Here is a 57,671-nt window from a genome sequence, read left to right on the forward strand (position 1 = left end):
CTGAAGATTATTGAAGGTACGGTCGCGTCAGTTCCGCCGCAGGGCGGACGGAAACATCCGCATCAGGAACTGATCCAGATCGATACGACAAACATTCTCTTTATATGCGGCGGTGCGTTTGAAGGGATCGACAAGATCATAGAGACTCGTCTTGATCGAAAATCAATCGGATTTAACGCTGAGATCGCGGAAAAGCATGAATATGATATGGATGTGCTTTTGCAGGAAGTACTTCCGCAGGATCTTGTAAAATTCGGATTGATCCCTGAACTGATCGGAAGACTTCCGGTGACAGTGACGCTTGACCTGCTTGATAAAGAGGCGCTGATCCGTATCTTGACAGAGCCGAAGAGTGCGATTGTAAAGCAATATCAGAAGCTTTTAGAGCTGGACGGAGTGAAACTGGAGTTTGATCATGACGCGCTTGTTGCAGTGGCGGAGACAACGTTGAAAAGAAAGACAGGCGCTCGCGGACTTCGCGCTATTATGGAAAAAATCATGATGGATACGATGTATCAGGTTCCGTCGGATGAGACGATCAAAGAGTGCAGGATCACAAGAGATGCAGTCGAAGGAAAAGCAGAACCGATGTATTTTCGCGATGGAGAGGAAAGAAGATCTTTGCTGACATCGCAGAGCGCATAACAGCGAACAGATATACGGGTAACCATGTAAAACGGGTGTGATGGGGTTGTCATCACACCCTCTTTTTGTTACTATGTAGGTAAAATCTTAAAAAGAGAACCGTGCCGGAACAGACCGGCGTCAGATATACAGCAGGAGGTTAGGACATGGAAAATAAGATAAAAAGCCTGCCTATGGTAGCTTTGCGGGGAATGACGATCATGCCTGAGATGGTAGTTCATTTTGATGTGAGCCGAGAGCGTTCTGTAGCCGCAATACAAGAGGCAATGGCAGAAGAACAGAAGATATTTTTGACTGCTCAAAAATCAATCGATATAGAGAATCCGGGAATGGAAGATGTATATGAGATCGGTACGATAGGAACGATCAAACAGATTATAAAGCTTCCGAAACATATTGTGCGAGTACTCGTATCAGGGGAGGCAAGAGGTCGGTTAAAAGAGCTTGAATATGTAGATCCGTATCTGCGGGCAAGTGTAGAGATTCTCGACGATGCAGAACTTGCGATTCCTGAAGATGTGAATACAGAGGCGATGGAGCGGGGACTGAAAGACATGTTCGTCGATTATGCGGCGAAAAACGGGAAAATGTCAAAGGAAGCGGTCGCACAGCTTTTGGAGGTCAAAGGATTAAAAAAACTGGTGGATGAGATTGCGGCTAATATTCCGCTTTATTATACAGATCAGCAGGATATTTTAAGTGAGACGGATCTGTTAAAACGATATGAAAAGCTGGCGTTTAAACTCGTCAATGAAGTGCAGATACTTGATATTAAAGAAGAGATCCAAAGAAAAGTAAAAGAGCGGGTAGATAAACATCAAAGAGAATATATTCTCCGCGAACAGCTAAAACTAATCAGAGAAGAACTTGGGGAAGAGTCTACGGTATCTGATGCGGAAGAATTTGAGAAAGAACTGAAAAAGTTAAAAGCGCCGACAGAAGTGAAAGAGAAGTTGAAAAAGGAAATCAACAGGTTCAAAAGTTCCCTGAATTCTCCGGCAGAGAGCGGAGTGATCCGTACATATATAGAAACGATGCTTGAGATGCCATGGGATGAGTTGTCGCAAGATCATAATGATCTGGAATATGCCCGCAAAGTACTTGATGAAGATCATTATGGATTGGAACAGGTAAAAGAAAGAATCCTGGAGTTTTTGGCAGTGCGGGCGCTTACAAAGAAAGGGGAAAGTCCGATACTTTGTCTTGTGGGACCACCGGGAACAGGAAAGACATCAATCGCAAAATCTCTTGCAAGGTCATTGAAAAAGCGATATGTTCGTATTTCGCTTGGCGGAGTTCGGGATGAGGCGGAAATTCGCGGACACAGAAGAACTTATGTAGGAGCGATGCCGGGGCGGATCGCCAATGGTCTTCGGTCTGCCGGAGTGAAAAATCCGGTCATGCTTTTGGATGAGATTGATAAAGTAAGTACAGACTATAAAGGAGATACTTTTTCTGCTCTTTTGGAAGTTTTAGACAGTGAGCAGAACAAAAAGTTCAGAGACCACTACATTGAAGTTCCGCTTGATCTGTCTGAAGTTCTGTTTATTACGACAGCGAATACACTACAGACGATCCCGCGTCCTCTGCTCGATCGTATGGAAGTGATTGAGATCAGCAGTTATACAGAAAATGAAAAACTGCATATTGCAGAGGAGCATTTAATACCGAAACAGATCGAAAAGCATGGATTGACGCCGGAACAGATCACGTTCAGCAAGCGTTCCATCTGGAAGATGGCAAGAAATTATACGAAAGAAGCAGGTGTGCGCCAGCTTGAGAGGGAGATCGGCAATATATGCAGAAAAGCGGCAAAAGAAATCTTTACGACAGATCGTGAGAAAATTGCTGTCACAGACCGGAATATCCATCGTTTTCTCGGAAAAGAGAAATATACTTATCAGATGGCAAATTCCGCGCCGGAAGTGGGAATTGTTCGCGGACTTGCATGGACGAGCGTGGGAGGCGATACTCTTCAGATCGAAGTAAACGTTATGCCGGGCAAAGGAGAACTGATGCTCACCGGACAGCTTGGCGACGTCATGAAAGAATCTGCGCGTACCGGAATCAGCTATATCCGCTCTGTCAGCAAGAAATACGCCATTGCAGCTGACTTTTTTGAAAAGCATGATATTCATGTTCATATTCCCGAAGGGGCAGTTCCAAAAGACGGACCTTCCGCAGGAATCACCATGGCGGTTGCGATGCTTTCCGCTATTACAGAAAAGAAAGTCAGAGCAGATCTGGCTATGACAGGAGAGATTACACTGAGAGGGCGCGTACTTCCGATCGGCGGTTTGAAAGAGAAGCTTTTGGCGGCGAAAAGCGCCGGAATGAAGACTGTAATTGTTCCGAAGGCAAATCGGACAGATGTCGAAGAGCTTTCGGCGGAGATTACAAAAGGAATGGAAATTTTATTTGTAGAAAGTATGGATGAAGTTTTGAAAGCTGCCATGAGCAGAAAACGAAAATGAAAGGAAATCGTTATGGTAATCAAAAATATTAATCTTGAGACAGTGTGCGGGATCACGAGTACGCTGCCGGAAAATGAAAAGCCGGAAGTGGCTTTCGCAGGCAAATCAAACGTAGGAAAATCGTCGCTGATCAATGCGCTGATGAACAGAAAATCATACGCCCGCATTTCTGCGACTCCGGGAAAGACACAGACGATTAATTTCTATAATATCAATGACGAAATGTACCTTGTCGATCTGCCGGGATATGGGTATGCCCGGGTTTCGGAGAAGGAAAAAGAACAGTGGGGGCAGATGATCGAACGTTACCTGCATTGTTCGGAACAGTTGAAAGCGGTCTTTCTTTTGATAGATATCCGGCATGAGCCGTCGGCGAATGACCGGATGATGTATCAGTGGATTGTGGAGCAAGGATATCATCCGATCATTATTGCGACGAAACTCGATAAGATCAAGAGAAGCCAGGTGCAAAAGCATGTGAAAATGCTTAAACAAGGACTGGATCTCGTTCCGGGCACAAAAGTAATCCCGTTTTCTTCTGTGTCAAAACAGGGCAAAGAAGAGATTTGGGAACTGATCGAATCAGAATGTCTTTGTATGGAGGCGCAGGATGGAGAATAAACGCCCGTATTGGCAGGTTGGCATCCGGCTGCTTTTCAGTTTGGCGGCGACAGCCGCATTTGTGATCCTTGGAGTGAAGGCGCTTGGTTTCCTTATGCCGTTTGTGATTGGATGGATCATCTCGGCAATCGCGTCGCCTCTTGTAAACTGGCTGGAAAAACGTCTGCGGATCGTGAAAAAACTTGGATCCGCGTTGATCGTAATTTTAGTGCTTGCCGGAATTGTCGGCATTTTATATTTAGGGATCAGCCGTCTTATTACAGAGGCGGTCGGCTTGATCAGAGATTTCCCTTCGATATATGCGCAGTTGGAAAGCGGATTAAGGCAGATCGGAGCGATGCTGTCCGGGCTGTTTGAGCGACTTCCGGATGCGGTTCAAAATGGGTGGAACACGATGACTGCCAATCTTGATGAATATATGGGAAAAGTCGTATCAGGCATCAGCGAGCCAACGGTTTCTGCTGCGGGAAATATTGCCAAAAGAGTTCCGTATTATCTCGTATCGTTTATCGTGGCTGTCATGTCGGCATATTTTTTCATCGTACAGAGAGAAGAGGTGCTTGCGTGGCTGAAAAAGGTTGCTCCGGTATCTGTTCAAAAAAGGATGACTCTTGTATCAGATAATTTAAAATATGCGTTAGGCGGTTACTTTAAAGCGCAGTTTAAGATCATGGGAGTTGTATTTGTGATCTTGGCTGCCGGGCTTGGCTTTTTAGGAACCGGATATTTTATTCTTGTGGCATTTTTAATTTCGTTTCTTGATTTTCTTCCGTTTTTTGGAACAGGAACAGCCATGATCCCATGGGCCGTGTACCAGTTTTTTATGGGAGATTATAAGATGACGGTGTCTCTGATTGTACTTTATGTGATTACACAGGTTATAAGACAGCTTCTCCAGCCGAAAATGGTTGGGGACAGTGTCGGTCTGAACCCTCTTGTCACGCTGCTTCTTTTATATACAGGGTATAAGGCGGGAGGATTGATCTGGATGATTTTGGCAGTGCCTGTCGGAATGGTTTTGATCAATATGTGTCAGGCAGGAGCCTTTGATTATATATTTGACGATGTCAAGATCCTCGTGGAAGGGATTTTGGGATTGCAGGAAAGTGAGAATCAAATACAGGAAGAAAAGGGAGGAATTGATGACAGAAATATTCACAAATAAAAACTTAAGAAAAAGTATACAGGAAAAAGCAGGGCGGGAAAGCCGGAAGATAAAAGAGAGTTTTCAGAACTTTGATTTGGAGTTCCAGAAAGAATTGGACCTGCTTTTAGATGAGATCGAAAGAGCGTTTCCTGAAGAAGTGTATTCTTTGGAACTTCTTTTCGAGAAGTTTTCCGGTTTCCTGAAGTCTGATATGGGGGAAGCGCAGCGGCTTGACTCTCTCATTAAAGCAGCGGCAGAACTTACGAGTCAGGAAGCTCCCCGCTGGGAAATGATTGCGGGTTGGCTGCTTGATTTTCAGTTTTCAAGGAAACTGAAAGCGGAAGAGGCGGCGCTTGGAATTACAAATCTCTATGATAAGATCGTATATTTGACAGAGCAGGAACTTTATGGTGCGTATATACTGGAACATTATTCAAGGGAAGACATTGAAAAGGCAGAGACTTATCTTTGTGCCGAAAGAAACAGGCTGTTTAATTATTCGGGACTGGAGCTTCTGATCAAACGATATGTAATCTCCACACATCATCACGTTCCGCTGGAAGATCCGCAGGAAATGTTTTTGGGGATAGCTCTTCATCTTGCGATGCGTGAGAAAGAAGACGTCCGGCTTATGTGGGTGAGATCGTTTTATGAGATGCTTTCGAAGCTGGAAGTGACAATGGCGACCCCGACGCTGGCAAATGCAAGGAAACCCTTTCATCAGCTTAGTTCCTGCTTTATCGATACAGTGCCGGATAGTCTGAAAGGAATTTTCCGCTCCATTGATAACTTTGCGATGGTGAGCAAATACGGAGGCGGAATGGGGATGTATTTCGGAAAGGTCCGCGCATCGGGAAGTACGATCCGGGGATTTGAAGGGGCGGCAGGCGGAGTGATACGCTGGGTCCGCATTGTAAACGATACGGCGGTTGCGGTAGATCAGTTGGGAGTAAGAGCAGGAGCGGCAGCAGTCTATTTGGATGCATGGCACAGAGATCTGCCGGAATTTCTTCAGCTTCGGACAAACAACGGTGATGAGAGGATGAAGGCGCATGACGTATTTCCGGCTGTTTGTTATCCGGATCTGTTTTGGAAAATGGCGTCGGAAGATCTGAATCAGGAATGGTATCTGATGTGTCCGCATGAGATTATGACCGTGAAAGGATATTGTCTGGAAGACAGCTATGCAGAAGAATGGGAAGAACGCTATTGGGAATGTGTTCGAGATCAGAGGATCAGAAAAAGGACGGTTATTTTAAAAGATCTTGTCCGCCTGATTATTAAATCTGCCGCAGAGACGGGAACCCCATTTGCATTTAACAGAGACATTGTCAACCGTGCAAATCCAAATCCGCATAAAGGAATGATCTATTGTTCGAATCTATGTACCGAGATTGCACAGAATATGTCTCCGATCTCCACGATCGATACGAAGATTCAGACGGAAGACGGGGATACGGTAGTTGTCAATCGGATGAAGGCGGGAGAGTTTGTCGTATGTAATCTGGCGTCCCTGTCTCTTGGAAAACTTCCGGTTCATGATTCTGCGTATGTTCGAAATGTTGTCCGCACGGTTGTCAGAGCGCTCGATAATGTAATCGACTTGAATTTTTATCCGGTTCCTTATGCGAAGATTACAAATCACGCATACCGTTCCATCGGTCTTGGAGTGAGCGGATATCATCATATGCTGGCGAAAAATAAGATTAAATGGCAGTCGGAAGAGCATTTGGAGTTTGCAGATAAACTGTTTGAACAGATTAATTATGCTGCTATCGAAGCAAGCAGCGACTATGCGCAGGAAAAAGGTTCTTATCAGTATTTTGAAGGATCTGACTGGGAGAACGGAGCATATTTTGAAAAACGTGGATATTGTTCGGATGAATGGAATGCTCTGAGAGAAAAGGTACGCCGGCAGGGGATGAGAAACGCTTATCTTTTAGCGGTGGCGCCGACCAGTTCTACATCGATCATCGCCGGAACGACAGCCGGGATTGATCCGGTTATGAATAAATATTTTTTAGAGGAGAAAAAAGGCGCAATGTTTCCGCGGGTTGCTCCTGATCTGAGTTTAGAGACGTACTGGTATTACATAAACGCACATCATATTGATCAGAAATGGTCTGTGCGCGCGTGTGGAGTAAGACAGCGGCATATAGATCAGGCGCAGTCGATGAATTTTTATATAACAAATGACTATACGATGCGTCAGGTGCTTGATCTTTATTTGAAAGCATGGGAATGCGGCGTAAAGACTGTGTATTATGTCAGATCGAAATCTTTGGAAGTGGAGGAATGTGAGTCTTGTTCTTCGTAAAAATAAAAGAAGAAATGAAATCTGACCGGAAAATGAAAAAAGGAGAGAAACGATGCAGGAATTTGATATAAAAAAACCTCTTCCGCGTAAACCGCTTTTCAATCCGAAGGGAGATACGGATGTGCTTAAGCGCCGCATGATCGGCGGAAATACGACGAATTTGAACGATTATAATAACCTGAAGTATTCATGGGCGTCAGACTGGTATCGTCAGGCGATGAACAATTTCTGGATTCCAGAGGAGATCAATCTGTCGCAGGATATAAAGGATTATCCGAATCTTGCCCCGGCAGAGAGAAAAGCGTATGATAAGATTTTATCTTTTTTAGTTTTTCTTGATTCGATCCAGACGGCGAATCTGCCGTGTGTCGGGGAATACATTACGGCAAACGAGGTGAATCTGTGCCTTAATATCCAGACGTTTCAGGAATGCGTTCATTCACAGTCCTATTCTTATATGCTGGATACAATCTGTTCACCGGATGAAAGAATGGATATTTTATATCAGTGGAAAACGGATGAACGTCTGTTGAGAAGAAATACGTTTATCGGAGAATGCTATAATGAGTTTCAAGATAAAAAAGACGCCAGAACACTGCTGAGAGTTATGATGGCGAATTTCGTTTTGGAAGGGATTTATTTCTTTTCCGGGTTTATGTTTTTCTATAATCTGTCCCGTAATGGGAAGATGCCGGGTTCTGCTCAGGAGATCCGTTATATTAACCGGGATGAGAATACTCATTTATGGCTGTTTCGAAATATTATGATCGAACTTCGGAAGGAACAGCCGGAATTGTTTGATGACAAAATGGTATCTGAGCTCAAAGCGCTTCTTATGGAGGCGGTCAGTCAGGAAATCGAATGGGCAGGTTATGTGATCGGAGATGAAGTGGCAGGTCTGAATCAAAAAATGATAACAGATTACATTCATTATCTCGGCAATCTGAGATGGAAAAGTCTTGGATATGAGACGATTTATCCGGGGTGTGAAAGAGAACCCGAAACGATGAAATGGGTGTCTCAATATTCGAATGCAAATATGGTGAAAACCGATTTCTTTGAGGCACGCTCGACTGCTTATGCAAAATCAACAGCGCTGGTCGATGACCTCTAAGAGGGCGCAGACTTAGGCTTGAAAAAAGAAAGCTTCTATGCTATGATGAGAAAGAATTATCAATTAATGATAAAATAAGATGAAAATTTGCAGGAGGTATTATCATGAAAAAATATGTGTGTGACGTATGTGGATACATTTATGATGAAGAGATCGGAGATCCGGATAACGGAATCGAAGCAGGAACAAAATGGGAAGATGTTCCGGAAGATTTCCTCTGTCCGCTTTGTGGAGTAGGAAAAGACGAGTTTTCTGAAGTAGAGTAATCACAGGCGACAGAAACCGACAGGAAAGAAAGAGAAAGGCGGCTCTCGGGGAGAACAACGAAGAGCGGTCTTTCTTTTTGCGCCGTCATGTAAGCGGTGTGTACCTTTGGAAAAAATGTTTTGTCATATTTTTACCTCTGCATTTCATAAAGAAGCTGAAAAAGAGAAAAATAAAAAACAGAAACATAAAAACAGTGAGAGCAGAAACAGCATAGAAAGGAAAAAAGAAAATGAACAGATACGATGTGATTATAATCGGTGCAGGTCCGGGAGGAATTTTTGCGGCATATGAACTTGTGAAAAAGGCGCCGGAATTGAAAGTAGCTGTGTTTGAAGCAGGCAATCCTCTTGAGAAGAGAAAATGTCCGATTGATGGGAAGAAAATAAAAAGCTGCATCAACTGCAAGACATGTGCGATCATGAGCGGATTCGGAGGCGCAGGTGCATTTTCAGACGGGAAGTATAATATTACAAATGATTTTGGCGGTACTTTATATGAATATATCGGTAAAGATACTGCTATCGATCTTATGAAATATGTTGATGACATCAACCTTGCCTATGGCGGGGAAGGAACAAAGATGTATTCTACAGCAGGAACAGATATTAAGAAACTCTGTATTCAGAATGAACTGAAACTTCTGGATGCTTCTGTTCGCCATTTAGGAACGGATATTAATTATGTCGTGTTGGAAAATCTTTATAAAGAATTGAAAGAAAAGGTCGAATTCCGGTTTAATTATCGGGTGGATGAGCTGGAAATAGTAGAAGGAGGCTATCGCGTCATCAGCGGGGATAAGGCAGATGAATGTGAAAAATGCATTATTTCCGTAGGAAGAAGCGGAAGCAAGTGGATGGAGAAAGTGTGTGAAAGCCTCGATATAGAGACAAGTTCAAATCGTGTGGATCTTGGTGTGAGAGTGGAACTTCCGGCAGTGATTTTTTCTCATCTTACAGACGAGTTGTATGAAAGCAAGATCGTATATCGAACAGAAAAGTTTGAAGATAAAGTAAGAACTTTCTGTATGAACCCACATGGTATCGTTGTAAATGAAAATACAAATGGTATCGTTACGGTAAACGGACACAGTTATGAAGATCCGAAGAAGCAAACTGAAAACACAAACTTTGCACTTCTTGTAGCAAAACATTTTTCTGAGCCGTTTAAAGACAGTAACGGATATGGAGAGAGCATAGCGCGCCTGTCCAATATGCTCGGAGGCGGTGTGATTGTGCAGCGTTTTGGAGACTTGACACGCGGAAGAAGAAGTACGGCAAAACGAATCGAAGAAGGATTTGTGCGTCCGACGTTGTCGGCAGAACCGGGAGATTTAAGTCTTGTTCTTCCGAAACGTATTTTAGACGGAATTATTGAAATGATCTATGCTCTTGATAAGATCGCGCCGGGTACGGCGAATGATGACACACTTCTTTACGGTGTGGAAGTGAAGTTTTATAATATGGAAGTGAAACTGGACGAACATCTTGAAACGAATCATAAAGGATTATATGTGATCGGAGACGGAAGCGGCGTGACCCATTCTCTGTCGCACGCATCTGCCAGCGGAGTTTATGTTGCGCGCGGTATTGCAGAAAAATGATATAAATTTTTGACTCGGAAAAGAAATGAACAGGTGAAAAAATGATAAAATTACTTGCAGTGGATATGGACGGAACGTGTTTGGACGGAAGAAGCCGTATGACAGACAGAACATTGGAAACGCTGAGGAAGGCGGCAAAAGAAGGGATTACGGTTGTGCCGTGTACAGGCCGGAATTTAGGCTGTGTTCCCCACAGGCTGGCGGCCGGTGTTTTGCGGGAGAGCAAAACAGAAGATGACAAGAAGAACCAGGGATTGTTCCGCTACGCAATTACATCAAACGGTGCGATGGTAACAGATGTGAAGGAGAAAAAGACTTTGTTTCAGGCGCTGATCAAACAAGAAGACGCACTTTCGATTGTTTCTGCATGCAGTCAGGAAAAATTCGGGGTTGCAGCGCATGTAAAACATCGGTATTTTGCACAGGGAAAACTGTTTACTTCGGCGGGACGGATCGTTTATGGGAAAGATGCGGCTGCAGTCTGCTGTGTGAGAGATATGGAGGCAATTCTTGTCAGAAGCGGCTGTGATGTAGAAGAACTTCAATTTTATTTTCCTACGTCGAAAGGGAAAATGAAGCTAAAAGAGATTCTTTCTCGTTATCCGCAAGTGAAGGCTGCTTATACGGGAATATATGCAGAAGTATTTTCAGCAGAGGCATCCAAAGGAAACGGACTGAAAGCGCTTGCCTCTTACCTGGGAGTGGAGAAAGAGGAGATCGCGTGCATCGGAGACGGAGAGAACGATCAGTTTATGTTTGATGAGTCCGGTCTGAAGATCGCGATGGGAAACGCGGGGGAAACTCTGAAAATGCAGGCAGATTATGTAACCTTGTCAAACCGTCATGACGGCGCGGCAGAGGCGATTGAAAAATATATCCTCTCAATATAAAAGACCTACAGTCAGATCAGGGTGCAGACGGAATTTATTCTTCCGGATGCACTCTGATCTTTTTGTAAGTCCTTCTGTTGTAAGAAAAAGAAAATGGGATTATTTTGTGCTTAAAATTGATTTCACATGTTCGATTTCCTGAACAGATGCTTTTTCTGCAGGTACATAGTAGCTTTTTTCACGAGCTGCAGTGTACATTTTCTCCTGTGCCATTTCACATTGGTTGCGGATCTGTTTCAAGCATTGTTTTAATTCTTTGTTTTCTGTCTGCGGAATCATGTCTCCGAACATTTTCAGTTCTCCGTTGATCCCTACAAGGGCGTCTGACACCATTGTTTTTTCGTCCATTTTATTCACCTCGTTTTGGAATGATTTGTTTCATTGTTTTGTAAAAATGTGAGATTACAGGAATTTCATCAGTTCCTGTTTGTTTTTCATGGCGGAATCTGCCGCCTCTTGGAAAAGTTTTTTGATTTCAGGATCTTCTGCTTTTGAAGCGTAATCTGTCATCTTGCAGTGTGTGGTGGAATAACCTCCGATAAGATGACGAAGATTCTGAAGATCAAGGATCGATATTTCTGACATAGATACAACCTCCTTATAAATACGATTTCAGGAAGTAGTATGCCCGGTATTTTGGTTATTTATAAGTGAATGAGCAATAAATTCGTGAAAAAGAGAACGCATTTCCGGCGAGGTGCGGTACATGCATTCCGGGTGCCACTGCACACCGATCGTAAAAGGATGTCCTAAAAGTTCGATCGCTTCGATCACTCCATCGTGGGAACGGGCGCTTGCGCGGATATTTTTCCCTAACGTGTTGACAGCCTGATGGTGGAAGCTGTTGACATAAAGGCAGGAACCGATGAATTGTTTTAGCTTTGAACCCCGATCAATTTTGATCCGGTGGCTGACATCTCCTCTGGAAGAAGAATGCTGCATGTGATCGAGTACAGGCTGGGGAGCAAGGGAAAGATCCTGCCAGACTGTACCGCCGCATGCGACGTTTAAGATCTGCATTCCCCGGCAGACTGCAAGGACAGGCTTGTGGGACGCAAGGATGCGTTTCATGAACCGTATCTGGAAGAGGTCTACGGTGATGTCTGTCTTTCCGTTTCCTTTTTGCGGTTCTTCTCCGAACAGCAGCGGGGTGATATCTTCCCCGCCGCAAAAAAGGAAGCCGTCGCAGGAATGGACATATTCGTTGATGAGCCGGTCGCTGCGCACAAGGGGAATCAAAAAAGGAATTCCCTTTGAATAACGGATAGATTGAATATAAACATTAGGTACAAATTGCCGATCCTCATGGAATCCGCAGATAACAATGCCGATTTTTGGATACATGTCGTTTCCTTTCAAATTGATTTTTAAGGCAGATCAGCCAAAGACTGCCTTATTTGTGTTATAGTCAGAATATGTAAAAAAGAAGCTGCTTATACATGAGAAGAGGGAAATAAAAATAGGAAAAGAGGGAATGATATGAGATGGATTGATCTGCATTGCGATACGGTAAGTGAACTCTATAAGAACAGACAGGAAACTCTGATAAACAATTCGTTATGCGTAGATTTAAAACGGCTCGATAAAGCAGGTGCTTATGCACAGTTTTTTGCCTGTTTTGTAAACTTAAATGATTATGACCGAGATCGGATCGGAGTGGAAGACAGGGCGTACGCGGCTGTTCTTGATATGATCCGATATGCCGGAAATGAAAGAACGAGCTTCCGGCAGGAAAAGAGCGCATCAAATGTATCAGAGCCGGTCTGTCCGAAAATGCTTCTGACGGTGGAAGAAGGAGGCGTTTTGGGAAACCGTGAGGAACGGCTCAAGATATTATATGATGAAGGAGTCCGCCTTCTGACGCTGACATGGAATTATGAAAACTGTATCGGCAGTCCCAACAGTAAAGACAGGACGCAGATGGAAAAAGGACTGAAACCTTTTGGAATAGAGATTGTGGAACGGATGAATGAACTGGGAATGTTGATCGATGTATCCCATCTTTCGGACGGAGGTTTTTTTGATTGTATAAAATACAGTCGCGTTCCTGTTGTGGCGTCTCATTCAAACGCAAGATCGCTTTGCAAGCATCCGAGAAACCTGACAGATGAAATGCTTCATCTTCTCGGAGAAAACGGAGGCGTTGCGGGAGTGAATTTTTATTCTGCATTTTTAAAAGAAAGCGGACGGGCGGAAATCCCGGATCTTGCAAGGCATGTTTTATGGATGGTCGATAAAGCAGGTGAAGATGCGGTGGCTCTTGGTACAGATTTTGACGGATTTCCAAAAGAAGCCCTTCCGAAAGGAATCAGGGATGTGATGGATGTGGCAAAATTATGGGAAGAGTTAGAACGGACAGGTCTTACGGGTCGGCAGATTGAAAAGATAGCTTCTGGAAACGTTTTGCGGGTGATGAAAGAAGTGTTCCGGGAAGTGAAAAATTAAAGAAATTTTAGGATTTTGTTTAAAGAAAAGAAGGGCGTTTGGGGATATACTTTCTGCTGTAAAGAAAAAGAAGTTTATAAGAGGTCAATAAGATGCGGGAAAACAGCAGATATGAAAGAAACAACGTAAGAAGCAGAACGAACAGCAGTCTGAAACGGAAGCAACGGAAACGGAGGAAGAGGTTCAGAAGGCTGAAGAAACTTGTTACGGCGGTTGCTGCGGGAACGATTCTTCTGACTGCATTTTTGTGGGTGAGGGGTTTCCTTTCCGGTGGAATGTCCGGAACAGGCGGATCGCTCAGCGGATTTATAGAAGAAGGCGGCGAGATGCTGAAAGCGAAATCAGCATATCAATTTATTGATGAAGACGAAGAGAACGCGGATGTTTTAAAAGATCTTCTTGACAAAAACCCGGAGACAGCAGATTTTGTCAAAAATTATGCTCAAATGAAGGGGAATCCTCCGGCAGATACGATCGGTGACTGGGATGCAGGAGAGATCCCTTTGCTTTTGCAATGGGATGAACGATGGGGATACTGTACTTACGGTGATGGAATGATTGCGGTCAATGGATGTGGTCCGACCTGCGTATCTATGGTTCTTTGCGGGCTGCTTGGAGATCCTTCGATTACGCCGTATAAAGTGGCGGAGTTTGCACAACAGCAAGGGTATTATGCCGGGGATGCGGGAACAAGCTGGACGCTGATGTCGGAAGGAGTGCAGTCTTTCGGAGTATGGGGAGAAGAGATCGGATTAAGTAAAGAAGGAGTGTTTTCGGCGTTGGAAAGCGGAAATCCTGTTATTTGTAGTATGCGTCCCGGAGACTTTACGACAACAGGACATTTTATTGTATTGACGAAAGTTGAGGATGGAAAGCTCAAAGTGAATGATCCAAACAGCAGGATCAGAAGCGGGCAGCTTTGGGATTATGAGAGGTTAGAACCACAGATTCAGAATTTATGGGTATTTTCAAAAATATAAAAGAGCAGCAGCGCCTTGCTCTGAGAATGGAGCAGGGCGCTGCTATTTGGCAATGGCGACCGCTTTATTTTTCGAGTTCCTGCATCTTCATTGCACGGACTTTTAACGGAAGTCCAAACAGATTGATGAATCCTTCTGCATCGTGATGATCGTAAAGTTCGCCTGTTGTAAAGCTTGCGAGAGATTCGCTGTACAAAGAATAAGGAGATGTCTCGCCGGCTTTGATAATATTGCCTTTGTATAATTTGAATTTCACTTCGCCTGTTACATACTGCTGTGTAACGTCGATAAATGCCTGAATTGCTTCGCGAAGTGGGGTAAACCATTTTCCTTCATAAACGATCTGCGCAAATTTATTGCCAAGATCTTTCTTCACCTCATATGTAGCCCGATCAAGAACGAGTTCTTCAAGCTGTTCGTGAGCTGCCATAAGGATCGTTCCGCCCGGCGTCTCGTATACACCGCGGGATTTCATTCCTACGACACGGTTTTCGACGATATCAACAATGCCGATGCCATGTTTTCCGCCAAGAGCGTTCAGCTCTGTAATGATTTCGGAAACTTTCATTTCTTTTCCGTTCAGAGTTTTCGGAACTCCGGCTTCAAAAGTCATTGTTACATATTCTCCTTCATCAGGAGCTTTTTCCGGAGTTACACCGAGAACAAGCAGATCATCATAATTCGGCTCGTTTGCCGGATCTTCCAGCTCCAAACCTTCATGGCTGATGTGCCATAAGTTACGATCACGGCTGTAGCTGTGTTTTGCGTCAAACGGAAGATCGATTCCGTGCTCTTTACAGTATTCGATCTCCTCTTCACGAGACTGCATTGTCCAAACGTCAGTCATTCTCCATGGAGCGATGATCTTAAGATCCGGTGCAAGCGCTTTGATTCCAAGTTCGAAACGGATTTGGTCGTTTCCTTTTCCTGTTGCGCCGTGGCAGATGGCTGTTGCGCCTTCTTTACGTGCGATTTCAACAAGTCTTTTGGCGATGACCGGACGCGCCATTGACGTACCGAGCAGGTATTTATTCTCATATACAGCGCCGGCTTTAACACACGGCATTACATAATCGTCACAAAATTCATCAATAATATTTTCAATATACAATTTGGAAGCTCCTGAAAGTTTTGCTCTTTCTTCCAGTCCGTCCAGTTCTTCTCCCTGTCCGCAGTCGATGCAGCAGCAGACTACATCATAGTCGAAATTCTCTTTCAGCCATGGGATGATCGCTGTTGTGTCAAGACCTCCTGAATATGCAAGTACAACTTTTTCTTTACTCATTTTAATTGCCTCCTGAAATTTATTTTTCTTGTTAAAAATTCATTTTTTTGTTTGAACTATCCATACTATACACCTAATTTCATAAATATGCAATAGAAAAATGAAAAAATAAATAAAAATGCATAAAATGTAATTAAAATGCATAAAAATGCAAAAATGAAATGCGAATATGCAAAAGACAACCGGAAGTATCGCAAAATTGTAAAAATAAGGGGAAAATAAGACCGGAATTGTGTTTCTTCCATATTAAATATGAAAAAAATGTAAAACGAAAGGGATTGATTGTAACTTTTGTGATAAAAAAATAAAAAAAGCATAACTTTTTCATTAAAATTATCTAATCAAAAATGCAAATGGATAAATAAAAAGTGCAAACTAATCAGCTTGGAATTTGGTATAATAACCTTCGTAAGCAGATTTACTCTTTAGGTATTTTTATTTTCTTAAAGAGAGCTTGTTGAAACGGCATGAGGAAAGGGGCTTTGACCTGTCCGATGAATGCTAATCTTAATAAGGAAGGAGGACACAAAAATGCCAGATATTCGATTGACAAGAATTGACAATCGTCTGATTCATGGTCAGGTAGCAACACAGTGGTGCGGCGTTGTAGGCGCGAACCTGTTACTTGTTGCGAATGATGCGGTTGCCGCGGATGAATTCCGTCAAGGTTTGATGAACATGGCTGCTCCAGCTTATGCGCAGACACGTTTCTTCACAATCGAGAAGACAATCAATATCATCCACAAAGCTTCTGCAAATCAGCATATTGCAATTATCTGCGAATCACCGCAGGATGTGCTTAAGCTCGTAGAGGGCGGCGTACCGATCAAGAAATTAAACATCGGTAATATGCACATGGCTGAAGGTAAACGTCAGGTGGCAACTTCGGTTGCAGTTGATGACGATGATGTTGCAACTTTTAGAAAGTTGCAGGATCTCGGTGTGGAACTGGAAATTAAACGAGTTCCTGATACACCGGCAGAAAGTACAGAAAAATTATTCAAATGATAATTAAGTTTTATCGGTTAATTGGAAAGGAGTAAACATGGGAGATATTACAATCATCCAAGCTCTTCTGGTTTTCGTAGTAGCCTTTATCATGGGTATTGACCAGTTCAGCTTCTTAGAGTCCCTGTACCAGCCGATCGTTACTTGTCCGATTATCGGAGCAATCCTTGGTAACTTCGAGCTTGGTATCGTAGTAGGTGGTGCTTACCAGCTTATTCAGATCGGAAGTATGCCGATCGGTGGTGCACAGCCGCCAAACGCAATTCTTGGTGGTATTATGGCAACTATTTTCGCAGTTTCACTTGACATGGAAGCTACAGCAGACGGTGTAGGCGCAGCAATGGGTCTTGCAATTCCGTTCGCAGTATTCGGACAGTATGCAGTTACACTGACATTTACATTTATGTCCGGTATGATGGCTAAAGCTGACAAATACGCTGAGGAAGCAAATGTTAAAGGTATCCGCAACATCAACTTCCTTGAGATGGCAGTACTTGGATGTCTGTTCGGAGTTCTTGCAGTAGCAGGACTTTACGGTGGAACAGCTCTTGGTGAGACACTGAAAGACTTCTCTTACCAGTTCTCATGGGTAATGGCTGGTCTGGATGCAGCAGGCGGCGCTATGAAGTTCGTTGGATTTGCTATCCTGATGAAAGTTATGATGTCCGGAGAAATGTGGGGATTCCTTCTTGCAGGTTTCGCAATGGCACTTATCTGTGCTGCAAACGCAACAACAGCAGGAGCAACACTTCTCCTTTGTGCATTCGTAGGTGCAGCTATTGCAATCTATGACTTCACAACACAGACAAAGATCAAACAGAATGCCGGCGCAGGCGCAGGCTTTGTAGGAGGTGACCAGGATGGCATATAATATTCCAGAGAAATATCAGGACTTGACTCCGGCACCACAGCTGGATAAAAAAACTTTGAACAAAATGGTTTGGCTGTCCTGTTTCTTACAGGCATCCTTCAACTATGAAAGAATGCAGGCTTGTGGATGGCTTTGGGGCATTCTTCCGGGTCTTCAGAAAATACATACAAACAAAGAAGACCTTAAAGCTTCTATGGCACACAACCTTGACTTCTTGAACACTCACCCGTTCCTCGTAACATTTGTAATGGGTATTGTTCTTTCCCTTGAGCAGAACAAGGCTGATACAGCTACAATCCGTTCCGTACGTATTTCCGCAGCAGGACCGCTCGGTGGTATCGGTGACGCTCTTTTCTGGCTGACACTTGTTCCGATCACAGCAGGTTTGACAGCGAACATGGCGATGGAAGGACAGATTATCGGTGCGGTTCTCTTCCTTATCATCTTCAATGCTGTTCAGTTTGCAGTTCGTTTTGGACTTATGTACTGGTCTTACGGACTTGGTACAAAAGCAGTTACACTGTTGACATCAAGCGCAAAAGAGTTTACTCGTGCAGCAAGTATCCTTGGTATCTTCGTTGTAGGTGGACTTATTGCTAACTATGGTGGAACATCACTGCGTATCGTTGTTGGCGATCCGGCAATCAACATTCAGGGACTTCTTGACGGAGTACTTCCGAAACTGATCCCGTTGTTGATCACACTTGGAATTTACGTTCTGATCAAAAAAGGCTGGACACCGGTTAAATGTATCATCCTTATCCTCGTAGTAGGTATCGTAGGTTGTGCATTCGGTATCTGGGCAGGTGATTCCAAAGCTATGGATGCTGAAGGAAACACAATTCCGGGAGGATATACACCGCTTGTTGAGTGGTATCAGCTTCCGGAGGAGCCGGCTGAATAAGTCGATTCATTATGAAAATGCCGACATAAATCTATGTCGGGTATAAGTAAGGGGAGGGATTTTAATCCCCCCCCTTACATTATTTTACAGAGAAATTAGGTGGCTTTTTGAACACAATAACAATTTTTATTATATTGATTGCCGCTGTCGGATATCTTATCTTTCAGGGCATCAAAAATTTTCAACTGCATAATATGAATGTCGGGCTTAAAAATAAGGACTGTGTTCTTGTAGAGAGAACGGCAGATATGTGGATTACGAGAAAACTTCTTGGAGAGTATGTCTGTGACCTCTATAAATTAAGAGCGTTATATGTGGCGAAAGAAGAAGAAAAATTCGAGAAAATGCTCATACACATGTTGGATACGACATATCCGCGCCCTGATGATAAGCAAAGTTTTCTGGAAACATATTTCCATACGTTCCTGATCAAAGGAAACAGGAAGTATGCAGACTGGATCTTAAAAGAAATTAAGAAAACAGGGGACGAAGCATTTATTCATTATAATGAAAATGCATATGCTGTCATGCTTGACGGCAGAACAGATCTGATCGAAGAGATGGACGAGGATATTAATTCAAAGCGGTACTATGGATTTGCACTCGGAGTGATCTTGGTTATGATTTCAAAGCAATATACTGCTCTGGGGGATGACAAAAACGCGCTGATCTATATGCAGAGCGCAAAGGCTTGTTTACATCCCAAAGCTGTTTATATGCCCGTTGTCGATCGTTATCTTAGAGAGGCCGAGGCGCAGGAGCAAGATAGTTAAAGCAAAATGCTGCAGAAAATGCAGGCAGTAAATAGAACAGGAGATATATTATGGTAGGATTAATCGTTACAGGACATGCAAATTTTGGTTCAGGTATGACAAGCTCTGTGAATTTGATCGCAGGAGAGCAGGAAGCATACCGCTATGTAGATTTCCTTCCGACATACGGAACGGAAGAATTGACAACAGAGATTGCCAAAGCAATGGATGAGTTGAAAGATTGTGAAGGAATTATTATCTTTACAGACTTGATGGGCGGATCACCGTTTAACGTTGCAGCTTCACTCGGACATGGAAAAGAGAATGTACGTATTGTTGCGGGCACAAACCTGCCGATGCTCGTAGAGATCGTAATGTCGCGTAAATTCATGGACGATTTGGATGGACTTGTAGAGTCTGTACTTGAGACAGGAAAAGAGCAGGTAACAAAATATGAATTCAAGCAGGTAGTACAGGAAGAGTCTGAAGACGGAATTTAAAACGAGGCTTTTAACAAATATGGCTGATGTTCGTTTGAAAGAATACAGCCGTAAGTCTGAATATTAACTGCATACTATAAAACACGCTGCAAAAAGCAGCACGAAAGGAGATAAATTATGAGTACAATTTTTGGTATCACAGAAGACAAAATGAAGGAGACATCTTCAACATTTACATTGTCGGAAATCTATCAGCAGCCGGCGACATGGGAGAAGACATGCCGTCAGATCGAAGAGCACAAAGATGAACTTCAGAAATTTATCGATCAGGTAATCAAATGTGATGATTTCGATGTGATCCTTACAGGAGCAGGAACAAGTGAGTTCGTAGGAAACGCATTGTTTGCTCATCTTGCAGGACTGCTCGACCACAAAGCAAAATCTTACGGAACAACAGATATCGTTGCTACACCGGAGGCTTATCTGTCCCGTACGAAACCGACGCTTTTGATCAGCTTCGGACGTTCAGGAAACTCACCGGAGTCTGTTGGAGCAGTAGATGCGGCAGAGAGCGTGTGCGATAACGTTTATCATCTCTTTGTAACATGTAATAAAAACGGAGCTCTTTCCAAACGTGCAGCAGAGACACATAACTGCTATGCAATCAACCTGACAGATGAGACACATGACCAGAGTTTTGCAATGACATCAAGCTACTCTAATATGTATCTTGCAACATATCTTTGCTTCCACCTGAATGAGCTGGAAGAGACAGTTGAAAAAGTTCGCAAGATTGCAGCAGCAGGACAGAACTTCCTTGACAATAGCTATGGCGTTGCTCAGCAGATCGTTGACGAATATAATTTCGAGCGTATCGTATACCTTGGAAGCAACACATTAAAAGGAACATCTCAGGAATCTGCTCTTAAGATGCTTGAGCTGACAGCAGGCCGTGTTGTTACAATGTATGACACACCGATGGGATTCCGTCATGGCCCGAAATCAATCGTTGATGACACAACATTGACAGTTGTATATTTGAGTGATGAAGCTTATACAAGACAGTATGAAGTTGATCTTCTCAAGGAAATGAGCGGACAGAGAAAAGGAAACAAGATCGTAGTTGTTATGAGCAGCGCAGACGAGGCAGTTTCAGCGCTTGCAGATTACACAGTTGTATATGATATGAAAGAGGAGAATGAGAATATTCTTCTCGGACTTGACTATATCTTGTTTGCACAGACACTTGCAGTTCTTAAATCACTTTCACTTGACATTACACCGGATAATCCGTGTCCGACAGGTGAAGTAAACCGAGTTGTAAAAGGTGTTACACTTTATCCGTATACAAGAAAATAAGACCGGCTTGGAAGAGAAAGAACATGGTTTGCCGAAAGGCAGACCATGTTCCGATAAGGAGGATAAAATATAATTATGGCTATTAACAGTGAAGTTATTATTTGGACTTGTGTTACAGTTGCAGTGCTTGTCGGCGTCTGCGCAATCGTTCTGATCGCAATGTCTTCAAGAAACATGAAGAAAAACCGCGAAGCGATGCGCGATCTGCAAGGAGCAATCAAAGTCGGAGCGCGCATCATGTTCGCGGGCGGTATTTACGGAAAGATCGTTAAGATCAAAAATGATGTGATCGATGTGGAGATCAACAAAAGCACTGTGATCCAAATTTCCCGATACAGCATTCAGAACGTAATCACAGACTAAAGCATCATGCAGATATAATCAGAGTTTGTTTTGGCGGTTTTGGTTCTCGGCTGCTTTTCTGGCATAGTCGCTTGGCGTTGTGTTAAAATATTTTTTAAACAGCCTCGAAAAGTAGTGGATGGAGCTGAAACCGAGTCTGTATGCGATCTCGCTGATTGTGTACTGGTTCTCGCGGATCAGCTCTTTACTCTTTTGAAGCTTAATATTGAGCAGATAGTTTTTCGGCGAAGTATTTAGGTGTGTCTTGAACAATGCCTGCAGGGAAGATCGCGAGATAAAAAATTCATGACAGATATCTTCAATCGTGAGCGGCTCGGTTATACGTTTGTTCATGTAGGCTAAGATCTCGGAGAGAAGGTCATTTTGAGCCGACTTGCTGTCTGTCAAAAGCGTTTTATGGTTCATTGTCTCATAGAACTGCATGATCAACAGAAGGACTTCCTGAAGATAGCAGATCATTAAAGTGTGCGTATAGTAGGAATGTTCTTCACTTTCAATCAAAAGTTTCCAAAGGATCTGCTGCATCTCACTTGTACAGTGAAATGTATGATCCAGGACATGCAGAGAGCGTCTGTGATTTACCTCAAACACAACTGTGAGATAGGAACAGCCGTCCTGAACGGACATTTCGGCTTTGTCTGAACGGTATATGATCAGATCATGAGGCTGAAGCGTGTTCTTCCCGGAAGAAAGCGTGATATCCAGACTGCCTTCGTATACATAGATCAATTCGTATGATTTATGCGCAGGCTGTGCGATGTGACACGCTTTGGACTGCTTCGTAAACCAGCAGTCTACAATCCGTCTCAAATGGAACGGTACAGATACAGGCTGGTATGTATACGGCGTTGGCAGAGGTTTTGTAAAATCTGCAGGCTGCTGTTCTTTACAGCAGTTTTTCGCTATAAGAATGCGCCATGTAAGAGAAGAGGTCAACGGAATCAGGTTAAATGCAGTGTTCGGCGCAAGTTTTAAATTATGACGCAGCGGAACTGTTTTCAGATCCGTCATGTCAGGGGATGCGGCGATAAGAAGAAGCGCCAACCCGGCGGGACACTCTATATATATTTCGCATGGAAAAAGAAAGAGAGTATCTAATTTTTTTGAAGATGCAGAAAACTCCCATTGATTTAAATTATGTTTTTGAGTATCGAGCGGTTCATCATAAAATGATCCGAAAGGTTCAAATTTGTTTGTTGTATGTTGATTTGTCATGATGGTATACCTCGGTTGTAAAAAACGATTTGTACTTTTTAAATAATATAACATTTTTTAATGAAAATCAAGATGTGGGATTCGTATATCCTACGAAAGACAGGAGGAATTGTAATGATTATTCAAAGTAAAAAAGTTTGGTTTGCAGATCAGTTCGTAGAAGCACAGATTGAAGTGAAAGACGGAAAAATCGTTGACATCTATGAGTACGGAAAACATCCGGTAGACTGTGATTACGGTGATAACCGCATTTTACCGGGATTTATCGATGTACACTGCCATGGAGCGTATGGATTTGACACAAACGATGCGAAAGAAGACGGACTTCGTTACTGGGTTCGTAATATCGTAGATGAAGGCGTAACGGCTCTCCTTGCAACAACAATTACACAGAGCGAAGAAGTTTTGACGAACGCTTTGAAAAACGTGGCAAAAGTTGTTGAAGACGGATATGAAGGCGCAGAGATTCTGGGAGTTCATTTTGAAGGACCGTACCTTGATATGAAATACAAGGGAGCGCAGCCGGAACAGTATATTGTAAAACCGACGGTAGAGCAGTTTAAGAAATACCAGGAAGCAGCGAACGGATTGATCAAATATATTACAATGGCAACAGAGACAGATGATGATTTTGCATTGACACGCTACTGTGCAGATCACGGAGTCGTTGTAAGTATCGGACATTCCGCTGCAACAAGCAAAGAGGCAGTACAGGCATTTGCTCATGGTGCAAGATCAATGACACATGTATACAATGGAATGACACCGTTTAATCATCGTGCAAACGGACTTGTAGGCGCTGCTTACAGAATGAAGAGCATGTACGGAGAGATTATTTGTGACGGTAACCATTCAACACCGTTAGCGCTTCATCAGTTCTTTGAAGCAAAAGGACCTCATTACGGAATCATGGTAAGTGATGCACTTATGGCAAAAGGTTCACCGGCAGGATCGAAATTTATTTTCGGCGGAAACGAGATTGAGATTTACGAAGATGGAAGTGCGCATCTGACATCATCAAAAGGACTGGCTGGATCTACACTTCATATTAATGACGGTTTGCGTATTCTGATCGAAGAAGCGCTTGTTCCGGTAGATACAGCAATTAATTCTTGTACGAAGAACCCGGCTGCATGCTTAAAGATCGATGATCGCAAAGGTTCTATTAAAGTCGGATTGGATGCTGACCTTGTTGTTCTTGACCGTGATTATCAGGTACTTCAGACATACTGCATGGGAAAAGCAATGTTAGATAAAAACTAGAAAATGAAAGATTGTGGAATGATTAAAAATGGCTAAGAAAAAATCGAAACCGGTGGAGAAGATCCGCCTGTCAGGCAGAAATATTTATACAGATAAAAAGGGACGGGTTATTTTTTACGATATGATTACCAAAAAAGGGTATCTCGTAGATAAAAAGCATGAGAACTCGGCGCTGTTTTTTAAAAATCGTTTTGTTGTGCTTCTGTTTGCGGCAATTTTGTTCGGCGCAACGTTTTTGACATGGCTTCAGGCAGCGGTTGCCTGGGCAGTAATGATGGCGATTGCAGAATTTGCGTTCCGCCGCGGATTTTTGAAAAAAATGGAAGTGGTAAATGATGTAGATTTTGAACGCCGTGTTTCGGCGCTTCAGTACATCGTGGAAAATAAGGCGAAGGGAAAAGTGGTCGTTCTTATTATACTGTATCTTCTTCTTGCAGTGCTTGTCGTATTGAATGCATATGTAGAAAAGTATTCTGTCGGCTTATGTGTACTCAGTGGAGGAATTGCTCTTGTTGGTATATACTTTGCAATTCTGCATATAATTGCGCTGACAAAAATGAAATAAATGACAGGAAGATAAAAATAAAAAATACAGACCGAAGATCTGATAAATTCTCCGGTCTGTATTTTTTATATGTTTATGCGGGGAAAGCTTATAATTAAGCCTGTCCTTCAGATCCGCATACGCTGATTTTTTCTTTTACGAGAGCTGTAACGTTTTCCATACCTACAGTTCCGTATTTCTTCGGATCGAAACCGTCCGGATTCTCTGCAAGATATTTCTTCACGCCGTCGCTGTATGCGATACGAAGCTCTGTAGCAAAGTTTACTTTACAGATACCAAGTTTGATAGACTCGCGTACTGCGTCGTCCGGTACACCGGAAGCTCCGTGAAGTACAAGAGGAATAGAAACAACTTCGCGAATTGCAGCAAGACGTTCGAAGTCAAGCTTCGGCGTTCCCTGATACAGTCCGTGTGCTGTTCCGATTGCAACTGCAAGTGAAGTTACGTTTGTACGCTCTACAAATTCTTTTGCCTGCTGAGGATCTGTGTACGGAGAATCGTTCTCTGCTTCAAGATCATCCTCTTTACCGCCGACTTTACCAAGCTCAGCTTCTACGCTGATCTGAGAAGGAAGACATGCGTCTGCCACTCTGCGTGTTAAAGTGATGTTCTCCTCGAAAGAGCCGTGAGAACCATCGATCATGATAGAAGTATATCCTGTGCGGAGAGCCTGCATTGCAAGTTCAAAGCTGCTGCCGTGGTCAAGGTGGATCGCTACCGGAACGCTTGCACGTTCTGCGGCTGTTCTTACCATTGCAAGATAATAGTCAAGTCCTGCATATTTTACTGTGGATGGAGTTGTCTGCATGATGACCGGGGAGTTCATTTCCTCGGCTGCCTTGATAACCGCCATGACCATTTCCATATTTTCCACGTTGAATGCGCCTACTGCGTAATGTCCTGCCTGCGCTTTTTTCAGCATTTCATTTGTTGTAACTAATGGCATAATGTCAACCTCGATTCTTTAGAATTTAATGTAATTTCTTGTTATTACATTTTAATTAATTATTTTCGCTATAAGTATAGCACAGAACAGGTGATTTCGCATTTCCATTTTGCACTTTCTCAAAAAATGCAAACGATTGTTTAATTAATCCAAAGTAGGCGCAAATTGAAAGTGCTACGATAAATATAACAAAGTAAATCGAAAAGGAGAGTTTATCATGCGACAAAATCCATTGAAAAAAATTGTTGAATTGCAGAAACAGGGTAAAAATGTCGGAATTTATTCTGTGTGCAGCGCCAACGGCTATGTTATCGAGGCGGCGTTTAAGAGAGGCCTTTCAGACGGATCCTGCGTTTTGATCGAGAGTACGGCAAATCAGTGCGATCAGAACGGCGGATATACAGGTATGACACCTGCTGACTTTAAAAAATTTGTTCTTGAGATTGCGGATCGTAACGGATTTGACCGCAACAGAATCTTTCTTGGAGGAGATCATTTAGGACCGCTTACATTCGCATATAAAGATGAAGCAGAGGCGATGGCTGATTCAGAAGAATTGATCCGTCACTATGTAGCTGCAGGATTTACAAAGATCCATATTGATACAAGTATGAAGGTGAACAGCGATCCGGAAGATGTTCGTCTGTCAGATGAGATTATCGCAGGACGCGGCGCTCATCTTGCAAAAGTTGCAGAAGAGACATACAAGGAACTGCTGGCGCGTGATCCCGAAGCAATCCCGCCGGTATATGTAATCGGAAGTGAAGTGCCGATCCCGGGCGGAGCTGTCGGAGCAGAAGATAACGGAGTTCAGGTAACGAAAGTAGAAGATTTTAAGAATACAGTTGCAGCATTCGAGAAAGCTTTTGCAGAAGAAGGTCTTGATAAAGACGTATGGGAGCGTGTAATCGGAGTTGTTGTTCAGCCGGGCGTAGAAGAGAAAGACAGCGGATGTACAGAGTATGACCGCGAGAAAGCAAAAGATCTTATGGCTGCGATCAAAGATTTTCCGACACTTGTATTTGAAGGACATTCTACAGACTATCAGACAAAGATCAAATTGCGTGAGCTTGTAGAAGATGGCGTCGGCATTTTGAAAGTAGGTCCGGGACTTACATTTGCTATGCGTGAAGCGATGTTTGCTTTGGAAAATATCGAGAAAGAACTGATCTACGGAACAGATACAGAGCCGAGTAAGTTCGCAGAAGTTCTTGATGCTGAGATGCTTAAAAATGACAAAAACTGGAAGAAACATTATCAGGGAACAGAACTTGAGATTCGTCTGAAGAGAAAATATTCTTTCTCAGACCGCTGCAGATATTATATGCCGACACCGGCTGTAGAAGCTGCTGCAGACCGTTTGCTTACGAACCTTCGCACACTTGGAATTCCGCTGAATCTGCTCAGCCAGTTCATGCCGATCCAGTATACGAAAGTACGTGAAGGATATTTGAAGAACGATCCGGTAGAATTGATCGAGGATCGCATTATTAATACGATTGATGAATATCTGTACGGAACACATCAGAATGAACTTCTCTAAGAGGAAATTCATAAATTTCGGGTTATGCAGATCTGTGGTATAGCAGTATAGATACAGAATGCAGGCAGTTCAATAACTGTTTAAGCTGAATTAGGAAGCGTTCGCGGACAAGACTTGTAAAAAGTCATTGTTCACGGACGCTTTTTTGTTGGTGATAATATCACTGTCCAAAGCGTAAAAAATATGTTATAAGAAAAGAAAGCAAAAAGTAAGAAACACAGATAACAAAAAAACAAAAAAGAAAAAGAACGGAGAGTAGGATATGGGATTTTCGATTGAGACCGGAATTTCCGCAGTTACAGTTTTTGTACAAGGATTACTAAGCTTTTTTTCTCCTTGTGTATTGCCCCTTGTACCGCTTTATCTGGGGTACTTGTCAGGCGGTTTGAATACGGCGCTTGGAAGCGGGCAGGACAGCGGAATGAAGGGAAATAGGATTAAATTATTTTTAAGAGTACTTTTTTTCGTAGCAGGGATCGGAGGAGCATTTTTCATCCTCGGGTTGGGCGCATCGGCTGCCGGAAGTTTCTTCCATGAACAGAGAATGCTGTTTGCAAGGATCGGAGGAATATTAGTCGTTTTGTTCGGGTTATATCAGCTCGGAGTTTTTGGAAGCTCCAAAGTGCTCGGATCAGAACACAGGCTTCCGCTTCATCTTGATAAAATGACAATGTCGCCGATTACGGCTTTGATCATGGGATTCACATTTAGTTTTGCGTGGACGCCCTGTGTGGGTCCGGCGCTGACAAGCGTTCTTCTTATGGCAGGAAGTGCAGAGTCAGGTGCGAAAGGCTTTCTTTTGATCGGAGTTTATACACTTGGATTTGTCCTGCCGTTTCTTTTGGCAGGGATCTTTACCGCACAGCTTTTAAATTTCTTTAAAAAACATATGAAAGTTGTTCGTTATACGGTGAAGGTTGGAGGAGTGCTCATGGTGCTCATGGGACTGCTGATGTTTACCGGAAAAATGAATGATATTACCGGATACTTGTCTTCGATCGGACAGCAGACCGCGCAGGACAGTGAGAAGGAAGATTCATCTGTTGACAAAGATGGGGCAGGCAGTACAGCCGCTGGAGAAGAGTCGGCTGAATCTTCAGAAGAAGGGACAGAAGAACAGACAGAAGAACAGGATGGAGAAAAAGTCCGCGCATATATGACAGGATTGAAAGATCAGTATGGAAACACACATAATCTGGATGATTATAAAGGGAAAGTTGTCTTTTTGAATTTCTGGGCGACATGGTGTGGTCCATGTCGGAATGAGATGCCGGAAATCCAAAAACTTTATGAAGAATATGCACAGAAGGGCGAGGAAGCAGAAGTTGTGATCCTTGGAGTTGCAGGTCCGGGAGTCGGACAGGAGGGAACTGTTTCGGAGATTACGGACTTTATGAAGGAGAACGGATATACATATCCGGTGCTGATGGATGAAACAGGCGAAATGTTTGAGTGGTACGGTATTTCGGCTTTCCCGACAACATATATGATCGATCGTGACGGAAATCTTTATGGATATGTGACCGGACAGCTTACGGAAGATATTATGAGAAGTATCATTGATCAGACATTGGAAGGAAAAGTGCCGTAAAAAAGGAGAACTCAAAAAGATGATTACGATAGAAAAAGAAAATTTTTCCATTTCACAGATCTGCGCTTCAGGGCAATGTTTCAGGCTGGACCCGATAGAGGGAACGGAAAAATTCTATGAACTTACAGCAGGAGACCGGTATTTAAAAATTGAGGTTTTAGAAGATCCAAAAGAAGCAAAAGCGCCAGATGACGGAGAAAAAGCGGAAAACAGCGTTGGAAAGGTGAGGTTTTACTGCACGCAGGAAGAATTTGAACAAGTTTGGAAAGGATATTTTGATCTCGATACATGCTATAACGATTACCTGTCTCTTATAAAGGGGGATGAATATTTGAGAAAGGCTGCACAATTCGGGAGCGGCATTCGGATTCTGAGACAAGATTTGTGGGAAATGATCGTGACGTTTCTTTTGTCCCAGCAGAGTAATATCCCACGGATCAAAATGATGATACAGAACATCAGTCGGCAGTATGGGGACAGAAAAGAGACATATGACGGAAAAGAATACTATGCGTTTCCAAGAGCAGAACAACTGTCACAGGCGTCCGAAGAAGAACTTCGGGCGCTTAAGCTTGGTTACAGAAGTAAATACTTGTGCAAGACGGCAAGGATGGCGGCAGATGGCACAGTGAATCTTGAAAAAATAAAAGAGATGTCTTATGATGAAGCAAGGAAAGAATTGCTGCAGCTGTCAGGTGTCGGCGGTAAGGTTGCCGATTGTATCTGTCTGTTTGCGCTTCATAAGCTTGATGCTTTTCCGGTTGATACGCATATTCAAAAGGTGCTTGATACAGTATATGCGGGTAAATTTCCGTTTAAGAAATACAAGGGATGCGCAGGAGTAATGCAGCAGTATATTTTTTATTATGATTTGAAGGGAGATAAACAATAATGGAAAATTTTCAATATTATGCGCCGACAAAGGTCGTGTTTGGAAAAGAGACGGAAAATCAGATCGGACAGCTTGTCAAAGAACAAGATTGCAGGAAAGTGCTTGTTCATTACGGAAGCGGAAGTGTAAAAAGAAGCGGTCTCCTTGACCGGATCTTTGCATCACTTGATGAGGCAGGTATTTCCTATCTTTCTTTGGGAGGAGTTGTTCCGAATCCGAGATTGTCGCTTGTGTATGAAGGTATCGATCTGTGCCGAAAAGAGGGTGTGGATTTTATCCTTGCAGTCGGAGGCGGAAGTGTGATCGACTCTGCAAAAGCGATCGGATATGGTGTGAAGAATGAAGGGGACGTTTGGGATTTTTATGAGAAGAAACGTCAGGCATGCGGATGTCTTCCGATCGGAGTTGTGCTTACGATCGCGGCGGCAGGTTCGGAGATGAGTGATTCGTCTGTCATCACAAATGAGAACGGATGGCTGAAACGCGGATATAACAGCAGTTATTGCAGACCGAAATTTGCAGTTATGAATCCGGAACTGACAATGACGCTTCCGAAATATCAGACTGCGAGCGGATGCGTGGATATTATGATGCATACGATGGAAAGATATTTTAACCATTGCGACAATATGGAATTAACGGATGGACTTAGTGAACATCTTCTGCGTACGGTGATGAAAAATGCGAAGATTTTGATGGATGCTCCGGATTGTTATGAGGCAAGGGCAGAAGTGATGTGGGCGGGAAGCCTTTCTCATAACGGATTGATGGCATGTGGAAATGACGGCGGCGACTGGGCATGTCATCAGCTTGAACATGAACTGGGAGGAATGTTCGATGTGGCGCACGGCGCAGGCTTGGCCGCGGTATGGGGAAGCTGGGCTCGTTATGTATGGGATGCTCTTCCGAATCGGTTTGAACAGTTTGCGGTCAATGTTATGGGTGTGAAAAAAGACAGCGACAGAGATATGGTAATCCAAAAGGGAATCGAGGCGATGGAAACATTTTTCAGACAGATCGAAATGCCGACAGATCTTGGAGGACTTGAACTTGAAGTAAGTGAAGAGCAGATGCGGGAACTTGCATTAAAATGCAGTCATTTCGGAAAACGGACGATAGGATGTGTAAAGAAACTGGATCAGGAAGATATTTATCAGATCTATAAAAAGGCGGCGGCACGAGATTAAAGTCCTGCAAAAAGAGTGCTTCAAAAGCTGTTTGAAAACTGTTTTATAAAGAAAGAGTAGCACAAAAGTGCGATAGGTGATACAATAAGAAAAATTTATAACAGTTCAGCTATAATAATGCGTACTGCCTGACGTCGGGCGGGAAGAAAGGAGCATATAAATGGAATCATATATGGAAATGCTTGCAAATCATGCAAAAAATGCCGCCACGGCAGCGGCAAAACTCGGAACGGCGGAGAAAAATAAAGGACTTTGCGCGGTAGCAGATGAGTTGATCGCGCAGCGGGAGATAATCCTTACAGAAAACCAAAAAGATCTGAAGGCAGCAGAGGAAAAAGGAGTGAAACAGTCTCTGATCGACCGTTTGGCACTTTCTGAAAAAAGGATTGAAGATATGGCAGAAGGACTCCGGCAGATTGCCTCCCTTGATGATCCGGTTGGAGAAATCCTTTCGATGAAAATTCGTCCGAATGGTTTACGGATCGGTCAGAAGCGAGTTCCGCTTGGTGTTGTTGGAATCATTTATGAGTCAAGACCGAACGTGACTGCTGATGCTTTTGGTCTTTGCTTTAAGACCGGGAATGCGGTGATCTTGCGCGGAGGAAGCGATGCGATCTGTTCGAATCAGGCGATCGTCCGTGCAATCAAATCCGCGCTGCGCAAAGCGAAACTTTGTCAGGATCTTGTTCTTCTTGTCGAGGATACAAGTCGGGAAGTTGTGAATGAGATGATGAAGATGCACGGCTTGATCGATGTACTTATTCCAAGAGGCGGCGCAGGGTTGATCGCGAATGTCGTGGCGAACAGTACAGTGCCTGTTATTGAGACCGGAACGGGAAACTGTCATGTTTATGTAGATGAGACGGCGGATATCCGTATGGCAGTTGATATTATTGAAAACGCCAAGACGCAGAGAATGGGAGTCTGCAATGCATGTGAATCACTTGTGATCCATAGTAAAGTGTTGGAAAAGGCGCTTCCACCGATTGTTGAGAAATTAAAACAACATGAAATTGAAATACGCGGGGATGAAAGAGCCCGCGCGGTTTGTCCGGATATTAAAGAAGCTTCTGAAGAAGACTGGGGAATGGAATATCTTGACGCGATTATTTCAATTAAGACAGTGGATTCCATTGATGAGGCGGTCAGTCATATTAATAAATATAATACAGGACATTCCGAATCCATCATCACAAATGATTATAACAATGCCCTGAAATTCCAAGATGAGATCGATGCGGCGGCTGTATATGTAAATGCATCTACGCGTTTTACAGACGGCTTTGAGTTTGGTTTCGGAGCTGAAATCGGAATCAGTACCCAAAAGCTTCATGCAAGAGGACCTATGGGACTTGAAGCGCTGACTACGACAAAATATATTATATTCGGCAATGGACAGATCAGAAAATAATTGCAGATAGTGAGACAAAGAAAAGACAGAGTTATCTGTCTTTTTTTTGTCGTGTAGAAAATGCTGTTCTATACAATATAGACGTTCTTTGGGATGAGCAGCTCGTTGATTTGAAAAGGCCGATCTGCGAATCATCTGTACGACAGCGTAGTATTTGTACCGAGATTTTATGGCAAATCGAAGTGTGATTGATGATTGCTATTGAACAGGCGAGAGGTGAGAAAATTGGCATGTGTTAACTGCCATAAATGCATATCGACTTCATAAATGGATATTATTATAATCAATATAACAACAGTGAAGAGAAAGGGAAGGAGGAACAGGAGCTTGAAAATGCAGGAAAAATACAGACAGTTATTAGAGGCTCTGTTGGAATCCTCAAAAGAATTTTTGAATTCACAAGAACTTGGGGAGCTGGTTGGAATCAGTCAGCGGACAGTGATCCGGTATATGAAAGAATTAAAAGAACAGTCTTTAAAATATGGATTTTTGGTTCATACAGTAAAGGGAAGAGGATATCGGTTAGAGATTGTTGAAGAGGAAAAATTCAGGGATGTGCTGGCAGTTGAAGAAGATGCGGAAGTGACAAAGGTGCTTTATAAATTGTTTTTAGAGCCGACATGTAAGCTGGATGATCTTGCAGAGCTTTTGCACTATAGCAGATCAGGTATGTCTAAAATTATGGAAAGAGCAGAGAGGAAGCTGGAAAAAGAAGGTCTTAGGCTTTTAAATAAGCCATATGTCGGTTTTTTTGTAGGAGGCAGTGAGGTTTATATACGAAATTATTTATATAAATTGCTGCAGAAGCAGTCATTAGAAGAGACAGAGAAGATTTTTAGTGTTTCAAAAGAAATGTTGACGAAAGTGAGAAGTGAGATTGATGCGGAGCTTGCACAGAAATCAGTGTATAAAAGGAAAGAAAATGAACTATTCTTTTTGAAATATTTGTTGATACAAAGGCAGAGGATTGCGATAGGGAAAACGATTAAGACCGATTATTTCGCAAATATTAGTCAGACAGTTCATTTGAATCATGATATGGAAGTTGTCCGTGATATCCAAAACAGGCTTGGAACAGCAGCCTGTCCGAAATCTGATGCGGAAATAGAAAACATATATCTTGCCCTTGTTTACAGACAGGCTTTTTGGCAAAACGGGTATGTAGACAGTGTTAACGAAAAAAATCTTCAGTTTTATCAGGATCTGACAGAGAGAGCGTTTCAGAGAATTAAAAACGATTATAAAGTAGATTTGTTTCAGGATGATATTTTAGTAAACGGACTCGTGCTTCATTTGGCGTCTAATTTCAGCAGATATCTTTTGGGGATGGAGACAGAAAATCTGTTTTACAATGATGTTTTGGAAAGTTACCCTACGGCATATTACTATGCGATGGAAGTGGCGGAGGAGATTTCGGTATGGACAAAGCTTTCGTTAAGTAAATATGAGATCAGTTTTTTGGGAATGCATTTCGCATCCTATTTGGAGAGAAGCCTGAAATCTAAAAAATGGAAATGCGCGATTATCTGCGGAAGTGGAATCGGTTCGGCAAAATTGTTGGAAAGCAGACTGCACAATAAATATCCTCACCTCGAAGTGATAGGAATCTGTCTTTTAGAGGAGGCAGAAAAAGAAGCAGAAAATGTAGACTTTTTCATTACGACATTTCCGATAGAAGAGTCGGAAATTGCAGATAAACCGTGGGTGTGGCTGTCCCCTATGCTGGATATTAAAGAACAGATTGCATTGGAACAACTTGTCGGAAATTTGGCGCACCACCAAAAATGGAGGTATGAGAGCGTACCGAAAATGTATTTGTATATCGACCGATATATGGAAAAAATGGAGTTATTGAATTACTTATGTGATCTGTGCAGAGAAAAAAGGTTTATTACGGAACAGGAAGCAGAAGGGATCGTGGGGCGTGAAAATCTGGTATCGACAGAAATTGTGGAGGGAATCGCAATGCCTCACGGCTTGATCGAAGGCAACAGTTTTCTTGTATTTGCGTTATTGAAAGAACCGATTATTTGGGGAAGAACATCAGTGAAATTAGTTGTTATGGGGTGTTTCCAACGAGGGGATGACCGTATGAAAGAAGAATTAGAATATATATTCCATCTCTTTTTGAACCTGGAAGATAAGAACAGATTATTGTCCTGTAAATCGGCGGAAGAGGTAGAACGCTATATGGAGGTGTATTATGGGAAATAGACTGAAACGGATGCTGACAAAAGAAATGGTGCGGTTGGATCCGCCTCTTTTATCTACGCCGGAAGAGGTAATCGAATATTGTGGAAATATTCTTGTCGAAAGTAAAAAAGCAGAAGCAGGATATGTAAAAGAAATGATAGATTCCTATCAAAGGCTCGGACCGTACATGGTAATGGCTCCGGGGTTAGCATTGCCGCATGCAAGACCAGGTGGAAATGTAAAAGAACCATGCATTAGTTTTGTGAAACTAAAAGAACCGGTTTGTTTTCATCATCCTTGTAATGACCCTGTTTGGGTTGTGTTTGCACTGGGGGGAGTATCAGACGATGGGCACATTGAACTTTTGCAGGATTTGAGTTCTTTGCTGGCAGGCGATCAGATGATTGAAAAACTGGCAGCTTTGAATACATATGAGGAACTGGAAAAATTGATGGAAAAGGAGGCGAGAAGATGAAGGTTGTAACAGTGTGCGGAATGGGATTTGGGACAAGTCTTATGTTGTTAATGTCGGTGAAAGAAATTGGAAGAAAGCAAGGCATTACGGTAGAAGGCGAGGCGACAGATCTAGGTTCTTATAAAGGGAAAAGCTGTGACTTGATCGTGGCGTCATCAGAGATTGCAAAACAGATCGAGGCAGATGTTCCGGTATTGGCAATTACGAATCTCTTAGATAAAGCAGAAATCGAAGAAAAGATCAGACCATATTTGAATGAGTAAGGAGGCGGTATATTATGGTGAATTTTTTTGTGAAATTTTTAAGTGAGCCTACAGTTGTATTGGGATTGGTAGCTATGATCGGTCTTATTGCGATGAAAAACAGACCATCAACCGTGATTCAAGGAACAATGAAAACAATGCTGGGCTTTCTGATTTTGAGCGCAGGATCAAGTTTGATTGCATCTGCATTGACACCGTTTAGTACAATGTTTAACGCGGCATTTGGAATGTCGGGCGTTGTTCCCGAAGATAATGCGTTAGTAGCGGCTGTTCAGACAGTGCTTGGATTTGAAACGCCTATGATTATGCTTTTATCTTTTGTGATTAATATTATCTTGGCGAGAATTACTCCGTTTAAGTATATTTTCCTGACAGGACATATGATGTTTTCATTTGCAGGAACGATGGCGATCGTGTTGGATCAGATGGGGATCAACGGATGGACGGCGGTTGCAATCGGTTCTGTTGTTCAGGGAATTTGTATGGTTGCATTTCCGGCAATCGCTCAGCCTTATACAAGAAAAATTTTAAAAACAGATGAGGTTGCATTTGGATTTTGGGGAAGTTCTCTGATTGTTTTTAGTGGATTTGTTGGAAAGTTAGTCGGAAAGAAAAATCGTGATGAAGAAACGGATACATGGGAAAAGGTAAAAGTGTCGAACAAACTTGACTTTTTGAAAGATATGTCAATTCTTATGAGTATCGTTATGATCGTAGTTTATATCTTTACAGCTTTGATGGCTGGAACGGAAGTTGTTTCAGAATTAGCCGGTGGACAAAATGTGATCGTGTATGCAGTTATTCAGGCAATGACATTTGTAGCAGGAGTACTCGTACTGCTTCAAGGTGTCAGAATGTTTCTTGGTGAGATTATTCCGGCGTTTAAAGGAATCAGCGAGAAACTCATTCCGGGTGCAAGACCTGCGTTGGATGTTCCGATCTTTTATGCAAGTGGTCCGGTTGCTACAACAGTTGGTTTTCTCTGTGCAATGGTCGGCGGAATTCTTGCAACTTTGATTTCGACTCAGTTGGAAGTTGTTGTATTACCGGGAGTGATAGGCTTATTTTTCATGGGCGGAGCTGCCGGAGTGTTTGGCGATAAATTAGGTGGCAAAAGAGGATGCGTTGTCGCTTCATTTCTTTTAGGATTTTTATTTACGCTGATCGTGGCGCTGGCGTATCCGTTAATTGATGTGACAGGATATGGAGTGGAAGGTCTGTGGTTTGCATCGACAGACGCAATTCTTGTGGCTGTATTCATGCGCTTGATAGGAATGATTGCAGGAGTTTAAAAGGAAAGTGGAAAAAGGAAGGCGGTATGAGAATGAAATTTGCGAGAACAGTTTGCGGAGACATTAAGGCGGATGAAATGGGATTTACATACCCGCATGAACATTTGTATGCAGTTCCGCCAATATGTCAGAAAGACAGGGATTTGGAAGTCAGTGATTATGAAGGAAGCGTAGAGGAATTGAAGCTGTTTAAATCGGTAGGCGGACAGACATTGGTAGAGGCATCTACTTTAGATTATGGCCGTAATCTGCCTCTTTTGAAAAAAATGTCTGAAGAGACAGGCGTTCATGTTATTGCTACAACCGGATTTAACAAACATATTTACTATCCGCAGTGGGTAGAAGAAAAAAGCACAGAAGAGATTTCCAATATTCTTGCAGATGATATCCTAAAAGGAAGAGACGGGATCAGAGCAGGGTTCATAAAAATTGGTACATATTATAATATGATCCATCCGCTCGAAGAAAAAACGGCAGTTGCAGCGGCACAGGCACAGAAAAAGTGTGGAGCGCCAATTTGGGGGCATACCGAAGCCGGAACGATGGGAATGGAACTGTTAGACATTCTTGCCCGTGAAAAAGTAGATTTTTCTACCGTTGTTTTAGGACATTTAGATCGGAATCCGGATGAATATTACTTGCTGAAACTTGCAGATCGGGGAATTTATATTCAATTTGACGGACCGGGAAAGGTAAAATATTATCCGGACAGTGTTAGAATTGCATTAATTAAGTCATTGATATCCCACGGATATACCGATCAGCTTCTTATTTCGGGTGATATGGGAAGAGCATCTTATTTGGAAGGATATGGAGGCGGTCCGGGATTTCGATATATTAAAACAAAATTCATTCCAAGACTTCTCGATGAAGGAGTAAGTGAGGATGTCATTAATAAAATTTTTGTAGAAAATCCGAAACGATGGCTGGCAGTTTATTAGGGAGTGAAATGATGTTAGAAAATGCAAAACTTGTGTCGATCATTCGTGAGGTGGCAGAAAAAGAAATTATTCCTATTATGGAAGGACTTGTGGAAGAAGGGATCCGATGGTTTGAAATTTCTCTAAGTGACGGAGAAAACGGGATGCAATGCATTAGAACTAGCAGAAAGCATTTCAAAGGTCGAGATGTTTATATTGGCGCAGGGACAGTGACAAAAAAAGAAGAGATTGATGTCCTTTCAGATATGGGTGTGCCGTATATTTTGACTCCTGGATTTGATGAGCAGATTGTCCGGTATGCGTTGAAACGGAAGATAGAAGTTCTTCCCGGCGTGTTGACGCCCTCTGAAGTTCAGGCAGCGGCAAATTGTGGAATTCATCTTGTGAAATTATTTCCTGCGGATGCATTTTCCAATCATTATATTAAGTCATTAAAAGGTCCCTTCCCAAGGATGGACTATGTTGCAGTTGGCGGGGTAACGCCGGAAAACGCGACGACCTTTTATAGATTAGGATATAAAGGTGTGGCGGCTGGAAGCAATCTTGTCCCGAAACATGCGCAGAGTACCGATCTAAAAACAATTAGACAAACAGCGCGAAAGTATGTGGAGGCGGCAAAAATATGAGTAATCAGGTGAAAGATATGACATGGCAGGAAGTGCAGGAAAAGTTACATGCATTTCCGGTAGTAATCGTTCCTATTGGATCAACGGAACAGCATGGATATCATCTTCCCCTTGGAACCGATGTTTATTTGGCAGAAGCACTGGCTGAAAGGGCAGCAGAAAAAACAGGGGCTCTTGTGTATCCAAGTATTCATTTCGGGTATTCGTGGAGTTGGCGTGACAGGATCGGAACCGTGGCGGTCAGGCAGAATATTCTTCAGGAAACATTGAAGGATGTTGTTCGCTCTGTAGAAAGATATGGAGTAAAACTTCTCGTTTTTTTGAATGGACATGAGGCGAACGGGTCAACGATGAAATACGCGATACGGGAAATACAAGATGAAACAGATGTGAAAGTACTGGGGATGTTTTATCCGGGAATGAAAGAAATTTATAATGAATATATGGAGACTCCGACATGGGGAGGTATGTTTCATGCATGTGAATTTGAGACATCACTTATGCTGGCGGTAAAGCCGGAGATCGTTCATATGGAGCGGGCGGTGGAAGAATATCCCGCCAGACCGATTGTGTATGGGATGGATAACACCTCAATCGGGGATCTGAGTGTCTCGGGAACGTATGGAAATCCGATTCCTGCAACGGCAGAAAAAGGAGCGGCAATGCTGGAACAGTTTGCAGAAAATATATCGGCGATTATAGCGGAGTGTATGAAGGAGCTTGGTTGAAAAATACAAAAAGATCATAAAAAGAAATAAATAATAGAAAGAAGTGTAAAAAACATCGGAAACGGAACCGATCCTTAAAAGTTTACTTATGGGAGACGTTTTGATTTCCGGTGTTTTTTGTAAATGAATAGGAGTAAAATGTAGACGAATATGTGATATAATAGAAAAAAACTTGCATATTATGCAGAAACGATGTATTATTATGCAAAACGGTGCATATTCATACCATAATGCATGGAGAAACCGTGCGGACAGGATATGAACCTGAAAAACAAACAGCAGAGAGGATTGGATAGATTATGATAAAAGTTGGAATTATCGGCGCAACAGGATATGCGGGCGGTGAACTTGTAAGAATATTGACTGGGCATAAAGATGCAGAAATCAAATGGTATGGCTCAAGAAGCTACATAGATAAAAAATACGCGGACGTATATCAAAATATGTTTCAGATCGTAGATGCGGTCTGTATGGATGATAATATGGAAGAGCTGGCATCCCGGGTAGACGTTATTTTTACGGCTACTCCGCAGGGATTATGCGCGTCTCTTGTAAATGAAGATATTTTGTCAAAGACGAAGATTATAGATTTGAGCGCGGATTTCCGCTTGAAAGATGCAGAAGTTTATGAGGAGTGGTACAAGCTGGAACACAAATCGCCTCAGTTTATTGAGGAGGCGGTATACGGATTGTGTGAAGTTAATCGGGAAGACGTAAAGAATGCCCGCCTCGTGGCAAATCCGGGATGCTATACGACATGTTCTATATTGACGGCATATCCGCTGGCAAAAGAAGGACTGATCGATATGGACACTTTGATCATTGATGCGAAGTCAGGAACGTCAGGGGCAGGCAGAGGTGCAAAACTTCCGAATCTTTATTGCGAAGTAAACGAAAATATCAAAGCTTACGGAGTGGCGACACATAGACATACGCCGGAGATTGAAGAGCAGCTTGGATATGCATCAGGGAAAAAAGTAGTTCTTAATTTTACTCCTCATCTTGTTCCGATGAACAGAGGAATCTTGGCTACAGAGTATGCAAAACTTACGAAAGAAGTAAGCTATGAAGAAGTAAAGGCTGTGTATGATAAATATTACGGCAGTGAAAAGTTTGTGCGTGTACTTGAAAAAGAGGTGTGTCCGGAGACAAAATGGGTAGAAGGAAGCAACTATGTCGATATCGGATTTAAGATCGATCCGCGGACAAATCGAATTATTATGATGGGAGCAATCGACAATCTTGTCAAAGGAGCGGCAGGGCAGGCAGTGCAAAATATGAACTTGATGTTCGGACTTCCGGAAAGTGAAGGCTTGGAACTTGTGCCGATGTTCCCGTAATGTGTTTTGGAACGGTATGTTTACGGTATGCAAAAAAGCGATCAGAAGAAAATCAAACAGAAAAAAGGGAGATCATTATGATACGAGTCATGACGATAGAAGATTATGACGGAGTGTATGCTCTGTGGAAAAAAATAAAAGGGTTCGGCATTCGCAGCATCGATGATTCAAGGGAAGGGGTAGATCGTTTCTTGAAACGAAATCCAACAACAAGCGTTGTGGCTGAAAAGGACGGACGTATTGTCGGAAGTATTCTATGCGGGCATGATGGAAGAAGAGGATGCCTGTACCATGTGTGTGTGGATGAGCAATACAGGCGTCATGGAATAGGAAAAGAAATGGTTGTCTTTGCCATGAAAGCGCTGAAAGAAGAACAGATTAATAAAGTATCTTTGATTGCATTTACAGAAAATGATATAGGAAATGCTTTTTGGAATACGATTGGCTGGACAGAACGTTTGGATCTGAATTACTATGATTTTACGTTAAATGAGGAAAATATAACAGCGTTCAACGAACAATAAGAGAAGAATGCAATCCGATATATGAGCAGAACTGTAACAGGGTACAGTTCTGCTTTTAATATAGAGAGAAGAAGTGATAAAAAATGTTTTGAAAAATTTATTTTTGGATATCGATTCCCTCAAAAAACATTTCGTAAGGAATATCGTATATCATTTTTAGGCAAACAAGATCGGTTGTTCGAAGGTTACGCTTTCCCCGTTCAATATTTGCGTATGCGGTTCGATGGATAAACGCTCCCATCGTGCTCATTGTATCAGTTAGTTGCTGCTGTGTATAGCCATGAGATGTTCTTAACAGAGCAAGATTATTGGTAAATACAGGATGTCTAAGCAGCATAGTTATCGAAGTTCTTGGGAGTGAAATGGGCGTTAGATCAACAAAGAAATCAGAATAAGGAATATTGTAGATGTTTTTTAAGACGACCAAGTCAAAAACTTTGATATTGCCGGAGGAGGATTCGATAAATTTGTAACCTTCTCGTGAGATAGTACTTCCTCGGATTTGCATTTGTGCGACCAGTTTTTCTTGCGAAAAATGATGTTTGTGCCGTAAATCTTTCAGTGTGGAAGCAAAAATTTGTTTCGGGTTTTTCATATGATGTCTCCTTTAAGTGTCGATATATTAAGTGTTTCCCATAAATCTTGGCAATATTTTGACAACATATAGTTACATTTTTACTTGAAGTGTATAGGTTTAATGTGGTAATATTGGTAATGCCTAGTTACTATATGCGGATTAACCGATAAAACATTCCGAAAAGTAACTCTTTGGAGGGGGCAAAACTAATTTGCCCTCTATTTTCGAAATAGAGGGCAATAAAAAAAGGGGCGGTGTGGACAGAAATAATTCTCACTGATATCTTCTGCTTTTCACAGCAGTGTAGTAGAAAGGAGTTGGGACGCCATGAGCAGAACAATAAAGAAGATGAGGAGAGGAGTAGAGAATGAATAAAATAAAGAGGGGCGTGTCACTGTTATTATGCAGCTTATTGCTTGGATCTATTCTTACGGCAGGGAGCGTGACAGATGTTCAGGCAAGTAAACAACAGACAACCACAGTGACGAAACAATCAATAAAGAATACAAAAACAGCGAAGGAAGTTTCCGACGATCAGACATCAGATAAGGCAGGGCAGAATAAGGAAAACGAAACAGAGGAAACTGCACAAACTGCACAAACTGATACAGTTGAATCATCGGAAACTTTTTCTGTATTGCCTGTTTATGCGGGAACAGAAACGGCAATCAGTGCAGACAGAGAGACGGGAATCCGGCAGATTATGGACGTTGGTTTTACAGATCGTAATTTTGCCTCGGCAGTTTATGATTCTTTGTTTGAAGCCGGATGGCTGGGAACAGGAGATCAAACTGTGAAAGAAGTTTTGGGATCTTTTACGGGAACGATAGAAGCAGACGGATACGAGAGAAAATTAACTTACATAGTAACTGCGAATAAAATACTATTCAATCCAAGTACTCACGTTATAGCTGTTTCAGAACAATTTGATACATTAGAAAAGGCGACGGTATACTATGATTCATTAGTAGATATTCCCGGCGTGGAACAATATGCTGATAAAAAAATTACCCAAAAAAAGGTTGCGTCGAATACACAAAAGCCGGAAAGTGAATTGATCAAAAATATCGAAGGAATTGAATGGCTTAGAAAGGCAGAATCAATAGATTTAAAAAATAATGCGATTTCAGATTTGAATCCATTGTCTATAGAACGGATAAAAGCGATCGCTTCAGAAAATGGAGAAACGGACATTCAAGAGGGGAAAGCCTGGTTTGGAAGTAAGGCGAAAAATGTCAGTATTGATGTATCTATAAATCCAATCCAAAGGATTCCTGAAGAAGCAGCAGGACGTTTGCTATTTGATACTTTGACTAAAGTTGCGAGTGAAATGAAGCTCCCTTCGTTTGTTTATATAAAACCGGATGAGAATATTCCTGATATAGAAATAAGCGAGAAGATACAGCTTCCGGAAATGAAACGGGGAGATAAACTGTTTGAGATATCGAAAAACAAGGACGATACATATATTGCGTTGCAGAAGGACAATGAAGGGGCAGTAATAGATTATAATCATTTGACGAATACAGAACTGCCGATTGACGGAATTTCAAGAAGCGGGAAACTTGTAATTGGAGTAGCCGTAGCTGAAAACAGCGAGTTTAAATTTTGGGGAACGGCAGAAAATTTTGTGGATGATTTGATCACTCCCAGCAGTACAAGTATTAAATATAAATTTAGTCAAATGCTCAATGTTTATACGAAGGTAAAACCGGGACCTTCGTCAGCTTTTACGGAGATTGATTTTACAAAGACGGTAGCAGATACGGATAGACCGGTAAAGGGTGCAAAATTTCAGCTATATAAGGCATATGTAAACTCAGAAGGAAATTCAGAACAAGGGGACTTATATGATTCAAACTATTATACGACGGATGAGAATGGTAAGATCTCCTTTGAAGCAACACTTCCGAGTGGAAGTTATTGTTTTGTAGAAGCAGAGGCGCCAAAAGGATTTAAATTGGATTCGACTCCGCTTTTTTTCCAAGTTGGCGGAGGAAAAGTGGTGATTACAGGCGGTGAACCGACGGTAACTCCTACGGGAGGGCAGGCGACTTCAGCCGGAGCAGACAGTACTTATATAGATCGATATTCTCCTGAGGTGACGATGGAGGTTATACCGGATAAAGGGCTGGAGCTATATAAGATTATTGTATGTTATTTTGATCGGGAGACACAGACAAATGTGTATCAAGAATTTAAAAACGAGACGGAAAAAAATGAAGCTGCGACAAATGCTGCTGCGTTTATTAATGCAGGAAAAGGAGGCGCAAATAAGGTCGGAATAATCGATGGTACGGTGACGGTTTATCCGGTATTTACTCAGGAAAAGGTGACATTGCAAGCAGAAAATGAAAGAGCTACAACGGATTTCTCATTTCAAAAAATAAATGTGGAAACCGGAGATCCTATGACAGGTGTTACATTTGAACTTACGTGTGATCATAAGCATGATGAAGAATGTGGTGGGTTGAACTCTCCGGAACTTTGTACACATGCACATAATGATGTAAAGGGTAATACGGATAAGAAAGGGTGTACATGGACGAATGAGCAGGAAAGCGCTGAAGATGGAAGCGTAACCTTTTCAGACCTTACATCAGGAACATATATATTAGAGGAGCTGGAAACATTAGAAGGCTTTATTTTGCCAAAAGGAACGTGGACAGTAACTGTGAATGCAGATCCGGATAAAGGGGAAGAAAGGATTACCGTAAAGAAAACAAATAAAGACGATTCGATGACACCGGAATTTAAACTTGAAGGAGACAGCTTTGTAGTTGGGAATGATCCTACAGTTCCGTTTTCCTTTCAAAAGATAGACGAAAAAACAGGCGATGCGCTTGCAGATGCGGAGTTTACCATTTATCAGGAAAAAGATGAAACTTCGGGTGAATGGGAACAAGTAGGAGAACCGGTTGGTTCATCAAAAGAGGGTGTTGTTGATTTTGGCCGGTTAAAGCCGGGAACATATTTCCTTGTGGAGACGAAAGCGCCTAAGGGGTATTTGAAACCGACAGGATATTGGGAGGTGGTAATTCAAATTACAAAAGAAGGCACAGAGGAAGTTGCTTTTAAAGCGGTAGGAGATGTACCTGCAATTAGCGGAAATTACATAGATGGATTTAAAATTTCTAATAGAGAGACAAGCCGTCTTCCAAAGTTGGGGGGAAACGGTACGGGAATTTTTGTATTTAGTGGAGTTGTAATCATTTGTTGTTCACTGGTACTGTATTTTAAATTTAAAAGAAGAGGAGCTTAAAGACTATGGGAAAGATTTTGAAACGTTTAACAACAATAGCTCTGGCGGCAGTAATGCTGTTTGGAACAATGACAACTGCGTTTGCAGCAGATGAAAACGAAGGAATTACCGTAAATAATAATAAGAAAGGATCGATTACGATTCATAAGTATAAAATGCCGGATACAGAAAATGCATTTGAATCAAACACAGAGAGCGGCGGTACTGCATTGAGTGAAGATAAGTTGCCAAAAACAGCAGTCCCTTTGCCGAATGTTCAATTTAAGATTACAAGAGTAGTGCAAAATGAAAACGGAGAGTGGGTATCTGCAGAAGGCGATCTCGCTTATAGTGCGGAGGCTCAAACAGATAAGGATGGAGAAATTACTTTTGGCAAGCTTAATTTAGGCAGATATAAAATAGAAGAATTAGGGATTGACGGAGGAGATGGAAGTAATGCTGTCCTTCCAAATGAGGCAGACGATGCGATGGCAGGAAAAGCATTTTTTGTTGATGTTCCGATGACAGAGGCTGATGGGAAGACGCTTAACTATGATGTGCATGTATATCCGAAAAATGAAGTATTGTCCATTGAAAAAGATGTTACATATGTAGGCAATAAGCATGATTCTTTCAACATGAATGAAGAACAGACATGGATCATTAATACGGCTATTCCGGGTAATATTGCATTAAAAAAAGACTCGGGATCAGATGAATATAATGTAGCGCAAATATATGAAGTCGTAGATAAAATTGACTCTCAGCTTACTTATAAGAAATATGATGAAAACGGTGAAGTTGTTGTTCAGGCTGTAACTATGACATATGGATCGGTGGACGGAGGTGCATTGACAAAAGACACAGATTATAATGTGCAGATACCTTCTGAAAATAATGGTAATACATTGAAAGTAAGTCTTACAGATGCCGGAAAGGTGAAATTGAAAAAATTAATCAACCTTTCAGTTGAACCGGCGGCATTTCTTCAGATCCAATTTAAGACAGTAATAAATGAAACGGCAAAAACAGGAGAAGCTATCTATAATGGTGCAGATTTGAATTTTACAAATGTGGCGGGCAGTGAAACTGTTACAGTAAGCGTACCGGAGGATCAACGTCCGGAAGTACATACGGGTCGGATCTCTGTGAAAAAGGTAGGAGAAAAAGTAGATGGAGCTCCTTTAGAGGGTGTTGAATTTATGATTTTTGATACCTTGGAAAACGCACAGGCAGCAGTAGAAGTTCTTCAAAATAATAATCCGGTAGAAGACATTAAGGGTGCATTGGAAGTATATGATCCGAATCAAACGAAGTATACAACTATTGTAAGGACGAATTCTGATGGTGTTGCAGAGTTCAAAGGTCTTGCATATTATACTAATAAGGCAAATGAAACAGGTAAAGTGAAAGGCGACAATGAAGGAACCGGAGAGAAGACGTACTACATCGTAGAGATAAAAACAGTAAAAGGTTATCAGCTTCCAAGTAAATATTTTGAAGTGAAAGTGAACCAGACGTCATCTGTCGCAGCAGACCCCACAGAAACGATCGTAAACGTAAAACCGAGTAAGCTTCCGGCAGCAGGCGGAAGAGGAACGATCATCTTTACGGCAGTTGGTTTGACTGTAATGGCGGCGGCAGGAATTATTATCCTGATGTCCAGAAAGAAAAAGGATCGTTAATCAATAGAAAATAGATTGAAAGATTAAGAAGGAAGAGGGAGGGAGTCTCAGCGGACGAACCTCCCTTTAGGTAATTATGAGCAGAAGTAAGAAACTAATCGTAAGTGTTCTTTTTCTGATCGGAGCATGTATTCTATTGTATCCCGCAGTCAGTAATAAATTGGCGGAGCGGCATCAGGCAGAGATGATCAGCAATTATGCGGAAACTGTGGGAGAACTTCCGAAGGCAGATCTGAAGGCGGAATGGGAAAAGGCGGTAAAGTATAATGAATCTGTCACCGGAACGTCTGTAGAAGACCCGTTCATCTTAGGAAGCGGTTCGGTTCTGCCTGATAATTATAAGGATGTGCTCGATGTAGAAGAAAAAGAGGGGGTTATGGGATATATTGAAATTCCGGCGATTGATGTCAAGATCCCAATCTATCATGGAGTCAGCGAGAAGGTGTTAAGGAAGGGCGTCGGACATATGGAAACCACTGCCCTTCCTATAGGGGGAAAAGGCACGCATTCGGTTCTTGCAGCTCACAGAGGGCTGTCTACGGCAAAGCTGTTTACGGATCTGGATAAAATGAAAGAAGGGGATTTGTTTTATATCCATGTGCTGGATCATCTTCTGACTTATGAGGTGGATCAGATTTTGGTGATCGAGCCGGAAGATACAGACGCGCTGCGCCCGGAAGCAGATAAGGAATATGTGACCCTTTTAACATGTACGCCCTACGGAGTGAACAGTCACAGACTGCTTGTTCGGGGTGAAAAAACGTCTGACGAAATTGTGGAAGAAAACGATGTGAAAGAGCAAGATGCGGTGAAAAAAACGCGGGATATGACAGAAATAATCGCATATGCAGCAGCGGCATTTGCACTGTTTAGTTTATTTGTGGCTGTAGTGACGATATGTATCAGGAAAATAAGAAAGAAGCGAAGAAGAACAAGGGGAAGAAGGAAAAAAGCAGGGAAGAAAAGCGGTGTGCAAAGGAGAAGAAGATGAAAAAAGTAAAAAAACGAAGAAAACTTTTTGTTTTCGGTCTGATCCTCCTTTTGATCGGATGCGGGATCCTTTTGTATCCCCACATTTTGCAGCTGTTTTATGGAATAAAGACAGGGATCATGTCCCGGCAATTTGAAGAAAACATGGAAAGCGTTCAGCATACAGATCCTGAAAAATATACTCGTCTTTATGAAGCGATGAAGAAGTATAATGAAGAGCTTATAGAAAACAATCAGGAAAAACTGATGGATCCATATGCGTATGAAGATCCGGCAATCCGTTTGGAAGAATACGGAATAGAAGATGGAATTGCAGGATATATCCGAATTCCGGCTATGGGGATCGAACTGCCCTTATATTTGGGGGCTAATGAAGAAAATATGTCAAAGGGAGCTGCTCAGCTTACAGAAACATCCATGCCCATCGGCGGGAAGAATACGAATATGGCGGTTGTTGCCCACAGGGGATACAGCTATGCAAAGATGTTTCGGGAAATTGAGAAACTAAAAATCGGTGATGAAATATTTATTACGAATTTGTGGGAAACGATGACTTACAAAGTGGAGAAGATCGAGATTATTTCTCCGGATGAGATCAATAAGATCAGAATACAGGAAGGGAAAGATATGGTGACACTTGTGACCTGTCATCCATACCCTCACAATTATCAGCGGTACTTAGTTTACTGTGAGCGAGTTCAGGATGTAAAATGATTGCAGAGTTGAAAATCCGGTTAAAAATCTGATTGAAAATCCAATGGTGAAATGGTTGACAAAATGGATTTTATTTCATAATATAGTAGCTAATAATATTTACGAATAGATTCAGAAGAAGAGATGATATAAGATCATCACAGAGAAAAAGGCGGGGAGAACAAAAATAACAGCACAGACGTTTCGGAAAAAACAGTTCTTCTTTCATCAAAGTGAAATCGCGGATTGACTTCGCCTCTTTCGAGGGGCGGAGTTTTCTTGATTTATATGGGAAATATTTGCGAAGGTCTGTGAGTTTCGGAGAAGTTTTTCTGACCTGTTTTGGTAAAGAGAATGAAGGAAAAGAAGAGAAGGAGAGGATAAAATGAAAGTAATCGATGGCGGAGTGACAGCGGCAAAAGGATTTCAGGCAGCGGCAGCAGCAGCGGGGATCAAGTATAAAGACCGTACAGACATGGCGTTGATCTACAGCGAAAAGCCGTGTAAGGCAGCAGGAACTTTTACGACCAATCTTGTGAAAGCGGCGCCTGTAAAATGGGATCGCGCAATTATAGAAAGTAAACGGAAACCGCAGGCTGTGATCGTGAACTCCGGCATCGCGAATGCATGTACCGGAGAAGAGGGGATGAAATATTGTGAAGAGACGGCGAAAGAGGCGGCAGCCGTTCTCGGCGTGGATGCGGACAGTGTACTTGTCGGTTCTACAGGGGTGATCGGTATGCAGCTTCCGATGGACCGGGTGAAAGCAGGAATTGAAATGCTGGCAGAGACAAAGGACAGCGGCAGAGAGAGCGGAATAGAAGCGGCAAAAGCGATTATGACGACAGACACGAAGAAAAAGGAAGCGGCGGTTACATTGGAGATCGGAGGAAAAACCGTGACGATCGGCGGAATGTCGAAAGGGTCGGGAATGATCCATCCGAATATGTGTACAATGTTAGCCTTTCTGACAACGGATGCGGCGATCACGAAAAAAGCGCTTCAATGTGCGCTAAGCGAAGATGTGGAAGATACATATAATATGATTTCCGTGGATGGAGATACGTCTACAAACGATACGGTTCTTTTGCTTGCTAACGGACTGGCGGATAATAAGAAGATTAAGTATGGAACGAAAGAGTATTTTCAGTTTAAAGAAGCGCTTCATTATGTGAACGAGACGCTTGCCAAGGAGATGGCAGGAGACGGAGAAGGGGCAACGGCGCTTTTCGAGGTGAAAGTAGTCGGTGCGAAGACGAAAGAGCAGGCAAAGATCTTATCAAAATCAATTATTTGTTCAAACTTGACGAAAACAGCGATCGCAGGGCATGATGCAAACTGGGGAAGGATTCTCTGCGCGATGGGATATTCAGGAGCACAGTTTGATCCGGAGAAAGTGGATCTGTTTTTTGAAAGCTCCGCAGGAAAACTTCAGATTATCGAAAATGGAGTTGCGTTAGATTACAGTGAAGAGAAAGCGACGGAGATCCTGTCACAATCGAAGGTGACGGCAGTTGCAGATCTTAAAGAAGGAGACGCTCAGGCGACGGCGTGGGGATGTGATCTGACTCACGAATATATCAGCATTAATGCAGATTACAGAAGTTAACAGACATCAGCAAAGAAAGAATGATTTGCAAAATGAAGGATATCAGACAGGAAGATTGGAGAGAGAACATGAATAAAAATATGCAGCAATATCTTGACAAAGCAGAAGTCCTGATCGAGGCTTTACCGTATATTCAGCGGTTCAACCGGAAGATCATCGTTGTGAAATATGGCGGAAGCGCTATGATTGACGAGGATCTGAAACGTCGTGTGATCGAGGATGTGACTCTTTTAAAACTTGTTGGGTTTAAACCGATCATCGTGCATGGCGGAGGAAAAGAGATCAGTAAATGGGTAGGAAAAGTCGGAATGGAACCGAACTTTATCAATGGTCTTCGAGTGACAGATGAAGATACGATGGAAGTGGCGGAAATGGTTCTCGGAAAGGTGAATAAAAGTCTTGTTCAGCTTGTGGAGAGTCTTGGTGTACGGGCAATCGGCATCAGCGGCAAGGACGGCGCTCTTCTGAAAGTGGATAAAAAGTATTCTGATGGGCAGGACATCGGTTATGTAGGCGAAGTCAAAGAAGTAAACTCGCAGATTATTTACGATCTTTTGGAAAAGGATTTTCTTCCGATCATCTGTCCTGTAGGTTTAGATGATAATTATCAGACATATAATATTAATGCAGATGACGCGGCATGTGCGATCGCTCGTGCGGTGAAGGCGGAAAAGCTGGCGTTTCTGACAGATATTGAAGGCGTATATAAAGATCCGAAAGATCCTTCTACATTGATTTCAGAGCTGTGTGTAAAAGAAGCGGAAAAGTTGATGACAGAAGGTTATATCGGCGGCGGAATGCTTCCGAAATTACAGAATTGCATTGACGCAATCGAGGCTGGCGTTTCCAGAGTACATATTCTTGACGGAAGGATTCCTCATTGTCTCCTTCTTGAGATCTTTACAAATAAAGGAATCGGAACAGCGATTTTAAACAGCACAGAAAGCAGGTACAATCACGATGAACAGTAAAATACAGGCGGCAGAAGAAAATCTTATCCATGTATACAATCGTTTCCCGATCGCCCTCGATCATGGAGAGGGTATGTATCTGTATGATACAGAAGGAAAAGAATATCTTGATTTTGCGGCAGGATTTGCGGTGACAGGACTTGGATACGACAATAAAGAGCTGAACGGGGCTCTCAAAGAACAGATTGACAAACTATATCATACATCGAATCTTTATTATCATGAAAGCTGCGGAGAGGCGGCAGAAGCGCTGAATAAAGTCAGCGGAATGGATCGGGTATTTTTCACGAACAGCGGCGGAGAGGCAAATGAAGGAGCTTTGAAGGCGGCGAGACGATATGCATATACGAAGGGAACGGGCAGATATGAATTTATTGCCATGGAAAATTCTTTTCATGGAAGATCGTTCGGAGCGGTGTCAGTGACAGGACATGATTCTTACAGAGAACCATTTGAACCGCTTGTTCCGGGAGTGAAGTTTGCAAAGTTCAATGATCTTGAAAGTGTGAAAGCGCTTGTGAATGAAAAGACATGCGCGATCATTTTAGAACCGCTTCAAGGAGAAGGCGGAATCCATCTTGCAGAGCAGAAGTTTATGGAAGGCATTCGGAAAATCTGTGATGAGAATGACATTCTTATGATCTGTGATGAAGTGCAGTGCGGAATGGGAAGAACCGGATCGATGTTTGCATGGCAAGGATTCGGGGTGAAACCGGACATCCTTACGATGGCGAAGGCGATCGGAAACGGGATTCCGGTTGGAGCGTTTGCCATGACAGAAGAAGTTGCCGGATATTCTCTGCAGCCGGGAGATCACGGCGCAACATACGGCGGAAATCCTCTTGCATGTACTGCGGTCAAGACGGTTCTTCATATCTTTGAGCGGGAGGACATCGTAGGACATGTCAATGCGGTTACTCCGTATTTTACAGAAAAATTAGAAGAACTTAAGGCAGAATTTGACTGTGTGACAGAGCGCAGAGGAAAAGGTCTTATGCAGGGACTTGTGATTACAAAGCCGATCAAAGAAGTCAATGATCGCGCGATTGAGGAAGGTCTGCTTATTATACAGGCGCAGGGAAATGTGATCCGCTTCGTTCCGCCTCTGATTGTAGAAAAAGAGCATATCGATCAGATGGTTGAGAAAATGCGCAGAATACTTGCATAAAAACAGAATAAGAAACCGGTCGTAGGACATACTAAGGAAAGTGAGAAAATTGTTTCGTTTAAACAGTTCGGAGGTATGTATATGATCGGTTTTTTTATTGCCCTTCTATCAGGAGCGCTTATGAGTATTCAGGGAGTATTTAATACACAGGTCACAAAGACAACCGGGATGTGGGTCGGAAACGGCTGGGTACAGTTGACTGCATTTGCGGTCTGTTTTGCAATGTGGCTTTTTACGGGGAGAGATCAGGTGACGCAGCTAATGGAAGTACAACCCAAATATATGCTGTTGGGAGGCGTGATCGGCGCGGGAATCACATGGACGGTCATAAAGAGTATTGATGCGCTGGGACCTGCAAGATCCGCTCTTTTGATCGTGATCGCGCAGCTTACGGTTGCGTATCTGATCCAGCTTTTTGGATTATTTGGAATGGATAAAGAGCCGTTTTCATGGCGAAAAGCAGGAGGGCTGCTTCTTGCAGTAGTAGGCATAACTGTCTTTCAATGGAAGTAAAAGTAACAAATATGAAATATTCGTATAAAATTCGTAAAGAAAAAGAAATAAAATAGTAATACAAGGATAAGGATGTAACAAGACGTTAATTATCTATTGTATTTTTAGTAAAAATTCGTTACAATACTAATGTCCGATATAAAAAGGGGTAATTCTCCCGGCAAAGCTGAGGAGAAGAATATGCGAGACAATCTGAAGAAAAGAATGAAAAAACATGCTGTTATGACAGCGCTCTTTTTTACTGCCGCGTCTTGGATCATCGGATGTGCAAAAAATGATGCAGAAGTGTCAGAAACAGGGACGGAAGACTTTGTATTCACTGCACAAGACGAGGATGCAGACAGCGCAGACAACGAAGCTGGAGACAGCGGTACGGCTGACGGAAAAACAAAAAGCAAAAAAGTATTTGTGTATGTGTGCGGGGAAGTGCATAACCCGGGCGTATATGAGCTGGAACATGATGCTCGGGTATTTCAGGCGATCGCGCTGGCAGGCGGAGCAACTGAGAATGCCGCGCCGGAAGCAGTCAATCAGGCGAGGGTCATTGTTGACGGAGAACAGATTTACGTGCCTTCGGCAGAAGAAGTACAAGGCACAGGGGTTGGATCGAAAATAACCGAACGTACGGATGATGGGAAGATAAATATTAATACAGCCGGAAAAGAGGAACTCATGACGCTTACAGGAGTCGGAGAGGCGAAAGCGTTAAGTATTATCGCTTACCGTGAGGAGCACGGAGGTTTTCAGTCGATTGAGGAATTGATGCAGATTGAGGGAATCAAAGAGGGAGTATTTAACAAAATAAAAGAAGATATAACGATTTGACAGAAAAAGAGCGGTTTACGGACCGCGATGCATAAGGAGTCGAAAAAAGAGGAGTATGGGTAAAAGAATTTTAGTTGTTGATGATGAAAAGCTGATTGTAAAAGGAATTCGTTTCAGCCTGGAACAAGAAGGGATGGAAGTGGATTGCGCCTATGATGGCGAGGAGGCTCTTGAATACGCGAAAACCTGTGAGTATGATCTTGTTCTTCTCGATGTAATGCTGCCGAAACTGGACGGATTTCAGGTGTGTCAGCAGATCCGGGAATTTTCGGATATGCCGGTGGTGATGCTGACGGCAAAGAGTGAAGACATGGATAAGATCTTAGGTTTGGAATACGGTGCGGACGATTATATAACGAAACCGTTCAATATTTTAGAGGTTAAGGCACGGATCAAAGCGATCATGCGGCGGACGTCAAAGAGGAAAGAACCGTCAGGCGGTCCGGTGCTGGTCAAAGGAAGTCTGAAGATCGATTGTGAGAGCCGGAGAGTGTTCATCGGGGAGAGAGAGATCAACCTTACGGCAAAAGAGTTTGATGTTTTGGAGCTTTTGGCGATGAATCCGAATAAAGTGTACAGCAGGGAGAATCTTCTGAATCTCGTTTGGGGATACGATTATCCGGGAGATGCAAGAACAGTAGACGTACATATCAGAAGACTTCGGGAAAAGATCGAGATGAATCCGAGTGAACCGAAATATGTACATACGAAGTGGGGAGTGGGTTATTATTTCCAAGATTAAATATCAATTTATATCTAACCGTAAGATTTTCGGGAACATGCGCTTCTGCGTGATCCTCTGTACGATGCTGGCAGGGCTGATCCCCTGCCTTGCAACGCTTTTCGGGATCGTAAGATTTTACGAGTCGCGGGCGGTCGAACTTCGGACTGCGGAAATTCAAAATCAGTGTACCATATTAAGTAATCAGCTTTCGGCATACGGCTATCTTTCAGATCCGACCTCGGAAGTGATCGATTCCAATCTGACCCAACTGACTAATATCTATAACGGCAGGGTAATGATCATGGATGAAGATCTGTGCGTGATAAAAGATACATATAATCTTGATGAAGGCAAGACAAATGTATCAGAGAATGTTGTGCGCTGTATGAAGGCAGAGCCGACGAATCATTATGACAAAAAGAATCATTACATCGAAGTGACGTCTCCGATCAATCTTCCGGGAAAGAAGAAAATAGACGGTGTGATTTTGGCAAGTGTGTCTACGGACAGCATAGAAGTTACGAAACAGGTATTTTATACACACGGCGGCGTTGTCGTCGGAATCGCAGCGATTCTTCTGGCTGTTTTTGGGGTGGCTCTGGCGAATAAGCTTGTGAAACCAATCCATAAGATTACAGGAGCGATTGAGAACGTGAGCGAGGGATACAGCGATGATGTTTTGCATGTAGATACGTTTGCGGAGACGAGTCAGTTAAGCGAAGCCTTTAACAAGATGCTCGGCAGGCTGAAACAGTTGGACGATTCCAGAGAAGAATTTGTTTCGAATGTTTCCCATGAACTAAAGACGCCGATGACGTCGATGAAAGTATTGGCAGATTCGCTTCTTGAGCAGGAAGGTCTTCCGGTGGAGATGTACCGTGAATTTATGGAAGATATTGCGAAAGAGATCGACAGAGAAAATCAGATCATAACCGATCTGCTCTCGCTTGTGAAAATGAACCGTACAGGACAGACGATGAATATTCAGCAGGTGAATATCAATGATTTGCTTGAACAGATTTTAAAACGGCTCAAACCGATTGCGGAGAAGAAAAATGTGGAGATGGTTTTGGAAAGCTTCCGACCGGTGAGTGCAGAGATCGACGAGACGAAATTTACGCTTGCTGTTTCTAATCTTGTGGAAAATGCAATCAAGTACAATCATGAAAACGGCTGGGTTCATGTGTCCTTGAATGCCGATCATAAATATTTTTATCTGAAAGTGGAAGATTCGGGACTGGGAATACCGCAGGAAGACCAGGCGCATATATTTGAACGATTTTATCGGGTGGACAAGTCTCATTCCAGAGAGATCGGAGGAACTGGCTTAGGCCTTGCGATTGCAAGAAATGCGGTTATCGTTCATCGAGGTTCCATCAAAGTGTATAGTGAGGAAGGCGAAGGAACAACCTTTACGGTTCGTATTCCGCTGATCTACACGACAGTGCCGGAAGGAGTGGGAAGATGAAAAGAAACAGGAAACTTGCAGTTGTAATCTGCATCTGTCTTATTCTGTCGTTGTGTCTGCCCCTGTTTCTTTCGGGCTGCGGTGGAAAAGGAAAAAAAGATTCCGAGATGTCGGTTTACTATCTTAATGAAGACAGAACCGGACTTGTTAAAGTGCCGTACGAGAAAGAGACGGACGATGGGAAGATGACTGAGGAAGAGATCTGTAATACAGCAAAAGATATGTTGGAGACACTTCGGAAACCTTCGGAAAAAATCGAATATGTTCCGCCTATTCCGAATGAGGTGAAGGTGCAGAAATACGAGCTTCGGGGAAGTATTTTAGATGTAGATTTCAGTAAAGCTTATTTGGAAGTCAACAGTTTGGAGGAAAAACTGATGCGGGCATCTATTGTTCGATCGCTTTTGGAAATCGGAGGAGTCAACGCGGTCTTGTTTACGATCGACGGGGAATCTTTGAAAGACGGTAAAGGCAATGCGGTGGGGCTTATGACAGAAGATGATTTCGTGGAAACTGCCGGATCATCTCCAAGCGCCTATCAGACCGTGGAACTGACTTTGTATTTTGCAAATGAGAGCGGTGACAAACTCGTACCACAGACAGTTACGGCAAGGTACAACAGTAATTTGTCGAAAGGGAAGATGATCGTAGAAAAATTAATGCAGGGGCCTGAGAGCGGAGCGTACCCTACGATCAATTCCAATGCGAATCTGCTAGGTGTGACGATTAAAGATAATATTTGTTATGTGAATTTTGACAGTACGTTCTTGACAGGAGAGTATGATATCTTGCCGAAACTTACTATTTATTCGATCGTAAATTCGCTTGTTGAGGGAACAGAGGCGACGCAGGTTCAGATTACGATTAACGGAGAGTCGAAAGCCAAGTATATGGGAGCAGTAGATCTTTCACAGCCATTGGAGGAAGATCTGGATTTGATCGCAGCCGACGATCAGGAATGAGAAAAAGACCATTATGCATATTTTGTGTGCTGTTTCTTGCAGCACAGGCAGTCCGAGCGCTGTGTTTCGGCGCGGGAGCTTATACTTCCGCGCTGGGGCAGGCTTTGGAGCAAAAGAAGGAAGAGATCGGTGTTTTGCTGGAAGGAACAGTAGATACGATCGAGGAAAAGAAATCTGTGACGGCAGTTCGTTTAAAGAAGAATGCCGTATCTTTATTAAATCATGATTATCTGCAAAATTTTTCGCAGGAACTTTCACAAAAAAATCAGGAAAAGATCCTTGTCTATTTGGATAAGGAGGCAGCAGAGCCGGTTAAGATCGGAAACAGGCTCAGGATAAAAGGAAGGGCGTCTGCATTTGAAACAGCCCGCAATCCGGGGAATTTTGATCAAAAAGCTTATTATAAAAGGCAGAGGATCTCTGCTTGTGTATGGGCGGATGAATCAGAGATTGTGTCTCGGAAGACAGAGAGGGTCAGACAGTATCTTCATATATTGCGCCGGAACTGGAAAAGACTTTTTACAGAGTGTCTCGGCGAGTATTATGGAAATGCGATGAGCGCAATTTTGCTCGGGGAAAAGTCAGAATTAGATATCGATATGAAGAAGTCATATCAGAAAAACGGCATCGGGCATCTTTTGGCGATATCGGGACTGCACATGTCGTTTATCGGAAGCGGGATCTATCGGATCATGAGAAAAAGCGGATTAGGATTTATTTTTTCGGGTATGGCAGGAGGCGGTGTGCTTCTTCTGTATACGATCATGACCGGGGGAAGCGTTTCTTCTGTCAGAGCGCTGATTATGTTTTGTGTACGGATGGGTGCAGAAGCGGCGGGAAGGGACTATGATCTTCCGACGAGTCTTGCGCTTGCCGCGGCATGGATCTGTGCAGAAGATCCGTTCTCTTTGACGGACCCCGGATTTTTGTTTTCTTTTGGCGCTCTTTGCGGGATCTGTATGCTGACACCGCTGCTTGAGCATCTGTTTTTCTGCGGTGGGAAACAGACAGAAGAAAAGCGCAGGATCGGGAAAAAGGCATCCCTGCGGAAAGGGCTTTGCGGAAGTCTTGCAGTCAATCTGTTTTTACTTGGTCCGACGCTGTATTTCTATTTTGAAATTCCGCCTTATTCTGTTTTTTTAAATCTGATCGTCATTCCGGCGCTTTCGATCCTTATGGGCGCAGGGATGTTCGGAACAGCAGCGATACTCTGCATAAGACCTGTCGGATCTGTTTTGCTGAAGGCGGCAAGTATGGTGTTGTGGCTGTATGACCGGTTGTGCGAAGGGGTGCAGATGCTTCCGTTTGGCCGGATTATAGCCGGAAAGCCAAGTATAGAACTGCTGGCTGCGTATTATGTGATCTTGATCATTTTGTGGGGAATGTACTGCTGTTTTCGAAAACGGATCTTCGGATATCTGTTGCTGGGACTGGCGGCGCTGACAGTCTTTTTCTGTAAGACCGGGCACGAAACCGACGGAGAGATCAAGGTGACGGTACTGGATGTAGGGCAGGGAGACGGGATTGTGATTTCGGCAGGTAAAGAACGGTTTCTAATCGATGGAGGAAGCAGTGATGTGGAGAAAGTCGGCGCTTACCGGATCGAGCCGTATTTACTGTCAGAAGGGGCAGATCATCTGGATTATGTTTTCGTGACTCACGGAGATGAAGATCATATCAGCGGAGTGAGGGAATTATTGGAAGGGCAGAAGCTGGGGATTCGGATTAATACTCTTGTGCTTCCGCCAAAGGAATATCAGGGGGAGGA

The 57,671-nt window shown here is 42.8% G+C and carries 54 protein-coding genes (2 of these 54 cut by a window edge); 47 read left to right on the forward strand and 7 right to left on the reverse strand.

Annotated features, from left to right (window positions below; translation table 11 throughout):
- The 9 genes from clpX to RCH61_RS00305 form a co-directional block, all read left to right on the forward strand.
- On the forward strand, nucleotides 1-645 hold the 3' portion of the coding sequence (gene clpX, locus RCH61_RS00265) for an ATP-dependent Clp protease ATP-binding subunit ClpX (RefSeq protein WP_306479524.1). Its footprint begins 627 nt before the window's first position; 645 of the gene's 1,272 nt are visible here — the last part of the coding sequence; its start codon lies beyond the left edge, outside the window; the stop codon is at nucleotides 643-645.
- A gap of 146 nt (nucleotides 646-791) precedes the next feature.
- Nucleotides 792-3,119, forward strand: coding sequence for an endopeptidase La (gene lon / locus RCH61_RS00270; RefSeq protein ID WP_178006583.1), 2,328 nt, complete (start codon nucleotides 792-794; stop codon nucleotides 3,117-3,119).
- 12 nt (nucleotides 3,120-3,131) lie between these two features.
- Nucleotides 3,132-3,740, forward strand: a complete 609-nt coding sequence (yihA, locus tag RCH61_RS00275; protein WP_178006584.1) for a ribosome biogenesis GTP-binding protein YihA/YsxC — start codon at nucleotides 3,132-3,134, stop codon at nucleotides 3,738-3,740.
- A complete protein-coding gene (ytvI, locus tag RCH61_RS00280; RefSeq protein WP_178006585.1) occupies nucleotides 3,730-4,905 on the forward strand; it encodes a sporulation integral membrane protein YtvI in 1,176 nt (391 codons plus the stop codon). Before yihA ends, ytvI begins: the two co-directional genes overlap by 11 nt.
- Nucleotides 4,883-7,204, forward strand: a complete 2,322-nt coding sequence (locus tag RCH61_RS00285) for a ribonucleoside-diphosphate reductase subunit alpha (protein WP_178006586.1) — start codon at nucleotides 4,883-4,885, stop codon at nucleotides 7,202-7,204. The genes ytvI and RCH61_RS00285 overlap by 23 nt, the downstream gene beginning before the upstream one ends.
- A gap of 52 nt (nucleotides 7,205-7,256) precedes the next feature.
- Entirely contained in the window at nucleotides 7,257-8,318 is a 1,062-nt protein-coding gene (locus tag RCH61_RS00290; RefSeq protein ID WP_178006587.1) for a ribonucleotide-diphosphate reductase subunit beta, read from the forward strand.
- Between the two features lie 104 nt (nucleotides 8,319-8,422).
- Nucleotides 8,423-8,584, forward strand: a complete 162-nt coding sequence (gene rd, locus RCH61_RS00295) for a rubredoxin (RefSeq protein WP_178006588.1) — start codon at nucleotides 8,423-8,425, stop codon at nucleotides 8,582-8,584.
- Nucleotides 8,585-8,814: 230 nt separating this feature from the next.
- Entirely contained in the window at nucleotides 8,815-10,185 is a 1,371-nt protein-coding gene (locus RCH61_RS00300; RefSeq protein ID WP_306479525.1) for an NAD(P)/FAD-dependent oxidoreductase, read from the forward strand.
- Nucleotides 10,186-10,226: 41 nt separating this feature from the next.
- Nucleotides 10,227-11,075, forward strand: coding sequence for an HAD-IIB family hydrolase (locus RCH61_RS00305; RefSeq protein WP_306479526.1), 849 nt, complete (start codon nucleotides 10,227-10,229; stop codon nucleotides 11,073-11,075).
- 99 nt (nucleotides 11,076-11,174) lie between these two features.
- On the opposite strand, the gene RCH61_RS00310 is transcribed toward RCH61_RS00305, so the two are convergent.
- Genes RCH61_RS00310 through RCH61_RS00320 form a run of 3 tightly spaced genes read right to left on the reverse strand, consistent with a single transcriptional unit; the run spans nucleotide 11,175 to nucleotide 12,419 of the window.
- A complete protein-coding gene (locus tag RCH61_RS00310; protein WP_306479527.1) occupies nucleotides 11,175-11,423 on the reverse strand; it encodes a spore coat protein in 249 nt (82 codons plus the stop codon).
- A 54-nt stretch (nucleotides 11,424-11,477) separates the two neighbouring features.
- Nucleotides 11,478-11,660, reverse strand: a complete 183-nt coding sequence (locus tag RCH61_RS00315; protein WP_306479528.1) for a hypothetical protein — start codon at nucleotides 11,658-11,660, stop codon at nucleotides 11,478-11,480.
- A gap of 27 nt (nucleotides 11,661-11,687) precedes the next feature.
- Nucleotides 11,688-12,419: a gamma-glutamyl-gamma-aminobutyrate hydrolase family protein gene (locus tag RCH61_RS00320; RefSeq protein ID WP_306479529.1), complete on the reverse strand. Its 732-nt coding sequence runs from the start codon at nucleotides 12,417-12,419 to the stop codon at nucleotides 11,688-11,690.
- A 135-nt stretch (nucleotides 12,420-12,554) separates the two neighbouring features.
- Here RCH61_RS00320 and RCH61_RS00325 point away from each other — a divergent pair, with 135 nt between their 5' ends.
- Both RCH61_RS00325 and RCH61_RS00330 read left to right on the forward strand, forming a co-directional pair.
- Nucleotides 12,555-13,520, forward strand: a complete 966-nt coding sequence (locus RCH61_RS00325; protein ID WP_306479530.1) for a dipeptidase — start codon at nucleotides 12,555-12,557, stop codon at nucleotides 13,518-13,520.
- Nucleotides 13,521-13,612: 92 nt separating this feature from the next.
- Entirely contained in the window at nucleotides 13,613-14,500 is an 888-nt protein-coding gene (locus RCH61_RS00330) for a C39 family peptidase (RefSeq protein ID WP_306479531.1), read from the forward strand.
- A 64-nt stretch (nucleotides 14,501-14,564) separates the two neighbouring features.
- On the opposite strand, the gene RCH61_RS00335 is transcribed toward RCH61_RS00330, so the two are convergent.
- Entirely contained in the window at nucleotides 14,565-15,785 is a 1,221-nt protein-coding gene (locus RCH61_RS00335) for an argininosuccinate synthase (protein WP_306479532.1), read from the reverse strand.
- A gap of 531 nt (nucleotides 15,786-16,316) precedes the next feature.
- Between RCH61_RS00335 and agaB the strand changes: the two genes are divergently transcribed.
- The 7 genes from agaB to yajC all read left to right on the forward strand — a co-directional run bounded on the left by agaB (nucleotide 16,317) and on the right by yajC (nucleotide 21,482).
- A complete protein-coding gene (gene agaB, locus RCH61_RS00340) occupies nucleotides 16,317-16,793 on the forward strand; it encodes a PTS galactosamine transporter subunit IIB (protein WP_004845570.1) in 477 nt (158 codons plus the stop codon).
- Between the two features lie 37 nt (nucleotides 16,794-16,830).
- Nucleotides 16,831-17,664: a PTS mannose/fructose/sorbose/N-acetylgalactosamine transporter subunit IIC gene (locus RCH61_RS00345; RefSeq protein WP_306479533.1), complete on the forward strand. Its 834-nt coding sequence runs from the start codon at nucleotides 16,831-16,833 to the stop codon at nucleotides 17,662-17,664.
- A complete protein-coding gene (locus RCH61_RS00350) occupies nucleotides 17,654-18,568 on the forward strand; it encodes a PTS system mannose/fructose/sorbose family transporter subunit IID (protein ID WP_306479534.1) in 915 nt (304 codons plus the stop codon). The genes RCH61_RS00345 and RCH61_RS00350 overlap by 11 nt, the downstream gene beginning before the upstream one ends.
- A 107-nt stretch (nucleotides 18,569-18,675) precedes the next feature.
- Nucleotides 18,676-19,341: a hypothetical protein gene (locus RCH61_RS00355; RefSeq protein WP_178006833.1), complete on the forward strand. Its 666-nt coding sequence runs from the start codon at nucleotides 18,676-18,678 to the stop codon at nucleotides 19,339-19,341.
- A gap of 50 nt (nucleotides 19,342-19,391) precedes the next feature.
- On the forward strand, nucleotides 19,392-19,820 hold the full coding sequence (agaF, locus tag RCH61_RS00360; protein ID WP_306479535.1) for a PTS galactosamine/N-acetylgalactosamine transporter subunit IIA: 429 nt from the start codon (nucleotides 19,392-19,394) through the stop codon (nucleotides 19,818-19,820).
- Nucleotides 19,821-19,937: 117 nt separating this feature from the next.
- Complete coding sequence (locus RCH61_RS00365; RefSeq protein ID WP_306479536.1) at nucleotides 19,938-21,119, forward strand: SIS domain-containing protein; 1,182 nt, start codon at nucleotides 19,938-19,940, stop codon at nucleotides 21,117-21,119.
- A 75-nt stretch (nucleotides 21,120-21,194) separates the two neighbouring features.
- Nucleotides 21,195-21,482, forward strand: a complete 288-nt coding sequence (gene yajC, locus RCH61_RS00370) for a preprotein translocase subunit YajC (protein ID WP_178006840.1) — start codon at nucleotides 21,195-21,197, stop codon at nucleotides 21,480-21,482.
- A gap of 18 nt (nucleotides 21,483-21,500) precedes the next feature.
- On the opposite strand, the gene RCH61_RS00375 is transcribed toward yajC, so the two are convergent.
- On the reverse strand, nucleotides 21,501-22,697 hold the full coding sequence (locus RCH61_RS00375) for a helix-turn-helix transcriptional regulator (protein WP_306479537.1): 1,197 nt from the start codon (nucleotides 22,695-22,697) through the stop codon (nucleotides 21,501-21,503).
- 114 nt (nucleotides 22,698-22,811) lie between these two features.
- Between RCH61_RS00375 and nagA the strand changes: the two genes are divergently transcribed.
- The gene (nagA, locus tag RCH61_RS00380; protein WP_178006844.1) at nucleotides 22,812-23,960 is read left to right on the forward strand and encodes an N-acetylglucosamine-6-phosphate deacetylase; all 1,149 of its coding nucleotides are present in this window, start codon (nucleotides 22,812-22,814) and stop codon (nucleotides 23,958-23,960) included.
- A 28-nt stretch (nucleotides 23,961-23,988) separates the two neighbouring features.
- On the forward strand, nucleotides 23,989-24,525 hold the full coding sequence (locus RCH61_RS00385; RefSeq protein WP_178006846.1) for a hypothetical protein: 537 nt from the start codon (nucleotides 23,989-23,991) through the stop codon (nucleotides 24,523-24,525).
- A gap of 94 nt (nucleotides 24,526-24,619) precedes the next feature.
- On the opposite strand, the gene fba is transcribed toward RCH61_RS00385, so the two are convergent.
- On the reverse strand, nucleotides 24,620-25,471 hold the full coding sequence (fba, locus tag RCH61_RS00390) for a class II fructose-1,6-bisphosphate aldolase (RefSeq protein ID WP_178006847.1): 852 nt from the start codon (nucleotides 25,469-25,471) through the stop codon (nucleotides 24,620-24,622).
- Between the two features lie 217 nt (nucleotides 25,472-25,688).
- Between fba and RCH61_RS00395 the strand changes: the two genes are divergently transcribed.
- From RCH61_RS00395 to RCH61_RS00460, 14 genes are all read left to right on the forward strand, one after another.
- Nucleotides 25,689-27,014 carry a class II D-tagatose-bisphosphate aldolase, non-catalytic subunit gene (locus RCH61_RS00395; protein ID WP_178006849.1) on the forward strand — a complete coding sequence of 442 codons (1,326 nt, stop codon included), beginning with the start codon at nucleotides 25,689-25,691 and terminating at the stop codon, nucleotides 27,012-27,014.
- 262 nt (nucleotides 27,015-27,276) lie between these two features.
- Nucleotides 27,277-28,605, forward strand: a complete 1,329-nt coding sequence (locus RCH61_RS00400) for a cytochrome c biogenesis protein/redoxin (protein WP_178006851.1) — start codon at nucleotides 27,277-27,279, stop codon at nucleotides 28,603-28,605.
- Between the two features lie 19 nt (nucleotides 28,606-28,624).
- Nucleotides 28,625-29,497 carry a DNA glycosylase gene (locus RCH61_RS00405; protein ID WP_178006853.1) on the forward strand — a complete coding sequence of 291 codons (873 nt, stop codon included), beginning with the start codon at nucleotides 28,625-28,627 and terminating at the stop codon, nucleotides 29,495-29,497.
- Nucleotides 29,497-30,684: an iron-containing alcohol dehydrogenase gene (locus RCH61_RS00410; RefSeq protein ID WP_306479538.1), complete on the forward strand. Its 1,188-nt coding sequence runs from the start codon at nucleotides 29,497-29,499 to the stop codon at nucleotides 30,682-30,684. The genes RCH61_RS00405 and RCH61_RS00410 overlap by 1 nt, the downstream gene beginning before the upstream one ends.
- 160 nt (nucleotides 30,685-30,844) lie before the next feature.
- Complete coding sequence (locus RCH61_RS00415) at nucleotides 30,845-32,095, forward strand: glutamate-5-semialdehyde dehydrogenase (protein ID WP_306479539.1); 1,251 nt, start codon at nucleotides 30,845-30,847, stop codon at nucleotides 32,093-32,095.
- 333 nt (nucleotides 32,096-32,428) lie between these two features.
- Nucleotides 32,429-34,309, forward strand: a complete 1,881-nt coding sequence (locus RCH61_RS00420) for a BglG family transcription antiterminator (protein ID WP_306479698.1) — start codon at nucleotides 32,429-32,431, stop codon at nucleotides 34,307-34,309.
- The gene (locus RCH61_RS00425; protein ID WP_306479540.1) at nucleotides 34,299-34,763 is read left to right on the forward strand and encodes a PTS sugar transporter subunit IIA; all 465 of its coding nucleotides are present in this window, start codon (nucleotides 34,299-34,301) and stop codon (nucleotides 34,761-34,763) included. The genes RCH61_RS00420 and RCH61_RS00425 overlap by 11 nt, the downstream gene beginning before the upstream one ends.
- Nucleotides 34,760-35,026, forward strand: a complete 267-nt coding sequence (locus RCH61_RS00430; RefSeq protein ID WP_306479541.1) for a PTS sugar transporter subunit IIB — start codon at nucleotides 34,760-34,762, stop codon at nucleotides 35,024-35,026. Before RCH61_RS00425 ends, RCH61_RS00430 begins: the two co-directional genes overlap by 4 nt.
- 14 nt (nucleotides 35,027-35,040) lie before the next feature.
- Nucleotides 35,041-36,318, forward strand: a complete 1,278-nt coding sequence (locus RCH61_RS00435) for a PTS ascorbate transporter subunit IIC (protein ID WP_306479542.1) — start codon at nucleotides 35,041-35,043, stop codon at nucleotides 36,316-36,318.
- A gap of 26 nt (nucleotides 36,319-36,344) precedes the next feature.
- On the forward strand, nucleotides 36,345-37,259 hold the full coding sequence (locus RCH61_RS00440; protein ID WP_306479543.1) for a phosphotriesterase family protein: 915 nt from the start codon (nucleotides 36,345-36,347) through the stop codon (nucleotides 37,257-37,259).
- Entirely contained in the window at nucleotides 37,241-37,885 is a 645-nt protein-coding gene (locus RCH61_RS00445) for a bifunctional 4-hydroxy-2-oxoglutarate aldolase/2-dehydro-3-deoxy-phosphogluconate aldolase (protein ID WP_306479544.1), read from the forward strand. Before RCH61_RS00440 ends, RCH61_RS00445 begins: the two co-directional genes overlap by 19 nt.
- Nucleotides 37,882-38,613: a creatininase family protein gene (locus RCH61_RS00450; protein WP_178007671.1), complete on the forward strand. Its 732-nt coding sequence runs from the start codon at nucleotides 37,882-37,884 to the stop codon at nucleotides 38,611-38,613. Before RCH61_RS00445 ends, RCH61_RS00450 begins: the two co-directional genes overlap by 4 nt.
- 299 nt (nucleotides 38,614-38,912) lie before the next feature.
- Nucleotides 38,913-39,953 (forward strand): N-acetyl-gamma-glutamyl-phosphate reductase, encoded by a 1,041-nt coding sequence (gene argC / locus RCH61_RS00455; RefSeq protein WP_306479545.1) that lies wholly within the window; start codon nucleotides 38,913-38,915, stop codon nucleotides 39,951-39,953.
- 77 nt (nucleotides 39,954-40,030) lie between these two features.
- Nucleotides 40,031-40,477 carry a GNAT family N-acetyltransferase gene (locus RCH61_RS00460; RefSeq protein WP_306479546.1) on the forward strand — a complete coding sequence of 149 codons (447 nt, stop codon included), beginning with the start codon at nucleotides 40,031-40,033 and terminating at the stop codon, nucleotides 40,475-40,477.
- Nucleotides 40,478-40,574: 97 nt separating this feature from the next.
- Here the strand turns inward: RCH61_RS00460 and RCH61_RS00465 are convergent, their stop codons facing one another.
- On the reverse strand, nucleotides 40,575-41,072 hold the full coding sequence (locus RCH61_RS00465) for a helix-turn-helix domain-containing protein (RefSeq protein ID WP_306479547.1): 498 nt from the start codon (nucleotides 41,070-41,072) through the stop codon (nucleotides 40,575-40,577).
- A gap of 349 nt (nucleotides 41,073-41,421) precedes the next feature.
- Between RCH61_RS00465 and RCH61_RS00470 the strand changes: the two genes are divergently transcribed.
- The 13 genes from RCH61_RS00470 to RCH61_RS00530 form a co-directional block, all read left to right on the forward strand.
- The gene (locus RCH61_RS00470; protein WP_306479548.1) at nucleotides 41,422-44,316 is read left to right on the forward strand and encodes a prealbumin-like fold domain-containing protein; all 2,895 of its coding nucleotides are present in this window, start codon (nucleotides 41,422-41,424) and stop codon (nucleotides 44,314-44,316) included.
- Between the two features lie 5 nt (nucleotides 44,317-44,321).
- Nucleotides 44,322-45,980 (forward strand): SpaH/EbpB family LPXTG-anchored major pilin, encoded by a 1,659-nt coding sequence (locus RCH61_RS00475; RefSeq protein ID WP_306479549.1) that lies wholly within the window; start codon nucleotides 44,322-44,324, stop codon nucleotides 45,978-45,980.
- A 76-nt stretch (nucleotides 45,981-46,056) separates the two neighbouring features.
- Nucleotides 46,057-46,971 (forward strand): class C sortase, encoded by a 915-nt coding sequence (locus RCH61_RS00480; RefSeq protein WP_306479550.1) that lies wholly within the window; start codon nucleotides 46,057-46,059, stop codon nucleotides 46,969-46,971.
- On the forward strand, nucleotides 46,968-47,684 hold the full coding sequence (locus RCH61_RS00485) for a class C sortase (RefSeq protein WP_306479551.1): 717 nt from the start codon (nucleotides 46,968-46,970) through the stop codon (nucleotides 47,682-47,684). Before RCH61_RS00480 ends, RCH61_RS00485 begins: the two co-directional genes overlap by 4 nt.
- Before the next feature lie 364 nt (nucleotides 47,685-48,048).
- Nucleotides 48,049-49,272: a bifunctional glutamate N-acetyltransferase/amino-acid acetyltransferase ArgJ gene (gene argJ / locus RCH61_RS00490; RefSeq protein ID WP_306479552.1), complete on the forward strand. Its 1,224-nt coding sequence runs from the start codon at nucleotides 48,049-48,051 to the stop codon at nucleotides 49,270-49,272.
- Between the two features lie 68 nt (nucleotides 49,273-49,340).
- Nucleotides 49,341-50,243 carry an acetylglutamate kinase gene (argB, locus tag RCH61_RS00495; protein WP_306479553.1) on the forward strand — a complete coding sequence of 301 codons (903 nt, stop codon included), beginning with the start codon at nucleotides 49,341-49,343 and terminating at the stop codon, nucleotides 50,241-50,243.
- The gene (locus RCH61_RS00500; protein WP_178007323.1) at nucleotides 50,233-51,411 is read left to right on the forward strand and encodes an aspartate aminotransferase family protein; all 1,179 of its coding nucleotides are present in this window, start codon (nucleotides 50,233-50,235) and stop codon (nucleotides 51,409-51,411) included. The genes argB and RCH61_RS00500 overlap by 11 nt, the downstream gene beginning before the upstream one ends.
- An 81-nt stretch (nucleotides 51,412-51,492) precedes the next feature.
- Nucleotides 51,493-51,924 carry a DMT family transporter gene (locus RCH61_RS00505; protein ID WP_178007321.1) on the forward strand — a complete coding sequence of 144 codons (432 nt, stop codon included), beginning with the start codon at nucleotides 51,493-51,495 and terminating at the stop codon, nucleotides 51,922-51,924.
- Between the two features lie 180 nt (nucleotides 51,925-52,104).
- The gene (locus RCH61_RS00510; RefSeq protein ID WP_178007319.1) at nucleotides 52,105-52,749 is read left to right on the forward strand and encodes a helix-hairpin-helix domain-containing protein; all 645 of its coding nucleotides are present in this window, start codon (nucleotides 52,105-52,107) and stop codon (nucleotides 52,747-52,749) included.
- Between the two features lie 55 nt (nucleotides 52,750-52,804).
- Nucleotides 52,805-53,491 (forward strand): response regulator transcription factor, encoded by a 687-nt coding sequence (locus tag RCH61_RS00515; protein ID WP_306479554.1) that lies wholly within the window; start codon nucleotides 52,805-52,807, stop codon nucleotides 53,489-53,491.
- Nucleotides 53,448-54,941: a sensor histidine kinase gene (locus tag RCH61_RS00520; RefSeq protein ID WP_306479555.1), complete on the forward strand. Its 1,494-nt coding sequence runs from the start codon at nucleotides 53,448-53,450 to the stop codon at nucleotides 54,939-54,941. The genes RCH61_RS00515 and RCH61_RS00520 overlap by 44 nt, the downstream gene beginning before the upstream one ends.
- The gene (locus RCH61_RS00525) at nucleotides 54,938-55,903 is read left to right on the forward strand and encodes a GerMN domain-containing protein (RefSeq protein WP_178006212.1); all 966 of its coding nucleotides are present in this window, start codon (nucleotides 54,938-54,940) and stop codon (nucleotides 55,901-55,903) included. Before RCH61_RS00520 ends, RCH61_RS00525 begins: the two co-directional genes overlap by 4 nt.
- On the forward strand, nucleotides 55,900-57,671 hold the 5' portion of the coding sequence (locus RCH61_RS00530) for a DNA internalization-related competence protein ComEC/Rec2 (RefSeq protein ID WP_306479556.1). The gene runs 550 nt beyond the window's last position; 1,772 of the gene's 2,322 nt are visible here — the first part of the coding sequence; its start codon is at nucleotides 55,900-55,902; its stop codon lies beyond the right edge, outside the window. Before RCH61_RS00525 ends, RCH61_RS00530 begins: the two co-directional genes overlap by 4 nt.

Source organism: Mediterraneibacter sp. (assembly GCF_030825015.1).
Classification (GTDB): Bacteria; Bacillota; Clostridia; order Lachnospirales; family Lachnospiraceae; genus Mediterraneibacter.

What these genes read in the sequence shown, in the direction of transcription:
- lon (WP_178006583.1), top strand. Translation starts at nt 792, where the DNA reads ATGGAAAATAAGATAAAAAGCCTGCCTATGGTAGCTTTGCGGGGAATG.
- yihA (WP_178006584.1), top strand. Translation starts at nt 3,132, where the DNA reads ATGGTAATCAAAAATATTAATCTTGAGACAGTGTGCGGGATCACGAGT.
- ytvI (WP_178006585.1), top strand. Translation starts at nt 3,730, where the DNA reads ATGGAGAATAAACGCCCGTATTGGCAGGTTGGCATCCGGCTGCTTTTC.
- RCH61_RS00285 (WP_178006586.1), top strand. Translation starts at nt 4,883, where the DNA reads ATGACAGAAATATTCACAAATAAAAACTTAAGAAAAAGTATACAGGAA.
- RCH61_RS00290 (WP_178006587.1), top strand. Translation starts at nt 7,257, where the DNA reads ATGCAGGAATTTGATATAAAAAAACCTCTTCCGCGTAAACCGCTTTTC.
- rd (WP_178006588.1), top strand. Translation starts at nt 8,423, where the DNA reads ATGAAAAAATATGTGTGTGACGTATGTGGATACATTTATGATGAAGAG.
- RCH61_RS00300 (WP_306479525.1), top strand. Translation starts at nt 8,815, where the DNA reads ATGAACAGATACGATGTGATTATAATCGGTGCAGGTCCGGGAGGAATT.
- RCH61_RS00305 (WP_306479526.1), top strand. Translation starts at nt 10,227, where the DNA reads ATGATAAAATTACTTGCAGTGGATATGGACGGAACGTGTTTGGACGGA.
- RCH61_RS00310 (WP_306479527.1), bottom strand. Translation starts at nt 11,423, where the DNA reads ATGGACGAAAAAACAATGGTGTCAGACGCCCTTGTAGGGATCAACGGA.
- RCH61_RS00315 (WP_306479528.1), bottom strand. Translation starts at nt 11,660, where the DNA reads ATGTCAGAAATATCGATCCTTGATCTTCAGAATCTTCGTCATCTTATC.
- RCH61_RS00320 (WP_306479529.1), bottom strand. Translation starts at nt 12,419, where the DNA reads ATGTATCCAAAAATCGGCATTGTTATCTGCGGATTCCATGAGGATCGG.
- RCH61_RS00325 (WP_306479530.1), top strand. Translation starts at nt 12,555, where the DNA reads ATGAGATGGATTGATCTGCATTGCGATACGGTAAGTGAACTCTATAAG.
- RCH61_RS00330 (WP_306479531.1), top strand. Translation starts at nt 13,613, where the DNA reads ATGCGGGAAAACAGCAGATATGAAAGAAACAACGTAAGAAGCAGAACG.
- RCH61_RS00335 (WP_306479532.1), bottom strand. Translation starts at nt 15,785, where the DNA reads ATGAGTAAAGAAAAAGTTGTACTTGCATATTCAGGAGGTCTTGACACA.
- agaB (WP_004845570.1), top strand. Translation starts at nt 16,317, where the DNA reads ATGCCAGATATTCGATTGACAAGAATTGACAATCGTCTGATTCATGGT.
- RCH61_RS00345 (WP_306479533.1), top strand. Translation starts at nt 16,831, where the DNA reads ATGGGAGATATTACAATCATCCAAGCTCTTCTGGTTTTCGTAGTAGCC.
- RCH61_RS00350 (WP_306479534.1), top strand. Translation starts at nt 17,654, where the DNA reads ATGGCATATAATATTCCAGAGAAATATCAGGACTTGACTCCGGCACCA.
- agaF (WP_306479535.1), top strand. Translation starts at nt 19,392, where the DNA reads ATGGTAGGATTAATCGTTACAGGACATGCAAATTTTGGTTCAGGTATG.
- RCH61_RS00365 (WP_306479536.1), top strand. Translation starts at nt 19,938, where the DNA reads ATGAGTACAATTTTTGGTATCACAGAAGACAAAATGAAGGAGACATCT.
- yajC (WP_178006840.1), top strand. Translation starts at nt 21,195, where the DNA reads ATGGCTATTAACAGTGAAGTTATTATTTGGACTTGTGTTACAGTTGCA.
- RCH61_RS00375 (WP_306479537.1), bottom strand. Translation starts at nt 22,697, where the DNA reads ATGACAAATCAACATACAACAAACAAATTTGAACCTTTCGGATCATTT.
- nagA (WP_178006844.1), top strand. Translation starts at nt 22,812, where the DNA reads ATGATTATTCAAAGTAAAAAAGTTTGGTTTGCAGATCAGTTCGTAGAA.
- RCH61_RS00385 (WP_178006846.1), top strand. Translation starts at nt 23,989, where the DNA reads ATGGCTAAGAAAAAATCGAAACCGGTGGAGAAGATCCGCCTGTCAGGC.
- fba (WP_178006847.1), bottom strand. Translation starts at nt 25,471, where the DNA reads ATGCCATTAGTTACAACAAATGAAATGCTGAAAAAAGCGCAGGCAGGA.
- RCH61_RS00395 (WP_178006849.1), top strand. Translation starts at nt 25,689, where the DNA reads ATGCGACAAAATCCATTGAAAAAAATTGTTGAATTGCAGAAACAGGGT.
- RCH61_RS00400 (WP_178006851.1), top strand. Translation starts at nt 27,277, where the DNA reads ATGGGATTTTCGATTGAGACCGGAATTTCCGCAGTTACAGTTTTTGTA.
- RCH61_RS00405 (WP_178006853.1), top strand. Translation starts at nt 28,625, where the DNA reads ATGATTACGATAGAAAAAGAAAATTTTTCCATTTCACAGATCTGCGCT.
- RCH61_RS00410 (WP_306479538.1), top strand. Translation starts at nt 29,497, where the DNA reads ATGGAAAATTTTCAATATTATGCGCCGACAAAGGTCGTGTTTGGAAAA.
- RCH61_RS00415 (WP_306479539.1), top strand. Translation starts at nt 30,845, where the DNA reads ATGGAATCATATATGGAAATGCTTGCAAATCATGCAAAAAATGCCGCC.
- RCH61_RS00420 (WP_306479698.1), top strand. Translation starts at nt 32,429, where the DNA reads ATGCAGGAAAAATACAGACAGTTATTAGAGGCTCTGTTGGAATCCTCA.
- RCH61_RS00425 (WP_306479540.1), top strand. Translation starts at nt 34,299, where the DNA reads ATGGGAAATAGACTGAAACGGATGCTGACAAAAGAAATGGTGCGGTTG.
- RCH61_RS00430 (WP_306479541.1), top strand. Translation starts at nt 34,760, where the DNA reads ATGAAGGTTGTAACAGTGTGCGGAATGGGATTTGGGACAAGTCTTATG.
- RCH61_RS00435 (WP_306479542.1), top strand. Translation starts at nt 35,041, where the DNA reads ATGGTGAATTTTTTTGTGAAATTTTTAAGTGAGCCTACAGTTGTATTG.
- RCH61_RS00440 (WP_306479543.1), top strand. Translation starts at nt 36,345, where the DNA reads ATGAGAATGAAATTTGCGAGAACAGTTTGCGGAGACATTAAGGCGGAT.
- RCH61_RS00445 (WP_306479544.1), top strand. Translation starts at nt 37,241, where the DNA reads ATGGCTGGCAGTTTATTAGGGAGTGAAATGATGTTAGAAAATGCAAAA.
- RCH61_RS00450 (WP_178007671.1), top strand. Translation starts at nt 37,882, where the DNA reads ATGAGTAATCAGGTGAAAGATATGACATGGCAGGAAGTGCAGGAAAAG.
- argC (WP_306479545.1), top strand. Translation starts at nt 38,913, where the DNA reads ATGATAAAAGTTGGAATTATCGGCGCAACAGGATATGCGGGCGGTGAA.
- RCH61_RS00460 (WP_306479546.1), top strand. Translation starts at nt 40,031, where the DNA reads ATGATACGAGTCATGACGATAGAAGATTATGACGGAGTGTATGCTCTG.
- RCH61_RS00465 (WP_306479547.1), bottom strand. Translation starts at nt 41,072, where the DNA reads ATGAAAAACCCGAAACAAATTTTTGCTTCCACACTGAAAGATTTACGG.
- RCH61_RS00470 (WP_306479548.1), top strand. Translation starts at nt 41,422, where the DNA reads ATGAATAAAATAAAGAGGGGCGTGTCACTGTTATTATGCAGCTTATTG.
- RCH61_RS00475 (WP_306479549.1), top strand. Translation starts at nt 44,322, where the DNA reads ATGGGAAAGATTTTGAAACGTTTAACAACAATAGCTCTGGCGGCAGTA.
- RCH61_RS00480 (WP_306479550.1), top strand. Translation starts at nt 46,057, where the DNA reads ATGAGCAGAAGTAAGAAACTAATCGTAAGTGTTCTTTTTCTGATCGGA.
- RCH61_RS00485 (WP_306479551.1), top strand. Translation starts at nt 46,968, where the DNA reads ATGAAAAAAGTAAAAAAACGAAGAAAACTTTTTGTTTTCGGTCTGATC.
- argJ (WP_306479552.1), top strand. Translation starts at nt 48,049, where the DNA reads ATGAAAGTAATCGATGGCGGAGTGACAGCGGCAAAAGGATTTCAGGCA.
- argB (WP_306479553.1), top strand. Translation starts at nt 49,341, where the DNA reads ATGAATAAAAATATGCAGCAATATCTTGACAAAGCAGAAGTCCTGATC.
- RCH61_RS00500 (WP_178007323.1), top strand. Translation starts at nt 50,233, where the DNA reads ATGAACAGTAAAATACAGGCGGCAGAAGAAAATCTTATCCATGTATAC.
- RCH61_RS00505 (WP_178007321.1), top strand. Translation starts at nt 51,493, where the DNA reads ATGATCGGTTTTTTTATTGCCCTTCTATCAGGAGCGCTTATGAGTATT.
- RCH61_RS00510 (WP_178007319.1), top strand. Translation starts at nt 52,105, where the DNA reads ATGCGAGACAATCTGAAGAAAAGAATGAAAAAACATGCTGTTATGACA.
- RCH61_RS00515 (WP_306479554.1), top strand. Translation starts at nt 52,805, where the DNA reads ATGGGTAAAAGAATTTTAGTTGTTGATGATGAAAAGCTGATTGTAAAA.
- RCH61_RS00520 (WP_306479555.1), top strand. Translation starts at nt 53,448, where the DNA reads ATGTACATACGAAGTGGGGAGTGGGTTATTATTTCCAAGATTAAATAT.
- RCH61_RS00525 (WP_178006212.1), top strand. Translation starts at nt 54,938, where the DNA reads ATGAAAAGAAACAGGAAACTTGCAGTTGTAATCTGCATCTGTCTTATT.